This is a genomic window from Vibrio sp. S9_S30, assembly GCF_014694455.1.
Classification (GTDB): Bacteria; Pseudomonadota; Gammaproteobacteria; order Enterobacterales; family Vibrionaceae; genus Vibrio.
Genome location: NZ_JAAUWT010000001.1, coordinates 1 through 57,671 on the forward strand (window position 1 = coordinate 1; position 57,671 = coordinate 57,671).

Here is a 57,671-nt window from a genome sequence, read left to right on the forward strand (position 1 = left end):
GAACGCCAATAGAGACATTAGAGGATGGGAAATCAATCTGGGCAGAAAAGAATCTAGCCCAGATATAATCTGACAGGCACCGAGTCGAAAAGTGGGTAACTGTCAGATCAGGTCTGAATTAGTACAGTTTAAGTTAAAAATGGGGACACCAGTTGGTGTCCCCATTTTGGTTAATGTAACTAATAAACCTAATGTAACTCATTCACCTTATTAGTGAAGGATACGAGCTCGGATCGTCCCTTCAATTTCTTTCAACCTCAGTAATGCTTCTTCAGAGCGATTGGCTTCAACATCAATAACGACATAACCCATATCTGCACTGGTCTGTAGATACTGACCTGCGATGTTAATCCCTTTTTCTGCGAAGATGGTGTTGATTTTCGTGAGTATACCAGGGCGGTTTTCATGGATGTGCAGTAATCGAGATGTGCCACTGTGCTCGGGTAGAGAGACTTCTGGGAAGTTGACACTGGATAGTGTTGAGCCGTTGTCTGAATATTTGGCCAGTTTCCCTGCCACTTCAACGCCGATGTTTTCTTGTGCTTCTTGCGTGGAACCACCAACATGAGGAGTCAGGATACAGTTGTCAAATTTAAGTAATGGGGAATCAAATGGGTCAGCATTGGTTTTGGGTTCAATAGGGAATACGTCAATTGCTGCACCAGCAAGGTGTTTGGTTTCTAATGCATGTGCGAGGGCTGGAATATCAACGACAGTTCCACGAGCGGCGTTGATGAAAATGGAACCCGGCTTCATGCGAGCAAATTCTGCTTCACCCATCATGTTTTTAGTGCCGTCCGTTTCAGGGACGTGCAGCGTAATCACGTCACACTTGTTTAGCAGTTCACTCAGTGTGTGGACTTGGGTCGCGTTACCCAGCGAAAGCTTATTCTCAATGTCGTAGAAGTAAACTCGCATACCTAGGTTTTCAGCAATAATACCGAGCTGCGTACCGATGTGACCATAACCAATAATGCCTAAACGCTTACCCCGCGCTTCGTAAGAGTTATCCGCACTTTTCTTCCAAATGCCACGGTGAGCCAGTGCGTTCTTTTCAGGGATACCACGAAGCAACAAAAGGATTTGACCCAATACCAGTTCAGCCACACTTCGAGTGTTGGAAAAGGGAGCGTTGAACACTGGAATACCACGTTTTGCCGCAGCGCCAAGATCGACTTGGTTGGTTCCTATACAGAAACAGCCGACCGCGACCAATTTCTCTGCGGCTTGGAACACTTTTTCAGACAGGTTAGTACGGGAGCGAATACCGATAAAATGCACATCTTTAATGGCTTCTATCAGCTCTTCTTCCGATAACGAGCCTTTTACATACTCGATGTTGCTGTAACCAGCTGCTTGAAAAACCTCAACTGAAGAAGGGTGAAGCCCTTCAAGCAGGAGAATTTTTATCTTGTCTTTATCCAGTGATACTTTTGCCATTGATTATCGTCCTTAAACTTCGGGCTATAAGCTGAGTACAGAAGAGGTACGCAAACGTTTATCTTCCGTATATATTGAGCAATAAAGTAACAAAAAATATTCGCTTTGGGTAAGAAAATTACGGAATAAGACAGGATTTCTTAAAGAAAGATTAGAGGAAACGGCACCTATAGGTACCGTTTGTAATCAAATGACGGAAATTAACGCTAACCACCGCATAAAAAGGCAATTATCGAATACCAAAATGTATGATTTTATTCTTCGATTTTTGCACCGTCAGGCGTGCCAGTAATCACAACATCAGCGCCTCTGTGTGCGAATAGACCAACGGTTACGACACCTGCGATAGCATTGATCGAATCTTCCAATTCTTTTGGATTTGTTATTTTTAGTCCGTACACATCCAAAATCATGTTGCCATTGTCTGTGACCACACCTTCTCGATACACCGGATCACCGCCTAATTTCAGTAATTCTCTTGCAACATAGGAGCGAGCCATCGGAATCACTTCAACAGGAAGTGGGAACGCACCTAATACGTCTACCGTTTTTGTTCCATCAACAATGCATACAAACTTCTTTGAGATAGCGGCAACAATTTTTTCTCGCGTTAATGCTGCACCGCCACCCTTGATCATCTCGCGGTTAGGGTTTATCTCGTCAGCGCCATCAACGTAAACATCCAATTCGATAACGTCGTTACATTCAAAGATTTCAATCTCAAGTTCTTTGAGTCTTTTGGTGGACGCTTCTGAAGAAGATACAGCACCTTTGATCTCTTCTTTTATTGTGCCGAGTGCATCGATGAAGTGATTGACGGTCGAACCCGTACCAACACCGACAATGCTGCCTTTTTCAACATACTTAAGTGCTGCCCAGCCTGCGGCTTTTTTCATTTCATCTTGAGTCATGCCTTTCTCCAGAAAATAGGTGAATAAATGAAAGTCGCGCGATTATACCTTCAAGTTATATAAAGGTGCAGTGATCTACGTGAATATATTGAAGTTGGCTAGCTAACGTTTTCCGTGATGGCTTAACGAGGTTTTGCATTCCATTGCCATGTTTTTGAAGGCGTGACGATGGTTTTCAGGGGGATATCCCAAGCTTCGACAGGCAGAAGCGCAACTTGTTGGCAATCGTGAGCCAAACCAATCGCCTCATGTCCGGATGAGGATTCCCAAGAGGCTAGAGTTCGATCGTAATAACCGCCCCCCATTCCCAGCCTCTGTCCTTGCTCGTCAAAGGCGACCAGTGGGGTATAGATGATATCAATCTCATTGATGGGGACGATTTGAGACAATGTTAATTTGGGTTCCTCAATTTTGTATTGATTGGCAACCATATCAGTCAGTGGTGTGTATTCTAAGAAGAGTAGGTGACCATTGCTGAAGGGATGAAGTACGGGCAAACAGACCCTTTTACCGAGGTTCCAGTACCATTCAATAACAGGTGTTAGGTTGAGCTCACCATCAACAGCAAGATATAACGCGACGGTATTGGCTTCATTTGCGGCAGTGTGTTTTTGAAGCTGAGACAGTAAACCTTGAGCGGCTTCAATTTGTTCTCTATTTGAAAGGTGGCGTCGTTTGCAGCGAATGTTCTGCCGGATGGCTTGTCGCTGCTGCGAAGATGCTTTTGATGGCGTAAAAGATGTCATATGAGGAACCCCAGAGTGCCGTTGAGGATTGTGGCCCTTGAACCAGCTAGTTCAAGGCGGATCAGCAATGGTAACCGTAGGCTTCTCGGTACGAGCCGAGCTTGCTCAGTAGCTATCAAGTACTAATCCTTAATTATTGCTTATCGGCTCAGGGACTTAAATCCGCTGACGCACACTCCAGGGTAAAACTGTTACTCGCGTCCTAGCTGTTTGAGCGCACCATCCAGTGACGCCGAGAGCAATTCCATTCGCTCGGTTATTTCTGTGGTTTGACCATGCACTTCTTGCTGAGAGATTTGCAATTCATAACAGATGTTCAAAGCAGCAATTGTTAAGAGTTTTTCGGTATTGGTTACCTTTGTTCTTTCCGCCATCTCACTCAATCGCGTATTCAAATCTTCGGCGGCTTTTAGCAGTGACTCTTCTTGCCCTGGTGGACAATTCACTCGCGTAAGCTTCCCCAATATTTCAACTTCAACTGCTTGATTACTCATTACGGTACACTCTTGACCAAACCAAAGACAGGGAGTACAGCTCGCTCCTGCCAGGGAGGAAACTATAGGTAAACCTACCTTAAGATTCAAGCCCTTCGATCTTCGTTTCCTAATATTGCGGGACTAAGTACACACGAAATCAACAAATTGAACACGGTATGCCCAGCTATACATTTTCGCTAAGCGCCTTAAGTGGTAGGATTAGTCCAATTAACTTACATTATAGCGAATCCTTTATGAGTGAAGAGAATTATCCCGCTTTTCCGCAACTCGTTAACGAACTTAAAGCCGCCCAACTTGCGGTATCACCTGCGGAGTTGCATGGTTTGTTAACAGGCATGTTAAGCGGTGGATTAACCATTAGCGATAACAGTTGGCAGCCTTTATTGTTTGATTACACCAATGATGGATTAGGTTGGCCAATAAGTACTGTTGGTGTTGCTGAAAGTTTGCTAAAAGCGACATTAAGTGAGTTATCAAATGAGCAGTTTGAATTGACATTAATGTTGTCGGAGTCGGAATCGGATTTGTTTGCCACCGCAGATGGGTTGTCTGAATGGGTGAACCATTTTATTTCTGGTTTAGGCTTGGTGAATCAAGCGATAAACAAAGCGTCGATAAGTGTTAAAGAAGCATTGGGTGACTTGGAAGAGATATCTAAACTGGGCATTGATGAAGAAGACGATCTTGGAGAGCAAGCTGATCTGCTTGAGCAAGTGATCGAGCATGTGAAAGCGTGTGTCTTTACGGTTCATGCAGAATATGGCGTGAAACCAAGTGAAATCAAAAAGCCGACAATTCACTAAGTAGGAAAGCCTCATGACACAATATGATGTGGTCATTGCTGGTGGAGCAATGGCAGGTGCAACACTCGCATTGGCATTGAACCGACTAAGTAACGGAACATTATCAATTGCTGTTATTGAACCTTTTAAAGTTGAGCACACACTTCACCCTGGTTTTGATTCTCGTTCCATTGCGCTTTCACATGGCACTTATTTGATCCTAGAAAAAATAGGGCTTTGGGCGCAGATTCAGCCTTTTACGACGCCTATTGAGCACATTAATGTGTCCGACAAGGGGCATGCTGGATTAACCGATATCACTAAGTATGATCTGAATTTGGATGCGCTCGGGTACGTTGTAGAACTGGCCGATATTGGGCGAGTTTATCAGTCGCTACTCAATGGTGCCGATAAGGTTGATTTTCTTTGCCCCGATTCAGTGAGTCATGTATCAAGACAGAGCAACGCGGCGACCATTACGCTGTCGTCAGGGGCAGTACTGGAAGCGAAACTGTTGGTTGCGGCAGATGGCGCGTTGTCGCCTTCCGCTCAAAAAATTGGTTTACCGTTGCATGAGCATGATTTTGAGCAAGTCGCACTGATAGCAAATGTCAGTTTATCTCAGCCTCACCTTGGACGTGCGTTTGAACGGTTTACGGCGTCGGGACCACTTGCTTTGTTGCCAATGTCTGACAACCGAATGTCCCTCGTATGGTGTTTACCTCCAGAATCGGTTGACGATGTCTCTAGGCTTTCTAATGAAGATTTCCTTGCCACAGTACAGCAATGTTTCGGATGGCGTTTGGGGCAATTTACGAAAGTTGGAGCGCGTGCCTCTTACCCTTTGCTGCTTCGTTCTCGTGAGTCCATCGTGTCGCATCGATTTGCCGTTGTTGGTAATGCCGCGCAAACTTTGCACCCCATCGCTGGACAGGGGTTCAACTTGGGTATGAGAGATGTCGCAACACTCGCAGAACAAATCTTGGCTAATTTGACCGACCCTGGTCACTACAGCGTTCTTAGTGCGTATCGAGAGAGAAGAGAACAAGATAGAAAAAGGACGATGGAACTGACCTCGGGTCTGGTTCATCTTTTTTCGAATGATTTCATTCCAATGAGAGTGGGGCGAAATATTGGATTAATGGGGTTTGAAGGCTTAGGTTCGATGAAAAGCCCCTTGTTGGCGCGAGCTCTCGGTATGGTAGAAAGATAATATGATGCAAAGTTTTGATATCGCCATCATTGGCGGGGGAATGGTTGGGTTAACGGTTGCAGCATTACTTCAAGACAGCGATTTAAGAATAGCGGTTATAGAAGGGAAGTTGCCAGAAGAGCACTTGAATGAATTACCAGACGTTCGTGTATCTGCATTGAGCCGAGCCAGTGAAAACATCCTCAAAAATGTTGGTGCATGGGCGGGTATTGAAGCCCGTCGATCTTCGGCATACGACGCAATGACGGTATGGGAGCAAGACAGTTTTGCGAAAATAGAGTTTTCAGCTTCAGAAATCTATCAAAAAAATCTTGGGCACATCGTTGAAAACAGAGTGATCCAGTTAGCCTTACTTGAGCAAGTGAATATACAAGATAATGTGGCTCTTTTTGCGCCTGAACGGTGTCAAAATGTTGTGATGGGAGAAACGGAAGCTTGGGTCACTTTAGAGTCCGGTCGCTCATTTACAACTAAGTTGTTGGTAGGGGCTGATGGTGCGAATTCTTGGCTACGTGATCAATCCGATATTCCCTTAACGCATTGGGATTATGGTCATTCCGCTATCGTTGCAAATGTCAGAACAGCGGAATCTCACGGCGGTGTGGCTAGGCAGATATTTACACCGGATGGGCCTTTGGCATTTCTACCGTTAAGTGAACCCGATCTCTGCTCTATTGTTTGGTCTATTAATCCGTTGAAAGCGGAACTGCTGATGGATATGGACAGTGCTGAATTCAATAAAGCGTTAATGACGGCTTTTGATGGACAGCTCGGATTATGCGAAGTGCAAGGGGAGCGACAAGCTTACCCTCTTAAAATGCGTTATGCGCGTGACTTTGTACGCGATCGAGTGGCTTTGGTAGGAGATGCTGCTCACACCATTCACCCATTAGCGGGGCAAGGGGTCAATTTAGGATTGCTTGATGCCGCCAGTTTGGTGCAGGAGGTAGAGCGGTTGTGGCGAAGTGGTGAAGATATTGGTTTAAGACGCAACTTACGACCATTTGAGCGCTGGAGAAAAGCGGAGGCCGCCAAAATGATTGCTGCCATGCAAGGTTTTAAAGAGCTATTTTCTGGTGAGCACCCCATAAAGAAATGGGTGAGAGGGGTGGGGTTGACTGTGGGTAACACAGTGCCAATGGTAAAAAACGAATTAATACAGCACGCTATGGGATTGAAAGGGAATTTACCCGAGGCAACCAAAACTAAGCGCTGAAATATCTCATCGTTAAGTGTCTAAGTGTCTAAGTGTTGAACGTTGCGCGCATGAAAAAGGGTCGACAAGTCGACCCTTTAAAAAATTCTATTCATTTATTTAATAGTTATGCATGTACGCATCTTAACCGCATGATTTCTTGATTAATTTCTTTCACGGTTTTGAAATGTCGTTTCTCTGCTTTTTCAGGGAGAATCAACTTGCCATTATCAAATTCAAACTTCCCCACGCCATAAATATAAATTCTACCTTTAAACAACCGACTCACGTGTTTAGCTATCATACTTGGTGTATAGCGCTTAAACAGTCTCATACTTTTATCCTTATTATTTGTCGCGCCACGAATTATACGAAACTTCGTGTGACAGTATTGTGACTGAACAGGGGGTTAACACAGCATAATGCTATGTTTTTAGCGTTTTGTGCCGCCCTTGGCATTTCAATGATACAAATGCCTCGGTAATGTGATGTTATCCTCATTTTATGCCACACCCCTCTTTAAACTAAGCAGTAATGCTGTGCCATAGTCTTATAACGTATAATAAGAATAGACCATGTCATCAATAAAATAGTTTCATGAAAAAAAGCCCGATATAAATATCGGGCGAATAGTCACAGATGCATTACACAAAAAGTGGATTTAACTGATGAATTCAGCAGATTCACTTTCCTTGTTAAATGAGGGCGTTAAGCTCAATTGAGCAAGGGGAACTCAAATTAACAAGTAATGGTTACACTACATTATAATCTTATGAATAACTATTTATTCACTTACCTAAGATAAAAATTCACTTAGTAAAATTATTAAATGTGATAGGAGTCACGCTTTGTGGTGGGGATGAATGGGGGTTATTGATTTAGGGGCGGGGGATTACGCGAAATTTCGCTGATTATCGGTGAGGTCAGTATTAAAAGATCATCTAAATTGAGCTCAATACCTGCCATGTTAGAGCCGCTGCTGATAGTCACGCGCTCTAATAATGTGATCTTCTTATCAAAAATGACAGGTATTGTCGTTGTTAACAAAATAGGAGCAACACAGTCAAGTGAATAGCCAGTCACCGACTCAATTTCCGTTGCTGGGGCGCAGGTGATTCGCCTAGAGCTCAATACAGTACGTACTTTTCTAGGGTCGGCTTGTTCATTACCCGAGACGCACGCGAGTACATAACATCCTTCCATGTCTTTGAGTAGAATGCATTTCACCATGATACTTGGTGAGATCCCTCGCTGGCGGGCAGCATCGTCAATACTGATGGCAGGGGTTTTGTGGGGGAGCAAGCGAAAAGGTATTTTCTGCTCCCGCAAATATTGAGTAATACGAGTTTGGATTTTTGAATTAGTCTTCATTTAAGGAGTAAGGCAAAGGCAATATTGCCCAAGTTGTTCCTTCTTGACCTTTCACTCGAAGCGGTGTCCCTTCTTCAAGATTGTTTGGTAAAATGATCAGCCCTTCCGCGGCACTGTCTTGGTATTCAAACTGCGTGATTAGGTGCCCTGCGCCACGCCAGTTTTCACCTACCGCTCGCTCTATTTCTGCTTGTTCTGGAAGTGCTTCAAGGGTATTACCTGCTACACGGTACAGCGCTCGCTTGTTGGTTCCTCTATATTTAGCTCGTGCCACCATTTCCTGACCAGTGTAACAGCCTTTGGTAAAACTGATGCCTCCTAAGGCTTGAAGGTTCATCGCTTGTGGAATATGTTGACCTTGTTCTTTTTCATCAATACGAGGAAGCGCTTCTTCAATATCATATTTGTCCCACAGTGACTCATGAACCACAGCAGCGCGTTGGTCTTCAAGCAGACATTCTGCAGCCGAGGGTTCTAACAGTAATAGCCAGCGTTTATTGCTAATACGAACGGCAGTACCACCGTCTATGATGCGTACATTGCTGCGACCTTCACTGTGGTTATCAATCCAGCTTTCGGCTTTATCACCACTAATGCCAACGAGCACATCAGCCCCTTCCTCGATGGTGACTTTTGAGAATACCGCGTACTTTTTAATTTCGGTAAGCTCAGTTGCCAGTGCACTTTTACGATGCACCATTACGTAACCGTCATTATGGTGGAACATATTAAATAGACTCCACATTTTTCCTTTCGCATCACAATGAGCACCGTAAGTCGATTCAGAATGTTCCAATGAAACCACATCACACGTAACTTGACCTTGAAGGTACGTTTTTTTGTCTTCGCCTACGCAGGTAATGGTGCCCCACGAAGGTAGAGGACAAATGGCGAATTCTGGCAATTCAGACTGAGTGGATAATGAGATGGAAGATAAACTTTCAAGCCAATTCATTGTTTCTAAACCTTAAAATATGTTTGATACCAGCAGTATGTTAATGCGATACCCAAGTAACCTCAAGACGTTCGTTTTTCAATAAAGGGCTTGAGTATTTCAGCAACCTTACTTTTTAGACCTGAGCAAAGTAGAAAGTTGAGTTTGGGTGATACAAATGACGAGAGCAAATCACACTCTGTGACTCGTATAATAGCTGTAGGGTAGTGAGATTGATACACTGCCCTCACAAAGGAGTCATCAAAGGAATAATAATGTACACCGCCGAAGAAAAAGCTCGAATTAAATGGGCATGTCGCCGTGGGATGTTAGAGCTTGACGTTGTTATCATGCCATTTTTTGAAGAGCAGTTTGAAAACTTGTCGGAACAAGAGCAAAAAGATTTTGCTTCTCTTCTCGAGTGTGATGATCCCGATTTATTTACTTGGATTATGGGGCATGGAAGAAGTGATAATCTGAGTCATGCATCTATGGTAGATAAGGTCGTTGCATACAACCTCAGTAAAGTTCGCTAAATTAACATCGTCTCTCAGTGCCCGACTATGTCAGCTCTTTATTCTGGCGATACTTAGTTGGGCGCTTGCGGCTTCACCAGCGCCCATCGTTCTCACCTTATTCGTATTTACAGCATTTGTAGTTCCTTCATTATTTAAAATTACCCAGCCTTCCTCTGAGATGGTGCTTAGGTGGAGTGAGACCACTGAGTTCCGAGTGAATCAAGAGAAGAAGATTTTGGCTCGTGCGTGGTTAGAATGTTCTGCTTTGGTAACTCTGCTCATTTTTGAAGATAAATCAAGGCTGTTAGTTTGGCGAGATGCCTGTACTGACAAGGAATACCGAGCATTACTTCGTTATTTACGTTGGCAAAAAGGCAATAAAAAAGAGCACTCAAGTGCTCTTTAGGCGAATTCACTCGTACGTGGAACCGTAAAGATTAGTACTTTTCAGGAATTAAAATGGTTGGTCCACTATTTTCAGCCAGTTCGGGATAATCCAAAGTGTAATGTAAACCACGGCTTTCTTTTCGTTCCATCGCGCAACGAACCATGAGTTCAGCAACTTGCAATAGGTTACGAAGCTCTAACAAGTTGTTGGAAACTCGGAAGTTACTGTAGTACTCATGCGTTTCTTGTTGCAGCAGTTGAATGCGACGCAAGGCGCGCTCTAAGCGTTTATCTGTTCGTACAATGCCCATGTAGTCCCACATAAACAAACGTAATTCGTGCCAGTTATGTTGAATCACGACTTCTTCATCGGAACAAAGAACCTGACTCTCATCCCATTCAGGTAAAGGACCTGACAGTTCGGCATCGCCAATTTTATTAATAATGTCTTCCGCAGCAGAGCGCGCATACACCACGCATTCTAGAAGGGAGTTCGACGCCATTCTATTTGCCCCGTGCAGACCGGTATAACTTACTTCTCCAATGGCGTAGAGGCGATTTAAATCGGTGGCACCTTGTTGGTTTACCATAACGCCACCACAAGTATAGTGAGCTGCTGGAACGATTGGAATCGGTTCCTTTGTCATGTCGATGCCAAGGTCTTTCAGGCGCATATCGATGGTTGGGAAGTGCTTGGTGACAAAGTCAGGGTCTTTATGACTGATGTCCAAATACATGCAATCTGCACCCAGTCGCTTCATCTCAAAGTCAATAGCACGTGCAACAACGTCACGAGGAGCAAGTTCACCTCGCTCATCAAAATCTTGCATAAAGCGTGAGCCGTCTGGTCTTTTCAGATAAGCTCCTTCCCCTCGCAATGCTTCAGTCAATAGGAAGTTACGTGCTTCTGGGTGGAAAAGACAGGTTGGGTGGAATTGGTTGAATTCCAAATTGGCAACGCGACACCCTGCTCGCCATGCCATTGCAATCCCATCTCCCGAGGAGACATCAGGATTCGACGTGTATTGATACACTTTAGATGCACCGCCTGTCGCTAGCACAACAAATTTAGCTTGGACGGTTTCGACGTGCTCTTGATTCCGATTCCATATATACGCACCAATGACTTTTTTCTTATCACCACCAATTTTGTCTTCGGTGATCAAATCCAATGCATTGTGGCGCTCCAACACATGAATATTGGGATGGTTGTGCGCATTATCTTGAAGAGACGTTTGCATTGCCATGCCAGTTGCATCTGCTGCATGCAGAATGCGTCGATGGCTATGACCACCTTCACGTGTTAAGTGGTAACGTGGGCTTTCGTCTGAATCGTTTTCTACACGATCAAAGGGAACCCCGCCATCGATTAACCACTGAACGCTTTCTTTTGCATTCTCGGCAATGAACTTAACGGTGTCTTCCTCACAGATGCCACCCCCCGCAATTTGGGTGTCCTGAACATGCGATTCGATGCTGTCGGATTCGTCAAATACTGCCGCAATGCCGCCCTGAGCGTAGTACGTCGCTCCTTCATTGCGAGGGCCTTTACTCAATACAATGACTTTGCCATGTGGTGCAACTCGCAATGCGAGAGATAAACCTGCTGCGCCACTGCCTATCACTAATACATCGCATTGATGTTCTCGGTTATCGTTCATATAACTTTAAAAATTCCAGGTTATCCTAGAGCCTGCCCAAATTGACTCTAGTAAGCAATTAGCTTTCTGCTAATTCTATAACGCATATCTTCTTGGTGGTGTCTATTATCGTTATCCGCACCCGTTTGAGCAAATACAATGAAGGTTACATCACATTGCTAGGAAAATTAGTTAAAAAAAATTCGCCGGATTGAACTTTCTTTGACTATATCAGTCACAATAGTGCTCATGTAGGCGGTGGTGTCAATACTACATTTGACAGGACTTAATGTTCATACCTGCGAAGGTAAGGGCAAATAACAATAGGAGTGGACGCTCGAATGAGCGAGCAGTTAACCGATCAAGTACTAATTGAGCGTGTCCAACGAGGAGATAAACAAGCATTCAATCTTTTGGTTATCAAATATCAAAATAAAGTTTGCAATTTGATTTCTCGATATATAAACAACTCTGGTGATGTTGCCGATGTGGCACAAGAGGCTTTTATTAAGGCGTATAGAGCCATCCCAAATTTTCGGGGAGACAGTGCGTTTTATACTTGGTTATACCGGATCGCCGTTAATACAGCTAAAAATCATATTGTTGCCCAAGGGCGCAGACCTCCCGCAACCGATTTGGATGCAGAAGCGGCCGAATATTACGAAACTGGTGGTGCATTAAAAGAAATATCGAACCCAGAGAACATTACGTTGTCCAAAGAATTGAAACAGGTTGTTTTCGAAGCGATTGAAGCGTTACCAGAAGATTTAAAAACAGCAATGACATTGCGAGAACTGGATGGTCTTAGCTATGAAGAGATAGCCGAGGTTATGGATTGCCCTGTCGGGACGGTTCGTTCTCGTATATTCCGTGCTCGTGAAGCAGTTGAGAAGAAAATTCAACCACTTCTACAGCGCTAGACCAATGAGTTAAATGGTGAAAATAATGGCTGACAAAGAACAACTTTCAGCACTCATGGATGGAGAAAGCGTGGATCAGGCTCTAATTTCAGAACTGGAACACGATGCAGAAGGTCTGAAGTCTTGGCAGAACTATCACTTAATTGGTGATGTGATGAGAGGGGAAGATCCAAAGCGCGCCGATTGGGATATCGCAAACAGTGTCGCATTGGCGTTGGACGATGAGCCAACTCATTCTCCAGTACACGTATCGGATCATGTTGTTACTCCTGCAATTGAGTCTCAGCCTACTCCCAATGTTGCACGTAAAAGTATGCCTAGTTGGATGACTCAATTTGGTCAAATTGCAATGGCCGCCTGTGTCTCATTGGTCGTGATTCTAGGTGTTCAGCAATACAATGGTCAGAGTGGGGTGCAATCAGAAAATGAACTTCCGGTATTGCAAACTATTCCCGTGATTGGCAGTGCAGAGCCCGTGAGTTTAGCACAGGAATCAGTTACCTCTTCTTCTGACGAAGCACAATTAATGGAGCAACGTAAGCGTGTTAACGCTTTGTTTCAAGATTACAGTATGCAATTACGACTAAACAGCACTGCTATGGATAAAGACGTCGTGCACCCTACTAAATCGGAACTAGAATGAAAAAAATCCTGATCAGTGTGCTGGCACTGTTCAGTTTGAATGGATACACCGCCTTAGCAGAGGAAATTTCTGCTGAGGCGTTGTTACATCAAATGAACGAAGCAAGCCAGCAATTGAGCTATGAGCTGTCTTATATTCAAATCAAGAAAAACAGTATAGAACCCCTCCTTTATCGGCATGGTCGCCGAGATAATAAGCAATTTGCTCGTTTGGTATACCTTAGTGGTCCTTCTCGGGAGGTCATTCGGCGAGACAATGAAATAAGTTATTTCGAACCGGGAGTGGATCCATTCTCAATTGAGTCTGGGGAAATGGTTGCCCCATTGATCCCATTGATCAATACCAATGTGACGGTATTGGAAGATAACTACGATTTTGTCAAACTAGGTCGAGCGCGTGAAGCTGGAGCAGCTTGTCAAGTGATCCGTATTGTTCCAAAAGATGGACAACGATATTCCTATGTTCTTTGGGTCGACGAACGCACCAACCTTCCTCTTCGTGCAGATTTAGTGGATCGTGATGGCGAAGTTTTGGAACAATATCGAACGATATCCTATACAGTCAATGACAAAATTTTTGATTTGCTTGCAAGATTAGGTGATGCTCAATTGCCTGATGCCATCTCTTTACCTGAAAATGAAGGCAAAAGTTCGTTTTGGCAAGTAGGCTGGGTGCCTAATGGGTTCAAGGCAAACCCAATGAACCGATACAGAATGGGGATGACCAATAAAGTGGTTGAAAGTCAGATGTTCAATGACGGTCTATTTAGCTTTTCTGTGTATGTTTCTGAAAAAGATGATCTTTCTCTGAAAGGTCAGTTGGTTCGACAAGGGCGTCGTACTTTGCATAGTTTTGTTAGCGGTAATGTAGAAGTTTCTGTCGTCGGTGATATTCCTCCCTCAACGGCCAAACGTGTGGCACAATCTGTCACCATGACGGCTAATAAAATTCAGTAATTCATTATGATGACGGCACTCGCGACAGTGGTCGCTAGCCACCCCTCTAAATCTGGGTTTCGTATTCAATTGAGCTGTGAGCAACAAACCAGTTGCTCCAGTTGTTCATCTCAAAAAAGTTGCGGCACGGGCGTAGTATCGAAAGCTTTCGGTAATAAAGCACATACTTGGTTTTTAGAATCAAAGCAGTCTTTGGCGCCTGGTCAAGTTGTTGAGATTGGTTTACCAGAAAAACAGTTATTGCAGTCGGCGGCTTTGATTTATTTGTCGCCCATCGCATTTTTGTTTTTAGGGGCTCTCTTGGGACATGTCTGGCTGGCGCCAACGTTAGGTACTGGTGAATCGTCAGTGATAGTAATGTCAGTATTGCTTGCGTGGGTCGGAACCCTCTGTGCTAAGCATTGGATAAGGAAACTCGAACGAGAATCTGAAGATAAAGTGTCCCTAATTCGCGTGCTAGGAAGCCCTTTAACAGGAATTGCTACATTTCTTGATAGCGACAAACCCTGAAATTGGGTAGAATCTGCCAACTTGATCGAAATACCAACAAATGATTGGTATTTCTCCCATCCATTTTTGTAAGAGTTTAGTCACACCAACCTATGAAGCACATTCGTAATTTTTCGATAATCGCCCATATCGACCACGGTAAGTCGACCCTTTCAGACCGTTTAATCCAAGTCTGTGGTGGACTCAGTGATCGTGAGATGGAAGCCCAAGTTCTTGATTCCATGGATTTAGAGCGAGAGCGTGGCATCACCATTAAATCTCAGAGTGTGACGCTAAACTATACCGCAAAGGATGGGGAAACCTATCAACTCAACTTCATCGATACTCCGGGGCACGTAGATTTTGCCTACGAAGTTTCCCGCTCATTAGCTGCCTGTGAAGGTGCGCTATTGGTTGTCGATGCAGGTCAGGGGGTGGAAGCCCAAACTTTGGCGAATTGTTACACCGCTATTGAGATGGATTTGGAAGTGGTGCCAATATTAAATAAGATTGATCTTCCTGCCGCTGATCCAGAGCGTGTATCTGAAGAAATTGAAGAAATTGTTGGCATTGATGCTATGGAAGCAACACGTTGTAGTGCCAAAACCGGCATTGGTGTGGATGATGTTCTAGAAAACATTGTCGCGTCCATTCCAGCGCCAGAAGGTGATCCTGATGCACCACTGCAAGCCCTCATTATTGATTCTTGGTTTGATAACTACTTAGGTGTTGTTTCCTTGGTTCGTATCAAAAATGGTGAACTCAAGAAAAATGAAAAAATCAAAGTAATCAGTACAGGGCAGGTTTGGGGGGTCGATCGTTTGGGTATCTTCACGCCAAAACAAGTCGATACCGATGTTCTTAGAACGGGTGAAGTCGGCTGGGTTGTGTGTGGAATTAAAGACATTCTCGGTGCCCCTGTTGGTGATACGCTAACACTGGCAAAGCATGGCGCTGAAGTTGCACTTCCTGGTTTTAAGAAAGTGAAGCCCCAGGTTTATGCTGGTTTATTCCCAGTATCATCAGACGACTATGAAAACTTCCGTGATGCATTAGGAAAATTGAGTCTAAATGATGCGTCACTATTCTACGAACCAGAAAACTCTGCAGCGCTGGGATTTGGCTTCCGTTGTGGTTTCCTTGGTATGTTGCACATGGAAATCATTCAGGAGCGCTTGGAGCGTGAATACGATCTGGATTTGATCACGACCGCGCCAACTGTAGTGTATGAAGTTGAAAAGACAGATAAAACGATGCTTTATGTCGATAGCCCAGCGAAGCTGCCGGCGATCAATGACATAGAAGAAATTCGTGAACCCATCGCGCGCTGTAACATTTTGGTACCAGCAGACTACTTGGGTAACGTCATCACATTATGCGTTGAAAAGCGTGGTACTCAGGTTGATATGATTTACCACGGCAACCAAGTGGCTGTGACTTACGATATTCCGATGGCAGAAGTGGTTCTGGATTTCTTTGACCGCCTAAAATCGACATCTCGTGGTTACGCGTCTCTTGACTACAATTTCCAACGTTTTGAACCATCGAACATGGTGCGTGTTGACGTGCTTCTTAATGGTGACAAAGTGGATGCTTTGGCAATGATCACGCATCAGGCACATTCACAGACTCGCGGTCGCCAGCTTGTTGAAAAAATGAAAGAATTCATACCTCGCCAAATGTTTGATATCGCGATTCAAGCGGCGATTGGTAACCACATTATTGCACGTTCAACGGTGAAGCAGCTTCGTAAGAACGTCATTGCAAAATGTTACGGTGGTGATGTGAGCCGTAAGAAGAAACTTCTGAAGAAACAGAAGGAAGGTAAGAAGCGCATGAAGCAAATTGGTAACGTTGAACTTCCACAAGAAGCGTTCTTAGCCATTCTTCATGTAGGAAAAGATTAAACTTTTTCATCCTTTGACAATCAAACAAAGACTTAGGCAGAAAGGGTATCGGATACCCTTTCTTCTTTTTCACTAGAGAATACTAAGGGAAGTTAATGGCAAATACATTTTCACTCATCCTTGTGATCGTTACATTAGTAACGGGTATTGTGTGGGCGCTTGAAAAACTGGTTTTCGCAAAAAAGCGTCAAGAAAAACTGGGTGCGATTGAAGATCAGACTAACGAAGGTCTTGATTCATCTTTACAAGCGAAAGTGGCTGCCCAACCTTGGTGGGTAGAAAACAGTGTCTCTATCTTCCCAGTGATTGCCTTTGTTTTGGTTCTGCGTTCTTTTATTTACGAACCGTTTCAGATCCCATCAGGTTCCATGATGCCGACGTTGCTCGTGGGTGATTTCATTTTGGTTGAAAAATACACTTACGGATTAAAAGATCCAGTATGGCGTACTCAATTGGTTGAAATGGGTAAGCCTGAGCGCGGCGACATTGTGGTATTTAAATTCCCGCCTAATCCCGGTATTGATTACATTAAACGTGTGGTTGGTTTACCCGGTGATGTTGTTCGTTACAGTGAAAAGAAAGAGTTGTGCGTTCAACGTCAAGGGGAATCAAGCTGTGAAGCTATTGAATTATCTAACGTGATGGAAAGCGTTTTCCAAGATGAGCGCATCGGAGTTCCGATGATTCAGATGGATGAAAAATTGGGTGAAGAGACTCACCAAATTTTGGTTCACCCACTAACCAATGACAATGTGAAGGCTTACCAGCCTCGTCCGGGCGTTCGTGAGTGGGTGGTACCCCAAGGTCAGTACTTTGTTATGGGAGATAACCGTGATAACAGTGCCGACAGCCGCTTTTGGGGGTTTGTTCCTGAAGGCAATTTAGTAGGCAAAGCGGTCGGAATTTGGATCAGCTTTGAATTTGAACGAGGTCAAGACAGCGTGTTGCCGTCTTGGATTCCAACTGGTGTAAGGTTTAACCGCATCGGTGGCATACATTAATAGAGAGAGTATGAATACTCCTATCAGTAAATTAGAGAAGCAGCTCGGCTATCAGTTTAATGATGCTGAGCTGATCCATTTGGCGCTGACACATCGTAGCGCCAATGGTAACCATAATGAACGTCTTGAGTTTCTGGGCGATTCAATTTTAAGTTTTGTCATTGCTGATGATTTGTATCACCGCTTTCCAAGAGTGAATGAAGGTGATATGAGCCGCATGCGTGCAACATTAGTTCGTGGCAATACCCTTGCTGAACTAGGTCGTGAATTCGACTTGGGAGAGTACTTAAAATTAGGTCCAGGTGAGCTGAAAAGTGGCGGATTTCGTCGAGACTCCATTCTGGCGGATGCCGTGGAGGCTATCATTGGTGCTGTGTATCTCGACAGTGATATTGAGATGGTGCGTAAGGTCATACTGAGCTGGTACCACTCAAGATTGGAAGCCATTCAGCCAGGCGTATCCCAAAAAGATCCTAAAACGCGGTTACAAGAATTCCTACAGGGCAGAAGAAAACCTCTTCCTTCATATTCTGTGACTAAAATTAAAGGTGAAGCACACAACCAAGAGTTCACGGTGGCGTGTGAAATTACAGGGCTGGATGAACCTGTTATCGGTAAAGGTACAAGTCGTCGCAAAGCGGAGCAAGCAGCGGCTGAATTAGCATTAGGACGACTCACCAATGTCTGATGAAAAAGAATTTGATTTGGACGTGTATTTCGAATCTGACAAGCAACAATCTTCGACTGAAAACCAGCATTGTGGTTTCATCGCGATTGTTGGTCGTCCTAATGTCGGCAAGTCAACGTTGCTCAACCAACTGTTGGGGCAGAAGATTTCAATCACCTCTCGTAAACCACAAACGACGCGTCATCGCATTATGGGCGTGGATACCGATGGTGATTATCAAGCCATTTTTGTTGATACTCCGGGGCTTCATATTGAAGAAAAGCGAGCGATCAACCGCTTGATGAACCGTGCTGCGAACAGCTCATTGAGTGATGTGAACCTAGTATTTTTCTTGGTTGATGGTACGCACTGGACTAACGATGATGAGATGGTGTTCACCAAACTCAATAAGTCAAACCTCCCGGTTGTGCTGTGTGTTAACAAAGTTGATAACGTAAAAGATCGCAATGAAGTTATGCTTCATATGCAGTCTTTATCGGAAAAAATGGACTTTGTGGACGTTGTGCCTATTTCTGCTAAACACAATAAAAACATTGATGTGCTGCGTGAACACGTGCGAGAGTATTTACCGAAAGCGACGCACCATTTCCCTGAAGAGTATGTGACCGATCGTTCTCAGCGTTTTATGGCGTCCGAAATTGTCCGTGAGAAACTCATGCGCTTCACTGGTGAAGAGTTGCCTTACTCGGTTACAGTTGAGATCGAGCGATTTGATTACAACCCTGAAACCGATGGCTTTCACATTAACGCGTTGATCTTAGTTGAGCGTACTGGTCAGAAAAAAATGGTGATCGGGAAAGGCGGCGAGAAAATCAAAACCATTGGTCGTGAAGCTCGTCTGGATATGGAAGAGCTATTTGAACGTAAGGTTTACCTAGAAACGTGGGTGAAAGTGAAATCGGGTTGGGCAGATGATGAGCGTGCACTGAGAAGCTTAGGTTATATTGATGACCTTTAGAGATAAATTGGTGTAAGTTAGAAGGGAGTGTCGTGCTCCCTTTTTTGTGTCTGTTGAATTAAGCTTTGTGCTTGTAAGTCATGCGATCAGCATTGTTGTCTTTGGTTACTTAAGAGAGTCGTGTATGTCCGATGGGTTACAGCGATGCTTTGTGTTGCATCGTCGACCTTACAGTGAAACCAGCCTGATTTTGGATGTGTTCAGTGAAGAATACGGTCGTATGTCGATCATGGCGAAAGGTGCCCGAAGCAAACGATCTAATTTGAAAGGTGCACTGCAACCCTTTACGCCACTTTTAATGAAGTGGTCAGGCAAAGGAAGCATGCGGACATTGCGTCAAGCTGAACCTATCAGTCTTGGGCTTCCTCTTTCTGGTATTTACCTTTATTCGGCGCTGTATGTGAATGAGTTGATTGGCCGACTTTTGGAAAATGAAACCCCTTACCCTGCGTTATTCCATGACTATCTACTGGTTTTAACTGAACTGGCACAAGCCGATAATCCAGAGCCTCCATTGCGTCGTTTTGAACTCGCTTTGCTCTCTTCTATGGGATATGGCGTAGATTTTATGCATTGCTCGGGAACGGGGGAGCTGGTTGAGCCCGAAATGACTTACCGCTATCGAGAACAAAAGGGTTTTATTGCGAGTGTAAGGCGAGACAATCTGACATTCATGGGAAATGAGTTGATTGCTATTAGTGAGCGACGCTTTACAACTAAAGAGCAACTTAAAGCCGCAAAACGCTTTACACGTATAGCACTAAAGCCTTATCTTGGCGGCAAACCACTAAAAAGCAGGGAACTGTTTCTCCCAAGAACAGCCTTTCCCGGAGCACGGAGTATTGAAGAATGAGCTCAATTCTACTCGGGGTAAACATTGACCATATTGCCACTTTGCGAAACGCACGTGGAACTAAATATCCAGATCCTGTACATGCTGCGGAAATTGCAGAGCGTGCTGGAGCAGACGGCATTACGATTCATCTTCGTGAAGATCGTCGCCACATTACGGATCGAGATGTAAGAATTCTGCGCGAGACACTTCAAACCAGAATGAACTTGGAGATGGCGGTGACGGATGAAATGGTTGAAATTGCCTTGCAAACCAAACCTGAATACGTTTGTTTAGTACCAGAAAAGCGCGAAGAGCTGACAACCGAAGGTGGCTTGGATGTGGTCGGTCAGCTGGAAAAAATCAAAGCCGCGACACAAAAATTGACCAAAGCGGGCATTAAAGTGTCTTTGTTCATTGATGCGGATCGCGAGCAAATTGATGCGTCAAAAGCGTGTGGAGCCCCTTACGTTGAGCTTCACACAGGTCATTACGCTGACGCTATTACAGAGTGCGAACAAATTAATGAGTTGAAAAAGATCGCGGCTGGCGCGAGTTATGCCGACAGCATCGGCATTAAAGTTAATGCAGGGCATGGTTTGACTTACCATAATGTAGGGCCTATTGCGGCGTTACCAGAACTGTATGAACTAAATATCGGTCACTCTATTATGGGGCGTGCGGTTTTCGATGGTTTGCATAAAGCGGTCGCTGATATGAAAGCCGTCATGCTTGAAGCTCGTCGTTAATTTTTATCTACACTCTTAGCCGCTGCGGCATACTGTGGTGGCTATCCCCCTTCTCGAATTAGCCTATAAGCGGAGATCTTATGCCCATAGTAGGATTAGGAACGGATATTGCCGAAATTGATCGTTTCGATAGATCCCTGTCCAAACTTGGTGAGGCATTCGCAAAACGAATCTTAACAGAGTGTGAGCTGGTAAAGTTTCATGCAACGAATCAACCGGCTCGTTTTCTTGCCAAACGATTTGCTGCTAAAGAAGCAGCATCAAAAGCCCTCGGTACAGGAATTGCGAAAGGGGTTACCTTTCATGATTTTACTGTGTCTAATGATGCCAATGGAAAACCAGTACTCTCCCTTCATAACCAAGCATTAGCATACGCAACAAGTGCTGGTGTGATGCACATCCACCTTTCTATATCTGATGAACGTCATTATGCGGTAGCAACCGTAATCTTTGAGCGATAACCCAATCACTGTTCTACACTCATATTAGGGGGCAATGTAATCCGTTGACCTCACAATTATCAGGCTATGAGATGGGTGTATGAAGTTAACAAGGATCAGTTTACTATTTACATTGTTTTCATTTTCAGTTTTTTCAGAAGACTGGGGTTTTTCAGGGTTTGGCAACGTTGGCTACAGTTACGATACCAGTGACAGCTTTGGCTACATGCGTGAACTTACACAAAAAGCCGATCCCGAGAGTGATGGTTCGTTTCGACCTGACTCCAAGATCGGTGCTCAGATTAACTACAATATCAATTTAGACTGGGATGCGACTGTCCAATATGTGATTGCGGAAAGGGCGGGCAACGAGGCGCTTGATGGTTTAGAGCTCGCATTTTTAGCGTATCGCCCAACAGTCGATATAGACATTCGTGTTGGTCGAGTGGGGTACAACGTATTTTGGTTCGCAGATACACGCCGTGTCGATTACGGTCATCTCTGGGGGCACTTACCACAAGAGATATACAGCTGGATCCCCTTGCAAAATATCAATGGAATCGATTTAACTTATCGATTTTATGTAAATGATGTCAGCTTTTCTTCTGCTTTTCAGTACGGTCTAACACAAGCAACAACCGACTTATACGAGGGCTTTGAACCCAATCGATTCCATAGTAATAGTGCGCTTTCATTGAGCTTGGTCGCAAACTGGGACTTATGGCGAGCTCGTGCTTCTTATGCTCAGCTTCGGGTTGATTCGGATCTTCCTTCACCGATAGACAATCTAAAACGTAACTTAGACCAAATTGGCAGTTTAGGTTTGGGACCAATTAGTGATGAAGCCAACTCTTATAGTCAAAAAATGAATGCTTTAGGCGTGATCGTTCGATATGGTCAAGTTGGAGTGGAATACAATGATGGTACTTGGCATCTACTGAGTGAGCTTGTAAGAGTAAAAGCCGACAAAGCAATGCTGCCTCAAGGTCAAGGAGGGTATATCAGCCTTGGTCGTCGGTTTAATGAGGTTACACCCTTTATGAGTCATTCTTGGTTCACCCCCGCAGTTGACAAGCTAGAAGCTCAATACGATTGGAGCATTTTACCTTATCCAAACATAGCGCAATTACAGCAAGGGGCGATAGCGTCAATCAATGCTGCTTTAATCGATCAATCTACTTGGTCTTTTGGTGCTCGTTGGGATGTGACAGAGCAAGTGAGTCTTAAGGCACAGGTTGATTTTGTACATATTGAAGATACAGGGCACGGGCTTTGGGCGACACAATTGTCACAGCCCAAACCGGATACTGAGGTGCAAGTATATTCACTTTCAGCCAGTTTTATCTTCTAGGTGGTAACATGAGATTAATAACATTAATTTTGTTGCTGGTTGTAAGCCCTTATTCAGTTGCGGATATGTACATTGTGGTTGGTACCCAAAGTGACCTCGAAAGCATCACTGAAGAGCAGGTTGCGGGGTTGTATCTTGGTCGAAATCGAGGGATGAAGGACCGTAGGCTCACAATTCTGGAACGCAGTGGTGACGTGAGAGAAGTGTTTTATAAAGAGATCAGTAATTTGTCGTTGAGCCAAGTGAACGCGCATTGGGCGAAACTGAAATTTTCTGGTCGAGTTCGTGCCCCTTTGGTGATGAAAACCGAAGAAGAGTTGCTTGAGCATTTACTGAAGGATAAGTCTGCACTCGGGTATGTTCGAAATAAACCCACACATTCAAAATTAAAAGTGATTTTAACGATTAGTCATGATGAATAGACAAGCACTTGCTAACCGGCTTTTGGTAACTGTGATCCTATTTTCGCTGATGTATTTAGTGTTAGCGGCCAGTTTTCTATCCCTATTTTATTTCGAAAGGGCAAGGTTAAACGTGAGGGACATGGAAGAGAAGTTGGTGCTCACCGTATCCAATTCTGCATCGATAGCGCTCTATGTGGATAACCCTGAGATTGCTGATGAAGTGATGAGTTCTTTATTGCTTCATGACGAATTTAATGGTGTCAAACTACTGGGGATAGATAACGTAGAGTTTAGCCTATCTAAGCTATCAGATAGCAGTGAACAATGGAAAAACGTCACTCGTTTCCCTTTAGTCTCACCAGTAAAAGATGAAGTCATAGGGCATTTACTCCTTGATGTTAACCAAGAATATTTGGACTCCGTAACCCAAGAGAAAGTGCTTATTCAGCTGGTTATGCTAGTGAGTCAGTTACTGATGTTGCTGGTCGTGACCGCATTTGCTGTTCGTAAGGTTGTAGGAACACCATTAAAGGCATTGGCGGAGAATCTATCTAAGGTAGAGCCTGGGCGAGACGATATGCTGCCATACAACAATGAAAATAGAGATAATGAAATCGGGTTGGTCACTGCAAGCGTCAATCGATTTGTGGAAGCTTCACACCAAGCCATCGAGACTGAGCGAAATTTACGTGCCACGATTGAGCGAATGGAGCGCCATTACCGCCATATATTTGAAACCACGCAAGTTGGCATCCTTGTGTTGGATAAGAATGGTCATTTGATCCATAGTAATCCCACCCTGTTTGGTCGTTTAATTAAAGAAAGCTTTGAACTCACCTCGCTATTAGAAACTCAGCCGTTCTTTGAGCATGTCTTCCAAAACCCAGAATTCGCATGGCAGATGTCGGAACAAACGATTTCTAGCGGTGATGTTGCCTCTGGTGATCTTCGCATTAATAAAAAATACGGCAATGAGCAATGGGTGCATTTACTGCTGTCTGCCCATAAGGAGGAAGAAAGTGGTGAGTGGATAATCGAAGGCATCATGTACGACATTACGGTTCGAGTGCAAAAAGAACGAGATACCATGCTGCTCGCCTTAGAAGATAACCTTACAGGGTTAAAAAATCGTCGTGGCTGTGAACGTTTTGTTGCTCGGCTTATCAGCCAAAAAGAGGCGGTTTACATCGCAACGATGATGGTGGACTTGGATGGGTTTAAAAATGTGAATGACACACATGGTCACGCCGCGGGCGATGAAGTGCTTTGTACCATTGCTCGACGACTAAAGCGAGTCGCGAGGGGGCGACAGGATGTGATAGGGCGATTAGGGGGAGACGAGTTACTGGTCATTTTAGCGCTAGAGCAGATGAATCCGGGGGTGCTTGCTGGCATTGCCGAACAGATTGTTGATATTTGCTCTCAACCTATAGAATTGCCGTCGCGCGCTTTTGTGAATATTGGTGGCAGTGTCGGCGTCTCTTATATGTGTCTTTCTGATATTGAATTCGAGGTATTGCTTAAGCAGGCCGATGAGGCAATGTACCACGTGAAACAAAACGGTAAGAATGGTTACGCATTTTATAGCCCAGAGCTACGTCGTGCGTAGCTCCTTGTTTGGCTATGCCGTAATACTTGGTCAAGCGAACAAAATCGGGTCATGCAGGAACAAAGTTTAATGGATGTAATGCTGCGCGCTGGCGAGAACCTTTTCCATTTCATCTTGAAGTTCAAATAGTTCAGGTTCAACCGTTTCAATGTCTGAGCCGGATCTTAATGCTTTTTCAATTTCCGCGCATACTTTCTTGAGCCTTGGTACACCGCTGTAAGAACAGCTGCCATGGAGTTTATGAATATGGTGGATCAGTTGTTCATGGTTCTGTTTATCACCATTGATGACGCTTTCAACAAACAGATCCACTTCTTTGATGTAATCCACCAACATGTGCAGCATCTCGCGAGCGAGGTCTTCTTTGTTTGCTGCCTGTTTCAATGCAAGATTCCAGTCAATGATGGCTGTATTGTTGCTTTCATTTGTAGAATCATCGGGCTGAATTTGCTCGCTGATTTCCAATTTATCGACTTGGTTTTCGTCAGTGTGGGGGCTCCAATGTACGAGCACTTGCTGCAGAATATGTTCTTCGATGGGCTTAGTGAGATAATCGTCCATTCCCGCTTTTAGAAGACGATCTCGCTCACCAGCCATAGCATGTGCAGTGACGGCAATGACGGGCGTATGGGAGTTAAATTTGGTTTTCTTCACTTCTTGACACGCCATGACCCCATCCATTTTTGGCATTTGAATGTCCATCAACACAATATCAAACGCTTGTTGCTGTGCCGCGGCGACAGCTTGTTCACCATTACTGCATGTCACAACGTGGTCAACTCGTTCTCTTAGTAAGGCGGCAATGAGCTTAAGGTTGGCTGGGTTATCGTCCACTGCCATGATTTTAAGAGGAAGTTTTTGCTGGTGATCAACGGAATCAATAACAGGCAGAGTCAGTTCTGGGGAGGCATGATATTGCGTTAGCGCTTGCAGTAACTTGCGCCTAGAAAGGGGTTTCGTGATGCACTGTACATGATGCTCGGTCACCAGCTGTTCAGATAAAGCCAACTCGGTGCTGGGCAATCCCAAAATAACGTTATTTGCAATTTCACGAGCCCTTGCTATCCATTGTTCTACAGAAGCGATATCGCACTTTTGGTTTGGTGGCAGGTTTAAGAGCACGAATTCGTGATTTTCTATATGCTCTGGCATGCTTGAACGATAGGTCACCAGCAGCCCTTCGTTGATCAATTGCTGTTGGATCACAGAGGCTGCTTGCATATTGGGTTCAATCAAGAGCAGGTTTTTATTTTTGAGTGCTTGTGTGTCTACATCATTGTCTAAAGGCATATCACTGGCGGCTAAGCGCAAGGTAAACCAGAATGTGGAACCTTGGTGCAGCCGACTTGTTAGGCTGACTTCTCCCCCCATTTGCCCTACTAACTTTTGAGTAATAACAAGGCCTAACCCCGTCCCGCCATATCGGCGAGAAATACTGGCATCAGCCTGACTGAACGCTTGGAATAGTTGCGCTTGTTGACGCTCAGAAATACCAATTCCCGTATCACGAACCATAAATTGCAGCTCAATGAAGTCTTCTTTGAATGTGCGCAGTTCAACGCTGATATCAATGTTGCCGCGCTCTGTAAACTTGATGGAGTTACCCACAAGGTTGGTCAGTACCTGCTGAATTCGCAGGGGATCGCCTACCACACCCGCCGGAATTTTAGGATCAATCTTAAGCGTGAGTTCGAGCCCTTTTTCATGTGCGCTGGTGGCTTGCAAGCTCGCGACCTCTTCAAGGCACTCCTGAAAATCGAACGGAATGTTTTCTAGTGCCAGTTTCCCAGCCTCCAATTTCGAGAAATCGAGAATGTCATTGATGATGCTCAGTAGGTTGTTCGCACTGCGTTCAATCGTTTGAAGATAATCTTGTTGGCTAGATGACAAGCGAGTTTTCAGCATTTGCCTTGTAAACCCAATCACCCCATTTAAAGGGGTTCTCAGTTCGTGAGACATGTTGGCTAAGAATTCGGACTTCACCCGCGCCGCTTCTTGCGCACGTTTTTTCGCAATATCCAATTCAACGTTTTGGATTTCGAGTTGTTCGAGTGTTTCTCGTAGATCCGACGTTGCTTGATCAATGCTGTGCTGCATTTCAACATGGTACTCAGACAACGACATCGCCATCGCATTGATGCCGTTTTTTAGTGCATCCAACTCACCATGCATTTTTCCTTCGATTCGCACATCTAAATGACCACGTCGAATTCTATCCACCATATTCTTCATATGGGTGATCGGTAAGGTGACGTCTCGCATTAGGCGGTAAGCAAACAAAGCAGACAAACCCAATCCCAGCAATAACACCAATAAAGCCGCAAAAATCTCTTGGTATTGTTGCAATCGAACGGCAGATAAATCGAGCTCAATCGCGATATAGCCTAGTGCTTGATTTAGGTCCGTTTGACGACCATTGGCATCGGTGTATTTTCCCTCTGCCAGAATGGGGGTGCGTATAACTAAGTCAGTGTCGACTAAATCAATGGTGCTGAGTAATGGTATGGGCTGATCTTTTGGAAACGTTAACGATTCAAAATCTGGGTGGAAGTTGGATGTAACAAACAAATTATGGTCAGATGTGAACACCGCAATACTTCGAACGATATTGGAATTTTTTCGATGAGCGTAGCTTATTAATCGACGAACGGCTTCGCGGCTGCGTTGATCCATACCGATTTCGCTGGCGATGGCGATAGGTTCAATAATGCTTTTACCTGTTGAAATCAGCTGAGACTCAAGGTCGTTATAGCGATTGGAGGTAAAGAAAGCACTCAGCAATAGACCGACAATAAGAGTAGGGGCTAAGGTGAGGGTAATTACGCGTGCTCTTAAGCCGTATCGTGTCATATTCTCATTACTGTCTGGATATGGGGAAATGGAAATAACTTGCTCAAGCTTTTTACATCAGGCAAGAGTAGCTAGGCTATATACCCATTATAAACGAAGAAGCGATTAGCTTAATCAAGTCTGCCGAATTCGACAATCTCTGTGGAGGGAAATAGTGACTCTGAATGAGAAAACACTGAAGCAAAATAGGCAATGAAAGTATGGCATGCTTTTATCCGCCCCAAAATCACCTGTGGAAACCGAGCATCATGTCGCGTGTGGTGGATGTGATTTTCCGTGCTTGGAACACGTCGTTCAGGTTGAATATCAAGCCTGACATAACAACCGTTGTCGTCCAATTTTCTCGATTAGGAGCGAAAGTGGTCGTGTATGTTTCTTGTAATCCTGCTACGCTTGCACGTAACAGTCAGAGCTTACATACCTGAACAAGGCTACAAACTAAAAAATCGGGATGCTTGATATGTTTCCTCATATCAGCCATTTAGAAAGCATGGCGCTATTTGAAAAAGATTAACTTCACACATACTAGGTTAATAAACCCAAACATCTGCTAAAGCATGGCAACATCCTGCTGCGTGGATATTTTGTTGGAGAATCGGTAGGTGGTTTACCTGTATGTCTGTTGCTAGATAGGAAAGAAACATGGTCGCTGTACGCGGTGCACATTTAAATACTGAAGAATTTGAATTAGACAGCTGGGTAGCCAGTTTAAAACAAGATGAAAAAACCAGCCTTAAGTTGCTGGCGGTTTATCGTCACTGTGAAGAACTTCTCCGTGATAGACCACAAGCTCAACTGTTATTGTGGCGTGGTCGAGAGATGATTGAAATTCTCATTACTTTATCTATGGATGCGCCGACGCTCATTTCTGCTCAACTATTCCCAGTGGTCACCTCCGGCTTTTATGACCGCGAAGAGTTAATTGAAAAGTATGGCAAAGAGACGCTAAAACTGATCGATGGCGTGGAAGAAATGGCGGCAATCGGTCAATTAAATGTCACACTTGATGGCTCGGAAGCGTCTGGACAAGTCGATAATGTGCGACGAATGCTGCTAGCAATGGTCGACGATTTCAGATGCGTGGTTATTAAGTTGTCTGAGAGGATTTGTAATTTACGTGAAGTGAAAGACGAATCTGATGAAGTGCGTCAAGCCGCAGCGAAAGAATGTGCCAACATATATGCGCCTTTAGCCAACCGCTTGGGGATTGGTCAGCTAAAGTGGGAAATTGAAGATTACGCGTTTCGCTATCAGCACTCAAAAACCTACAAGCAGATCGCCAAACAGTTATCAGAAAGACGTATTGTTCGAGAGCAATACATCGAAGACTTCGTGACGGATCTGTCTCAGGAAATGAAGACCTGCAACATTAATGCAGAGGTCAGTGGTCGCCCTAAACACATCTACAGTATTTGGCGAAAAATGCAGAAAAAGAGCTTGGCTTTTGATGAGCTTTTTGATGTCCGAGCAGTACGTATTATTGCCGACAAACTGCAAGACTGTTATGCCGCTTTAGGGGTGGTTCACACCAAATATAAGCACTTACCTAGTGAATTTGATGACTACGTTGCCAACCCCAAACCCAACGGTTACCAATCCATTCATACGGTGATCTTAGGGCCGGAAGGCAAAACCATCGAAATACAAATTCGAACCAAGCAAATGCATGAAGATTCGGAACTGGGGGTTGCGGCGCACTGGAAATATAAGGAAGGCGCATCGAGTGTTCGTACGGGTTATGATGAGAAAATCACATGGCTGCGTAAACTGCTGGATTGGCAAGAAGAGATGTCCGATTCCGGTGAGATGCTGGATGAGCTGCGAAGCCAAGTCTTTGATGATCGTGTCTACGCCTTTACTCCACGCGGTGACGTGGTCGATTTGCCCATGGGGGCAACACCGCTTGATTTTGCTTATCACATCCACTCTGAAGTTGGACATCGCTGTATTGGAGCCAAGGTCGCGGGTCGAATTGTGCCGTTTACGCACAAACTGACCATGGGTGACCAAGTTGAAATCATCACATCGAAAGAACCGAACCCTTCTCGCGACTGGTTGAACCCATCGCTAGGCTTTGTTCATTCTGGTCGTGCACGCGCCAAAATTAACGCATGGTTCCGTAAGCAAAGCCGAGAGAAAAACCTTGAGGCAGGGCGTGAAATTTTAGAAAACGAGTTAGCGAAAATTGGTGCTTCTTTAAAAGATGCCGACCGATATGCGCTGAAACGATTCAATGTAAACACGCCCGATGAGCTCTATGCGGGCATAGGCAGTGGTGATTTGAGAATCAATCAAATTATCAATCACATCAATGCATTGGTGAATAAACCCACCGCAGAAGAGGAAGACCAACAAGCGCTAGAGCGTCTTCTTGAAAAAGAAAACAAAGCGCCTGCACAAAGTCGTCCGAAAAAGGACGCAGTGGTTGTCGAAGGGGTGGATAACCTCATGACGCACTTGGCACGTTGTTGTCAGCCAATACCCGGTGATGAAATTTCGGGCTACATTACGCAAGGGCGTGGGATTTCTGTCCATCGAAGTGACTGTGAGCAACTTGAAGAGCTCCGGCATCACGCACCAGAGCGGATCATCGATACCGTCTGGGGAAGCGGCTTTGTTGGCTCTTACATCATTACCGTTCGGGTCGAAGGGTTAGAGCGAGGTGGGTTATTAAAAGACATCACCACCTTATTTGCGAATGAGAAAATCAAAGTAACGAGCATGAAAAGCCGTACGGATTATAAAAAGCAAATGTCGATAATGGATTTCGATTTAGAAGTCACCAACGTGGACATATTCATGCGTATAACGAAGCGTGTTGAGCAAATTAAAGATGTGATGACGGTGAAACGTTTAGGTTAAAACTCTCGTCAATGATTTAGAGAGTGTGCAGTTAAAGTTAATGAAAAGGTGAGTGGTTATGCTGCTCACCTCTTTTGTTTAGAGACTTCCTCATTCAGAAAGTGTGTATTTAAGGGGTAGAGAAATGAGTCATCCAATTGAACAGCTTAAGCAAATTATGGTGCAGCTTAGAGACCCAGAAGTCGGCTGTCCTTGGGATTTAAAACAAGACTTCGACAGCATTGTGCCCCACACCATTGAAGAAACCTATGAGGTGGTGGACGCCATTCATAAGCGTGATTGGATCAACTTGAAAGAAGAGTTGGGTGATTTATTGTTTCAGGTCATTTTCTACAGTCAGCTCGCAAAAGAAAAAGAGTTATTCGACTTTGATGATGTCGTAGAAGGCATGAATGAAAAACTGACTCGACGTCATCCACATGTTTTTTCAGACGTCAAATTTGGCAGCGACGCTGAAATCAATGCGAATTGGGAGCAAGAGAAAGCCAAAGAAAAGGTCGAGAAAGGCATTTCTGAGGCGAGCATTCTAGATGCGGTTCCTCTCTCTTTGCCAGCCATGTCTCGTACAAATAAGATTCAGAAAAAGTGCGCCCAATATGGGTTTGACTGGAAGACCTTAGGTCCCGTGGTGGATAAGGTGCAAGAAGAAATAAATGAAGTTATGGAAGAGGTGCAGCAAGTCACACCCAATCAAGATTTAGTGGAAGAAGAGCTGGGTGATTTACTTTTTGCTGTGGTGAATTTTTCTCGACATTTAAACGTCAATCCTGAGTCGGCACTCAGTAAAGCCAACATCAAATTCGAGCGCCGTTTCAGGTTAGTGGAAGAGAAAATTCGAGTGAAAGGCAAGGCGTTAGGGCAATGCACTCTTGAAGAGCTGGACACACTTTGGGATCAAGTCAAAGTGGATGAAAAAAGAAAAAGCCAGTGATTCACTGGTTCTACCAATGCTAAAAAGTGTGAATTTCTTTTGCAGTAGCACGTAAAGTTATCTAACGTATTGAAGTTTGCTGATTTGATTTGAAGCAAAAAATAAAAATATTGAGTGTGATAAGTTTCACGTTGTGGCGGTAACGGCCTTCTGGTATATTTGCATCCCGTCCAGAAGAATTCCATTTCCCTCATTCAACCAATTTCAGGTTAAACATGACGACAAATTACATTTTTGTTACTGGTGGGGTTGTATCCTCTCTAGGTAAAGGTATTGCAGCAGCTTCTTTAGCCGCTATTCTTGAAGCTCGTGGTCTTAAAGTGACTATGATGAAGCTTGACCCTTACATCAACGTTGATCCAGGCACAATGAGCCCTACTCAGCATGGTGAAGTGTTCGTCACGGAAGATGGCGCAGAGACAGACCTAGACCTTGGTCATTATGAGCGTTTTATTCGCACCAAGATGACCAAGCGTAACAACTTTACTGCAGGTCGTGTTTATGCAGACGTTCTACGTAAAGAACGTCGCGGCGATTACTTGGGAGCCACTATTCAGGTTATCCCTCACATCACCAACGCAATCAAAGACCGCGTCATTGCTGGTTCTGAAGGTCACGATGTGGCTATCGTTGAAGTGGGTGGCACAGTAGGTGATATTGAGTCGCTACCATTTATGGAAGCCATTCGTCAACTAGCCGTTGAGCTGGGTCGAGAGCGCGCGATGTTTATGCACCTGACTCTTGTTCCTTACCTTGCAGCCGCTGGCGAAGTGAAAACCAAACCGACTCAGCACTCTGTGAAAGAGCTGCTATCCATCGGTATCCAGCCAGACATTCTGGTTTGCCGTAGCGATCGTATGATCCCCGCAAACGAGCGTAAAAAGATCGCCCTTTTCTGTAATGTGCCAGAAAAAGCCGTTATCTCAATGAAAGACGTAGATTCTATCTACAAAATCCCTCAGTTAATCAAAGCCCAAGGTCTTGATGATCTTGTATGTGCTCGTTTTGGTATCGATGCACCAGAGGCCGATCTGTCGGAATGGGAGCAGGTGATCTACGAAGAAGCGAACCCAACAGCGGAAGTCGTTATCGGCATGGTGGGCAAGTACATCGAACTTCCAGATGCCTACAAATCGGTTAACGAAGCGTTGAAACACGCGGGTCTTAAAAACCGTCTAAGCGTGAAAATTAAATACATAGATTCTCAAGACGTTGAATCCAAAGGTGAAGAAGCCCTTGTAGGATTAGATGCTATTTTGGTTCCTGGCGGATTTGGCGATCGTGGTATCGAAGGAAAAATCCGTGCAGCGCAGTATGCACGTGAAAACAACGTGCCTTACCTAGGTATTTGCTTAGGTATGCAAGTCGCATTGATCGAATACGCACGTAATGTCGTGGGTATGGAAGGTGCACATTCAACCGAATTTAACAAAGAAACACAGTACCCTGTGGTCGGTTTGATCACAGAATGGGTTGACGGTGAAGGTAAAGTTGAAGAACGTACCGAAACTTCAGATCTTGGTGGTACTATGCGTCTTGGCTCACAGCTTTGTCATTTAGCGAAAGGGACAAAAGCACGTGAAATGTACGGTAGCGCAACGATTCATGAGCGTCATCGTCACCGTTATGAAGTGAACAACAATCTTCGCCCACAAATTGAAAAAGCAGGTCTAAAAGTATCTGGTTTGTCAGCAGACAAAAAACTGGTCGAAGTGATTGAGAACCCAGCTCACCCATGGTTTGTAGCGGCTCAATTCCACCCAGAGTTCACTTCAACACCTCGCGATGGTCACCCACTATTTGCGGGTTTCGTGAAAGCGGCTGGTGAATTCCAGCGTGATGAATTAGAGAAGTAAAAGGATACGGGCAGTCGCGAACACAATGCGGCTGCCCTTTAAATTTGACATTTATATTTGAACGAGAGGAAACATTAATGTCTAAGATCGTTAAAGTTCTAGGTCGTGAAATCATCGACTCACGTGGTAACCCAACTGTAGAAGCTGAAGTACACCTAGAAGGCGGTTTCGTAGGTATGGCGGCTGCTCCATCAGGCGCATCTACTGGTTCTCGCGAAGCTCTTGAGCTACGTGACGGTGACAAAGCCCGTTTCCTAGGTAAAGGTGTTCTTAAAGCCGTTGAGGCTGTAAACGGCCCAATCGCTGAAGCTCTAGTGGGCAAAGACGCGAAAGCTCAAGCTGACGTTGATGGCATTATGATCGACCTAGACGGAACAGAGAACAAATCTCAGTTCGGTGCTAACGCTATCCTAGCGGTTTCTCTAGCGAATGCTAAAGCAGCAGCAGCAGCGAAAGGCATGCCTTTGTTTGAGCATATTGCTGAGCTAAATGGCACTCCTGGTCAATTCTCTATGCCTCTACCAATGATGAACATCATCAACGGTGGTGAGCACGCAGACAACAACGTTGATATCCAAGAGTTCATGATCCAGCCAGTTGGCGCTAAGACTCTTAAAGAAGGTCTACGTATCGGTGCTGAAGTATTCCACAACCTAGCTAAAGTTCTTAAGTCTAAAGGCTACAGCACTGCAGTGGGTGACGAAGGTGGTTTCGCTCCAAACCTGAAATCTAACGCAGAAGCACTAGAAGTTATCGCAGAAGCGGTTGCAGCGGCTGGTTACGAACTAGGTAAAGACGTCACGCTAGCAATGGACTGTGCAGCATCTGAGTTCTTCGACAAAGAAGCTGGCATCTACAACATGAAAGGCGAAGGTAAAACGTTTACTTCTGAAGAGTTCAACCACTACCTAGCTGAGCTAGCTAACCAATTCCCAATCGTTTCTATCGAAGACGGTCTAGACGAGTCTGATTGGGCTGGCTTTAAGCACCAAACTGAACTGCTAGGTGATAAGCTTCAACTAGTAGGTGACGATCTATTCGTTACGAACACGAAGATCCTTGCTGAAGGTATCGAGAAAGGCGTAGCTAACTCTATCCTTATCAAGTTCAACCAAATCGGTTCTCTAACTGAGACTCTAGCTGCAATCAAGATGGCTAAAGACGCAGGTTACACAGCTGTAATCTCTCACCGTTCTGGCGAAACTGAAGATGCAACTATCGCTGATCTAGCGGTAGGTACTGCTGCAGGTCAAATTAAGACAGGTTCTATGAGCCGTTCTGACCGTGTTGCTAAGTACAACCAGCTAATCCGTATCGAAGAAGCGCTAGGTGAAAAAGCACCTTATAACGGTCTTAAAGAAGTAAAAGGTCAAGCTTAATTCTTCGTTGAGCTTAGCTTTCATGCTTTAAAAAATGCCTCGCATGTGCGAGGCATTTTTGTTTCTGGCTGACCAAACCTCTTCCGTTCTCTTCGCTCTAACCGCCTGAATATGGTATATATGCCCCTACGTTTTTTTCTTGGATGATATCATGCGATTGTTTGCTATAGCTTTAGTCGGGCTACTGATTGCTTTGCAGTATACTGTTTGGTTCAGTAAGAATGGTGAGCTTGATCTAGTGGCGACTCAAAGAGACATTGCCATTCAAGAGGATGTGAATGAGAAGTTGCGTCAACGTAACCAAGAAATGTTCGCGGAAATTGATGATCTGCGCCAAGGATTGGATGCCATCGAAGAGCGAGCTCGAAATGAGCTAGGGTTAATTAAAAATGACGAAACTTTTTTCCGTATTATTGGTGAAGAAAGCAGTTCCAGATAATCAGATAAAGCAATGACAACAACAGATTCTCACGCAGATGGTGTGATAGCCATCGTTCCAGCGGCAGGTGTTGGTCGCCGTATGCAAGCGAACTGCCCCAAACAATATCTCACCATTGGTGATCAAACCATATTAGAGCACACAGTCCGCCTTCTTCTTTCCCATCCGCAGATCGATCATATCGTGATTGCAGTGAGTGAAGGTGATGAATATTTTTCTGAACTTGCTATTGCCGATCACCCCAAAATAACGCGAGTAGTGGGTGGAGTAGAGAGAGCGGATTCGGTGCTTTCAGGGTTGAACCATATCCATACTCACTTTGAGCATATCGAGTGGGTTCTCGTGCATGATGCTGCTCGGCCCTGTATCACACTTGAAGACATTGATAAGCTTATTTTGGCGTGCAAAGAACATGCGGTTGGCGGCATTTTGGCTGTGCCTGTCAAAGACACCATGAAACGTAGCGATTCCAGCCAACAAATTCAAAGCACAGTGGAGCGTGAAAACTTGTGGCATGCACTTACGCCGCAAATGTTCCGTTGTAAGAGGCTAAAAGAGGTTCTTAAAGATGCGCTTGAAGAAGGCGTGCTTATAACAGATGAGGCCTCGGCCATGGAGCGATGTGGTTATCTGCCACTATTGGTGTCGGGGCGTGCTGATAACATTAAGATTACTCAACCAGAAGATTTGGCACTCGCTGAGTTCTATCTGAGCCGGAATGATTAAGGAATAGAAAATGATTCGAATTGGGCACGGTTTTGACGTGCATAAATTTGGTGGTGAAGGACCCGTTATCATTGGCGGAGTCAAGGTGCCTTACGAATTGGGTCTGGTTGCTCACTCTGATGGTGATGTCGCCCTTCACGCCTTATCCGATGCTCTTCTAGGCGCTATCGCCGAAGGTGATATTGGTCGTCATTTTCCTGATACCGACGACAAATGGAAAGGCGCAGATAGCCGTGCATTGTTGCGAGACGTGTATCGCCTCGTCAAAGAAAAAGGCTACGTAGTTGGCAATGTCGACGTCACTATCATCGCTCAAGCACCCAAAATGGCACCTTATATTCACGCCATGTGCAAATCCATAGCTGAAGATCTCGAAACCGACATTGGCAACGTTAATGTGAAAGCGACGACGTCTGAACGTCTTGGTTTTACTGGCAGAAAAGAAGGCATTGCGACAGAAGTCGTAGCTTTAATCATCAAGAAGTAAATTATGAACGACATTCTCGTCCCATTTGCGTATTCGAATGGAAAGCCTCAAGCTGAGGCTAAACTAAAAGCAAAGCCACAACATTTTGTTGTGAAAGAAGACTTGGGCTTTTCATTTACAGGTGCTGGTGAGCACTTAATGTTGCGCATTCGAAAAACGGGTGAAAACACCAGTTTTGTTGCCAATGAATTGGCGAAAGCGTGTGGCGTGAAATCAAAAGACGTCAGTTGGGCAGGTTTAAAGGACAGACATGCTGTGACAGAGCAATGGTTGAGTGTCCACTTACCTAAAGGCGATACGCCAGACTTTTCGTCCTTTCTAGCACAATACCCCAGCATCGAGATTCTCGACATCACCCGTCACCATAAAAAATTAAGACCGGGAGATTTGAAGGGTAATTTTTTTGATATTACGCTAACACAAGTAACGGATATTCCGAGTGTCGTATCGCGTTTGGAAAGTGTTGCTAAACTCGGCGTACCAAATTATTTTGGGGCGCAGCGTTTTGGACGTGATGGAAACAATGTAGAAGAAGCCCGACGTTGGGGGCGCGAAAATGTGCGCACTCGCAATCAAAACAAACGGAGCCTGTATCTTTCTAGTGCACGTTCTTGGATTTTCAATCACATTCTTTCTAAGCGAATAGAGTCCGGCGTGTGGCAATCCCCACTGGTCGGTGACATCCTTCTGAATGCCGAAGGTGTCTTCAAAGTGACAGACGCTAACCTTGCAGACTGCGAGCAACTTGTTTCTAACGGGGAAGCTGAGATAACTGCTGCGATGGCGGGGGATAACGCGTTGCCGACCACCGATGTCGCATGGGATTTAGAGCAGCCCTGTTTGGATGCCGAGCCTGATTTGATGGCGCTCATTCGTGGCAACAGAATGCGACATGAACGTCGAGCTGTGCAGCTTTTCCCTAAAGATTTGTTATGGGAAGTGCAGGATAATGAGATCGCACTCAAATTCTGGTTACCTTCCGGATGTTTTGCTACTTCTATTATGCGTGAATTGGTGAATGCTGAGGAAGAAGAGCGTGAATTCTCACCTTCGTAGCATATTAACCCTTATCGATATTGGGTAGAGATTTAGATGAAAATATTATTGAGCAATGATGATGGGGTTCATGCTCAAGGCATACATGAACTAAAGCGCGCATTATCAGAGATTGCTGAAGTGATTCTTGTCGCTCCGGATCGGAATCGTTCCGGTGCATCCAACTCCCTCACTCTTGAAACGCCCCTGCGGGTTATTGGGCTAGAAGAAAATGTGTATTCAGTGCAAGGAACACCAACAGACTGTGTGCATTTTGCACTGAATGAATTGTTGAAAGCAGATAAGCCTGACCTGGTTGTTTCTGGGATTAACCATGGTGCCAATTTAGGGGATGATGTTCTCTATTCGGGGACTGTCGCAGCCGCGATGGAAGGTCACTTTCTTGGGGTTCAGTCGATCGCAATCTCTTTGGCGGGCAAGCATCATTTTGAAACCGCCGCACATGTCGCAAAGCAGTTGGTTGAACAGCATCTTAATCATCCTATTCCAACCAATCGACTGATTAATGTGAACGTGCCAGATATTCCGATTCATGCTCTTGAACCTTTCAAAGTGACAAGGCTTGGGGCTCGCCATCATGCCGAGGACATGATTAAGCAGAACGATCCGAGAGGACATACAATATATTGGTTAGGTCCTCCTGGAAAAGAGCAAGACGCAGGGGAAGGAACCGATTTCCATGCCATTTCAAACAGATTGGTATCGATAACGCCGCTTCAAGTTGACTTGACGGCGCATGAATCTTTACCAAGCATGGAGCGTTGGTTAAAAGGGAATAGGTAGATGAGTCATCCGCAAGCCAATAAATTAATTGAATTTTTGCAGGGAATGGGTATCCAAGATGTTAACGTATTGGATGCCATTCGACGATTGCCAAGAGAGTCTTTTGTTTCACAAGCGATGATGCATCAGGCATACGATAACAATGCGTTGCCAATTGGGGCGGGGCAGACAATATCTCAGCCTTACATTGTGGCAAAAATGACGGAGCTCCTAAATCTTCGAACCGATAGTCGGGTACTTGAGGTCGGCACAGGATCGGGTTATCAAACCGCGGTATTAGCCCAATTGGTGGATCATGTTTACTCAATTGAACGTATCAAATCGTTGCAATGGGACGCGAAGCGTAGGTTGAAGCAGCTGGATATTTATAATGTTTCAACCAAGCATGGCGACGGTTGGAAAGGTTGGGCAGCAAAAGCCCCATTTGATGCCATTATTGTCACAGCGGCAGCCAGTGAAGTGCCTACCGCATTAATGGATCAGTTAAACGAAGGGGGGATCTTGGTGATCCCTGTCGGCGAAGCTGAACAAACCTTGATCAAAGTACAAAAAGTTAACGATGAAATCATTACTGAGGTCATTGAAATGGTTAGATTTGTACCATTGGTTTCGGGTGACTTGGCTTAAAGGGAATTGAGTGTCACTAAAAAAAGCAGCTTCGTTTCTTCAAATCATTCTCGCTACTACGCTGGTAGGGTGTGCTGCGCACAGCCCTGCCCCCGTGTCTAGCTTAGGGAAGAGTTATGAGCAAGTAGAGCGTGGTAGCTATCGAGGCAGCTATTACGAAGTTGAACAAGGTGACACCCTATATTTTATTGCTTATGTGACGGGCAAAGATGTTAATCAACTCATTAAATACAATAGACTTTCCCCCCCTTACACCATTCACCCCGGTCAAAAAATTCGATTATGGCAACCTGTTTATGTCGCACCAGATTTGGCTGGAACGGGTTCTGACACAGTAAAAATAGCCTCTGCTGTAACAGCGACAGCGACCACCGCTGGAGCGGCAACAATATCGGCTGCAAGTGTACCTAAATCTAAAGCGATTGAGCCAGAAAAGAAAGAAAAGGTATCCGTTAAAAAAGATTCACCAAAGAAGCTTGATCAATCAAGATCAAAGGAGTATGTTGAGAACAAAAGTAAACAGGTTGTTAACAGCCCTGTTAAAACAATAAAAAAGAATAATACTAATATTTCTAAGTGGTTATGGCCTACCAAAGGTCGAATCACAAAAGGTTTTTCCACAGGGGAACAGGGTAATAAAGGGATAGACATTGCGGGACAGCGAGGTCAATCCATCGTCTCCACTGCGGAAGGAATAGTCGTTTACTCTGGTAATGCACTGCGCGGATATGGCAATCTTGTCATCGTCAAACATAATGACAATTACCTCAGTGCTTACGCCCATAATGAACGCTTGCTAGTAAAAGAAGGACAAAGTGTAAAAGCTGGTCAGAAAATCGCAACAATGGGTTCATCTGGCACCAACAGTGTTCGTTTACACTTCGAAATTCGCTATCAGGGAAAGTCAGTGAATCCTAAGCGCTACTTACCCTAGTTACAATTCAACGACATTGATAGTAGTAATGTCTTGCGAACTCGCCAGGGGGAGGCACTATGAGTATCAGCAATGCAGTAACGAAAGTCGAAGAAGAGTTTGACGTAGAAGCGGTTGCAATAGATCAACCTACCGCAGAAGCAGCAACTCTGACACCTGAAAGACAATCTGAGCCAAAAGAAGACTTTGAAGTTACCTCGAAAAGCTTAGATGCCACTCAACTTTACCTAGGAGAAATTGGATTTTCTCCGCTGCTCACAGCCGAAGAAGAAGTTCTGTATGCGCGTCGTGCGCTTCGCGGAGATGAAGCTGCCCGCAAGCGAATGATTGAAAGCAATTTGCGATTAGTTGTGAAAATTTCACGCCGTTACGGCAATCGAGGTCTTGCATTGCTCGATCTTATCGAAGAAGGCAACTTGGGCTTAATCCGTGCGGTAGAAAAATTTGATCCAGAGAGAGGCTTCCGATTCTCAACTTACGCAACGTGGTGGATCCGTCAAACCATTGAACGGGCGTTGATGAATCAAACGAGAACCATTCGATTGCCAATTCATGTAGTAAAAGAGCTGAATATTTATCTTAGAACAGCTCGAGAGCTTTCTCAGAAGCTTGATCATGAACCAACGGCGGAAGAAATCGCACAAAAACTGGATAAGCCTGTTGAAGACGTGAGTAAAATGCTTCGTCTTAACGAAAGAGTCAGTTCAGTCGATACCCCAATTGGTGGTGAAAGTGAAAAAGCACTGCTTGATATCATTCCAGACGTCAATAATTCTGATCCTGAAGTATGCACTCAGGATGACGATATAAAGCATTCTTTAATTGACTGGCTTGATGATCTCAACCCTAAGCAGAAAGAAGTGCTTGCACGACGCTTTGGTCTTCTTGGTTATGAGCCATCAACCTTGGAAGAGGTCGGTCGAGAAATCAATTTGACACGAGAACGTGTACGTCAGATCCAAGTTGAAGGACTTCGCCGCTTAAGAGAGATTTTAGTGAAGCAAGGTTTGAACATGGAATCGTTATTTAATGTCGAAAACGACTAGATATTGGAATTCAAAGGGAGAGCTGCCAAACGGCAGCTCTTTTTATTTATCCTTGAAATTGTCACTTTTGGGATCTCAGTAGCCTTATTTGTTAACACTCTTAATGCATTTATTACATGTATGTTTGATCTTGGAGTTATTTTTGAGCAAAATATTTCGTAATATTAATAAAAAACAGACAAAGGATTTCAATGAATCGCCTCATTCTACCGACCATTGTATCGGCTTTAGTTTTAACAGGATGTTCTTCTTCTCAGCAGTCTCAAATTGTTAAAGATATCAGTAATTCAACGATTGATGCGGTGTTTGGAAGTTCATCTTCTTCAACAGATAACGCTGTTACGGAAACTCGCTCAACGAAAAAAACAAAATTCTACATAACAGATCCGACGACTCATTCACCAGAGTTTGGCAAGGTAACGTTATCTAAAGCTAAGAACCCGAAAGGGTTGACGGAAGTAAAGATTGGTCAGTCTATTCACTTAGACAGTGGTGGGGAATTGAGTGCGAAAATGTACCTATTCCCAATTACAGTTGAGGGTTTCATTGTGGATAAACCCGTGACTTTCCATAGTATGAGTGCTTTAGCAGTCGTCAATAGCGGACGCTACTACGTAAAGGCTGAGGCTTTTGCTGGAAATAAGCTTGCTGCAACCGGGTATGTTGATATCGAGAGAGGGGTTACGAATAAGGTCAATCTTGCTTTCGAGTAATGGATATTAAACAAGAAGGGTGAGAACATTCTCGCCCTTCATGCTTCTTAACTCACACTAACTTCTTAACTCGTAATCGCTTCTTAAATCCTAATAGCTTCTTAACTCACAACATTTTCTTCAATCGATACAGCGCATCCAACGCCTGTCTTGGGGTAAGATCATCTGGGTCGATATCCGTCAACGCCAACTCAATATCGCTGGGCTCAGGAATTAAACTTAACTGATTCGCTACCTCTACTTGACCTGAGGAGTTAGGTTTTTGGATGCTCAATTGTTCCAGTTGATTCAATTTGGCTCGTGCATTCTTTATCACGGTTTTAGGAACCCCAGCCAAGCTTGCCACAGCCAGTCCATAAGACTTACTTGCAGCGCCTTCTTGTACTGCATGCATGAAGGCGATGGTGTCACCATGTTCGACGGCGTCTAAATGCACATTGGCTAATGCGGGTAATTGGTTTGGTAGTTCGGTCAGTTCAAAGTAATGGGTGGCGAATAAGGTCATGGCACCAATTTGTTTTGCCAGCCATTCTGCACTTGCCCACGCTAATGACAAGCCATCGTAGGTGCTGGTGCCTCGTCCAATTTCATCCATTAATACCAAACTACGAGACGTCGCATTGTGAAGAATGTTGGCCGTTTCTGTCATTTCGACCATGAAAGTCGAGCGACCCGATGCCAAATCGTCCGAGGCGCCAATTCGGGTAAAGATTCGATCTGTAGATCCAATGACTGCAGATTCAGCTGGTACGTAGGAGCCAATGTGCGCCATGAGCGTAATCAGGGCTGTTTGACGCATATAGGTGGATTTTCCCCCCATGTTAGGACCGGTAATGATCAACATTTTCCGCTGTTCACCCAGGTTGATGGGGTTGGCAATAAAGGGTTCGTCCATGACCTGCTCGACCACTGGGTGACGACCTGCCTGAATCTGAATGCCGATTTCATTGTTCAGCGTCGGGCGGCAATAGTCTAGGCTTTCAGCCCTCTCTGCTAAGTTTTGCAATACATCCAATTGCGATAAAGCCGAAGAAAGGTTTTGCATGGCTTCAAGGTGAGGCAGAAGTCGATCGAACAATTCTTCCCAAAGTTTTTTTTCTATCGCAAGCGCTTTGGATTTCGAACTCAGCACCTTGTCTTCATGTTCTTTCAACTCTGGAATGATGTAACGTTCCGCATTTTTTAATGTTTGCCTACGAACATAGTGAGGGGGAACAAGATGGCTTTGCCCGCGGCTGACTTGAATGAAAAAGCCGTGAACATTGTTGTAGCCGACCTTGAGCGTATCAATCCCATGCCGTTCACGTTCCTCAGCTTCGAGTTTGTCTAGGAATTCTGTTGCACCATCTGCGAGGTTGCGCCATTCATCGAGTTCCGCACTGTAGCCTTGTGCAATGACGCCACCATCACGAATCACAACTGGTGGGTTTTCCTTTATGGCACGCTCAAGTAATTCACAGAGCTCTTCTTGAGGAGAGGTAAAAACGGCGAGCTTCTTCAGGTAAGGATGAACCACATTTCCGAGAAGGTCTGATAACTCTGGAAGTTGCTGCATGGCATGACGAAGACGAGCCAGATCTCTTGGTCTTGCACTGCGAATCGCAAGTCTTGCTAAAATTCGTTCTATGTCGCCGATCTGTTTTAACACAGGGTGCAATTCACCAAACAGGGCGCTCTCTTTGATTTCGGAGATCGCATCCAATCGCTGATTTAGGGTGTCTAACTGTCGCATGGGCTGATGCAGCCAACGTTTGAGCATGCGGCTACCCATGGCTGTCGCTGTGTAATCGAGCACTTCTGAGAGGGTGTTTTCCGTTCCCCCTGACAGATTTTGAGTAATTTCTAAATTACGTCGAGTGGCTGCATCGAGAATCACAGAATGATCTTGGCGATCGTAAGTCAATGAGCGAATATGAGGTAGAGCGGTACGTTGTGTGTCTTTCACATATTGGATCAAACAGCCTGCTGCACACAAACCTAATTCCGCTTTTTCAACACCAAAACCAATGAGATCTTTGGTGCCAAATTGCTGATTAAGCTGCTGTTTGGCGGTATGCAATTCAAATTCCCAGACGGGGCGGCGGCGATTGCCATTGCGATTTGCCATCAAATGTACAGGTTCAAAATCTTCAGGAAAAAGCAGCTCTTTAGGGGAGGTACGTTGCAGCTCTGCCGCCATCGCTTCTTCAGTGTTGGGCTCCATCAGCTGGAAACGGCCCGATGTCATATCGAGTGTGGCGTATCCGAATTGATCATTGTGATAGTAAATGGCAGCAATGAGGTTATCCACTCGTTCAGCAAGAAGCGCTTCATCGGTGACGGTGCCAGGTGTCACGATACGAACCACTTTACGTTCTACCGGTCCTTTGCTAGTAGCAGGGTCACCAATTTGCTCGCATATGGCAACCGATTCGCCGAGTTGAACCAGTTTTGCCAAATACCCTTCTACAGCGTGGAAAGGGACACCCGCCATAGGAATCGGTTCACCACCGGAAGCGCCGCGTTTAGTAAGAGAAATATCCAGTAACTGCGACGCCCGCTTTGCATCATCATAAAATAATTCGTAAAAATCCCCCATGCGATAAAAAAGCAAGATATCAGGATTTTCTGCCTTGAGTCTCAGGTATTGCTGCATCATCGGCGTGTGTGTTTGCGTCGCGGTGCTGGTTGTCACTGGTTATTCCTTTTTGATTGTCTTATCAGACAAAAACGTGGTGTAAATGATATTAACCAGTTCGCTAGAAAGCAATGGCGTTTTAGGCTTGGTTGCTATCCAGTGGAGAGGTTAGATAAGTGCATTTTATTGTGGGCTTGAATGGAACACGATATGGCTCCATTGAATGGCAAATCTTAATCATTAAATCTGAACCAATTTCTCATTGATAATAAATTCGATGTTTTTATTTGAAACACATCAATAAACCCTGTAACTGACTTTTATTTTATCAGACCGTTCTGTATCGTTTTGAAAATAAATCTTAAATAGATAACGTTAGCACTAGCCCAGCTAGGCGGTGACTGACAACCAATTGGATAAACGCATGGCTTTTGAACTGTTTTTGTCGGTACTGCTCTCGTTTCCGACGAACGTCTTTTTTATTCCTTTCATCATCTTCTTTGTCATCATGCTCATTGATTTGATCTTTGATATATTTGAAGGCTTATTAGGTGAATTGGATATCGTTGATTTGGATAATATGACGAATGGCAGCCCGATTTTGCCCCCTATATTAACCCAAGTTCCATTGCCTATTGCATTGTGTGCCAGTCTGTTTGTCGCCACAGCGACCGAGTACTACTTGGATACGTTTCTGTTTTCTTCTTTGTCCGACATGCTGTCAATTGTTGTCGGTGCCATTTCATTACCGATTGTGGCGTATATCGCGTTGTACATAGCCTCGATATTACTCAAACCCCTGTCTCCCTTTTTCAACAAAGAACATGCGTTGGCTAAGATCGATTACATTGGTCTCCGAGCAAAGGTACACAGCAGCCAAGTCAGTCAAGAAGTGGGTGGAGAGGTTATGATTTTGCATAACGGCACTGAAGTCGTGTTGAATGCAGTGGCGAGTGGATCGCAAAACATTCAATACGGTGACGAAGTGGTCATTGTATCTAAAGATAATGAATCGCAGCGCTATTTTGTCGCGAAAGCATAAATATAAAAGGCGTTGGTCACGGTTTTATCTTCCAGTAAGGTGTTCATCTTTGTCGGTGTCGCGCTGCATGATCGAACCAGCAATACAGGCTATCTCTCACTATGAACATAACCTGTTCCGGGAACCCTTGGCGTCGCAGTGCGCATATGTACACACTGTTATCGCAAAAGCCGAGCAGAAACGGAAAGAAGTGCCGCCCCAGATTCTTGAAAATTAACGGTTGTTGCCGATACGTAAATTGCCCAGAATAGCGTTGTTCTGGGCATTTTTTATGGGGTTGAAACATGATGTCACAAAGAGAATTAAGCCAACAATTAGGCGAAGTTCTGCAAAGAAAGAAGATCGTGATGACAACGGCTGAATCGTGCACTGGAGGGGGAGTCGCAAGCGCGATTACTGATATTGCCGGCAGTTCAGCTTGGTTTGACCGAGCGTTTGTCACTTACAGCAATGAAGCCAAAATGGACATGTTGTCAGTGAAACCAGAGACTCTGGAGTCATACGGTGCAGTGAGTGAACCCGTGGTGATGGAAATGGTCAGCGGCGCACTCCAACATTCGCTGGCCTCTATTGGTATCGCAATCAGTGGTGTTGCAGGACCGGGTGGAGGCAGTGAAGATAAGCCTGTAGGGACGGTTTGTTTTGCTTGGATGTCAGAGCAAGGGTGGCAAAAAGTTGAAACTTGTCATTTTGAAGGTGATCGCGCTCAAGTCCGTGAATACGCAGTCAGGCATGCTTTGCAGACTTTGCTACAGTACCTACAAGATGAGAAAAGTGAGTATTCCTAAAGGGTTAAATGCTCAATCTCGAAATTTTTTCATACAGGTGTGGACACTGTATGAATCAACAGTATAATAGCCAGCATAATCACGAACACGTTGTGTGGAGATACGGATGGACGATAACAAACAAAAGGCGTTAGCCGCAGCACTTGGGCAAATTGAAAAGCAATTCGGTAAAGGCTCTATCATGCGCCTTGGTGATAATCGTACGATGGATGTTGAAACCATCTCTACAGGTTCACTTTCACTGGATATCGCTTTGGGTGCTGGTGGATTGCCAATGGGGCGTATCGTAGAAGTCTATGGTCCTGAGAGTTCGGGTAAAACCACACTCACTCTTGAGCTTATCGCTGCAGCACAACGTGAAGGCAAAACCTGTGCATTCATCGATGCAGAACATGCTTTGGATCCTATTTATGCGAAGAAATTGGGTGTTGATATCGATGCTTTGCTTGTTTCTCAGCCAGACACGGGTGAGCAAGCGCTAGAGATATGTGACGCATTAGCTCGCTCAGGTGCTATCGATGTTATGGTGATTGACTCCGTAGCAGCTTTGACGCCAAAAGCAGAAATTGAAGGTGAGATGGGCGATAGCCACATGGGTCTTCAAGCACGCATGCTTTCTCAAGCCATGCGTAAGCTAACGGGTAACCTTAAACAATCAAACTGTATGTGTATCTTCATCAACCAAATCCGTATGAAGATTGGTGTTATGTTCGGTAACCCAGAAACCACTACGGGTGGTAATGCACTGAAATTCTACGCATCTGTTCGTCTTGATATCCGCCGTACAGGCTCTATCAAAGATGGCGATGAAGTGGTGGGTAACGAGACTCGTATTAAAGTAGTTAAGAACAAAATTGCAGCACCGTTTAAACAGGCTGAGACCCAAATTATGTATGGTCAAGGGTTTAACCGTGAAGGTGAGCTTATCGACTTGGGCGTGAAGCATAAGTTGGTTGAGAAAGCCGGTGCTTGGTACAGCTACAATGGCGACAAGATTGGTCAAGGCAAGGCTAATGCGGGGAAATACCTTCGTGAACATGCCGATGTTGCGAAAGAGATCGACACCAAGCTTCGTAATATGCTTTTGGTTGTCGCACAGCCTGAAGAGCCAGAAGTAGGCGAAATGCCAAAAGAAGAAGAGTTTTAATTTCTCTTACTGATTTTTAAAGCCCTGCAATGCAGGGCTTTTGTGTATTAAAAGTCCGTATACAAAGAGCCTAGATGCATCAGAAAAAAATACAGTCGCCTTCCTCTCATTCAGCACTTTCGAGTAAAGAAGCGGCCATTCATTTGCTCAGCCGTCGGGATCACGGGGAATACGAGCTTTATCAAAAATTAGCTTTTAAAGGGTACGACGAAGAACAGATCCAAGAAGCGGTCAATTTCTGTATTGCTCACAATTATCTCGATGATCTTAGCTACGCCAAAAGCCAGATACGCCAACACGTTTACAAAGGTCATGGCGAGCGCCGCATTCGACAAGAGTTGAGCCAAAAACGGGTATCGGAATCGGTTATTGAAGAGGTCATGAAAGAGGAGCCACAAGATTGGTTTGAATTGGCAAAAGCGGCAGCGGAAAAAAAGTTTAAAGGCATAAAAGCCAAAGACCAGAAGGAATACGCCAAACAAGTGCGTTTTTTGCAATATCGCGGTTACAGTTTCGATCAAATCAGCTATGCGTTAAGTGATGAAGAATAGAGCGTGACTATAGGCTATTCAAGGCAAACCCTGTTCTGATTTCCATTTCTCTTTAGCGATAGTGCTTACCACTCTTTGTCTGATTTTCTTATGAATACTCTGTGACTTTGTTCTTTCTAAGATTTTGTTTTCATTTCTCTTTTATAAATGGGGAATTGTTGCTCGAATAATTTCTTGTTGAATCTCGCATCTTTAGGTCTGTTGGGTATACAATGTGGCAAAATTCTAACTCGACTATTTTTAGGAAGAGCTGCATGTACATGAGCACTGACGAGGTTCGCAACGCGTTCCTTAAGTTCTTTGAAAGCAAAGGACACCAAATCGTAGACAGTTCATCGTTAGTTCCACATAACGATCCGACCCTGCTGTTCACTAACGCAGGTATGAACCAATTTAAAGATTGTTTCTTAGGCTTAGAAAAACGAGCCTACACTCGAGCAACTACGTCTCAACGCTGTGTACGTGCTGGCGGTAAGCACAATGATTTAGAAAATGTGGGCTTTACTGCTCGCCATCATACTTTCTTTGAGATGTTGGGGAACTTCAGTTTCGGAGATTACTTTAAAGAAGACGCGATTGCGTTTGCTTGGGAATTTCTGACAGATGTATTAAAGCTGCCTCAAGATCGCCTATTGGTGACCATTTACGAAACCGATGATGAAGCGTTTGACATCTGGAATAAGAAAGTCGGCGTTCCTGCTGATCGTATCGTTCGCATTGGCGACAAAGAAGGTGGTAAGCCCTACGAATCAGATAATTTCTGGCAAATGGGTGATACAGGACCGTGTGGTCCTTGCACTGAGATCTTTTACGATCACGGTGGTCATATTTGGGGTGGTCGGCCCGGTACACCGGAAGAAGATGGCGATCGCTTCATCGAAATCTGGAATAACGTTTTCATGCAATTTAATCGTCATGCCGATGGCACAATGGAAGCCCTTCCCAAGCCTTCTGTCGATACTGGCATGGGCATCGAGCGTATTTCGGCCATCATGCAGGGCGTACATTCCAACTATGAAATTGATGTATTTCAAACATTGATCAAAGCCGCAGCAGAAGTGACAGGATGCGACGATCTGTCTAACCAATCGCTTCGTGTCGTTGCTGATCACATCCGATCTTGTGCCTTCCTCATCGTGGATGGTGTGATGCCTTCCAATGAAGGGCGTGGCTACGTACTTCGTCGCATCATTCGTCGCGCTGTTCGTCATGGTAACAAGCTAGGTGCTCAAGGGGCATTTTTCCATAAACTGGTTAGTGTTCTTGCTGATGTTATGGGCACCGCAGGCGCTGAACTGAAGAAGCAGCAAGCCATTGTTGAAAAAGTCCTTCGCATAGAAGAAGAAAACTTTGGTCGCACGCTTGAACGGGGTATGACCATTCTGGACGACGCATTAGATAATCTTGATGGCAATGTTCTGGATGGTGAAACCGTATTTAAACTTTATGACACCTACGGCTTCCCTGCCGACTTAACCAACGATGTTGCTCGTGAGCGAGAGATCACGATCGATGAAGAAGGCTTTGAAAAAGCGATGGAAGCGCAGCGCAAGCGTGCTCGTGAAGCGGGTCAATTTGGCACCGACTACAATGCAACCATTAAGCTTGATGCGGAAACTGAATTCCAAGGTTATGCCGCAACAGAAGGTAAGAGCTCCGTTATAGGCATTTTCGTCGAAGGCGAAGAAGTGGAATCTCTGTCTGCTGGTAACAAGGCCATTGTTGTTCTTAGTGAAACACCATTTTACGCTGAGTCTGGTGGTCAATGTGGTGATACTGGGGTGTTAAAGACAGACACAGGATTGTTCCAAGTGGAAGATACGCAAAAACTGGGTAATGCCATTGCCCATCATGGTGTACTTTCTGAAGGTGTCTTGGCGAAAAGCGACCGAGTATCCTCACATGTGGATGCAGAGCGCCGCGCTGCAATTTCTCTAAATCACTCAGCCACTCACTTGCTGCATGAAGCGTTACGTCAAGTGCTTGGTGAACATGTCATGCAAAAAGGGTCGCTAGTAAAGGCTGACAACTTACGTTTTGACTTCTCTCACCTTGAAGCCATGACACAGGCAGAAATCAAAGAGGTTGAACGCCTAGTGAATACGCATGTGCGTCGTAACCACGCAATCAAAACAGACATCATGGATATAGAGTCTGCTAAAGCGAAAGGAGCGATGGCACTATTTGGCGAGAAGTATGACGATGAAGTTCGCGTGCTGTCGATGGGCGAATTTTCGATTGAGCTTTGTGGCGGTATTCATGCGGCCAATACGGGGGACATCGGATTATTCAAGATCACCTCAGAAGGTGGTATTGCAGCAGGCGTCCGTCGTATTGAAGCGGTAACTGGTGAAGGTGCTTTGGACGCTATTGAAGCGGATTATAACAAGTTTGAAGCCAAATTATCTGAAGCAGCGAGCAAAGCAAAAGTTCTGGAGAAAGAGCTCCAGCAGCTAAAAGATAAGCTGGCTTCTCAAGCTGGTGCTAGCCTAATGAGCCAAGTGAAAGACATTGCGGGTGTAAAAGTGTTGGTGTCTAAGTTAGACGGTGCCGACAACAAAGCGCTACGTGGCATGGTAGACGAACTGAAAAATCAATTGGGCAGTGGCATCATTATGTTGGGTAACGTATCTGGCGACAAAGTTGGCTTGATTGCGGGTGTAACTAAAGATCTGATTGGTCGGGTAAAAGCCGGCGAGTTGGTTAACATGGTTGCACAACAAGTCGGTGGCAAAGGCGGCGGTCGACCTGACATGGCTCAAGCTGGTGGTACAGATGCATCAGCTTTGCCTGACGCTCTGTCTTCTGTTGATGCATGGTTAGAAGAGCGTTTGTAACTTTTATGTTTTTGATTGTCACTGGCTGGTAAAGTCAGTGATATTTATATTAACAGCAATTGGGATTAAGCCCTTGGATGGTGAAGAAAGGTGACACAGTCGTTACAAGATTCTTTAGTAGTGCAGAAGTTCGGTGGAACTTCAGTTGGTTCGATTGAGCGTATTGAGGCGGTTGCGAAGCGCATCATTAAGACCAAGCAAGAAGGGAAGCAGCTTGTGGTTGTCGTATCTGCAATGTCAGGAGAGACAAACCGTTTGTTAGGGTTGGCTCAACAGATTGATTCTGTACCCACCGCTCGAGAGTTAGACGTATTGTTATCGGCAGGCGAGCAAGTCTCAATGGCTCTTTTAGCCATGACTTTGAACAAGAAAGGTGTGAATGCCGTGTCACTTACTGGCGGTCAAGCGGGTATTAAGACAAACGGTGTTCACAACGACGCATCTATCGAATCGATTGATACCAATACGATTCAGAATTATCTAGATAATGGCTACGTAGTGATCGTCGCAGGCTTTCAGGGGGTAACTGAAAGTGGCAATATTACCACTCTTGGGCGTGGAGGATCGGACACGACCGCAGTGGCGCTCGCTGGAGCACTCAATGCTGCCGAATGTCAGATTTTCACCGACGTTGATGGCATTTACACCTGCGATCCTCGCATCGTAAAAAGTGCGCGTAAGCTAGTGGAAATTGACTTTCCCACTATGGAAGAAATGGCGAGGAAAGGAGCGAAAGTATTGCACTTACCTTCTGTCATTCATGCTTGGAAGCATGGTGTTCCCTTACGTGTACTTTCCTCCTTTTCAGAGGATGCAGGAACGCTGGTGACTGGGGAGCACGCTGATAACCCGTTGTGCGGGCTCGCTATCCAGCGCGATCTGGTTATCGTTGAAGTCAAATCAAGCGCTTTACAGTCCATTCGAGATCAAAGCCAAATGCTAGGGATTGATGTGTGGGCGACAGTAGAAGATAAAGAAGTCTCCGATATTGTCGTGCCACAGAGCTCGCTCGCAAAATTATCACTTGTTGCTTCTGATTGTATCGAAAAGATAACTCAGGTATCCGCAATCAGCTGTGTAGGCGAGCGGGTGCTAGAAGTACACACTGCGCTTACTGATGTATTCGCACTGCATCAAATTCCATTGTTAGGTGAAGTGAAGAGCCACCGCTCTTGTACATACTTCATTGAACCCGAGAGAGTAGAAGAGATATCAAATCATCTTCACAATTTTATTGTGGCTGACCATTTAGAGTTTGATGGGCACCAAAAGCTAATGGTTTCATAGTCAAATAACATTATGGAATTGTTAATTGTCGAAGATGGTGACATCATAGAGAAAAATAAATCAGAGATTACTCAAGGAGCACAAGAATGCTAATTTTGACTCGCCGCGTAGGTGAAACTCTTATGATCGGTGATGAAGTGACTGTCACCGTTCTAGGTGTTAAAGGTAACCAGGTTCGAATTGGTGTTAATGCACCAAAAGAAGTATCGGTACACCGTGAAGAAATCTACATGCGTATACAAGCCGAGAAGGGCAACGGTGGTTCTGCTTCTGGTAACTACTAACCTTAACAAGGTCAGCAAACGCTGGCCTTTTTATCACGGTTTAAATGGTGTGTAACAGGAAAAGTTTAATTTCCCGCCGCTTTGATTAAATACCCAACGCTTAAGCTGTTTTTTGCAAATTATGCCAAGAAAATGTTTGACATATTTTTGGTAAATCGTAATATGTGCCTCCGCAAGACGGTGAGGTGGCCGAGAGGCTGAAGGCGCTCCCCTGCTAAGGGAGTATACGGTTTGTAGCCGTATCGAGGGTTCGAATCCCTCCCTCACCGCCATTCTTGCAAAACTCTTATAAATGTTGATATTTTTAACACCTAATAAGATACAGCGCGCTCGTAGCTCAGCTGGATAGAGTACCTGGCTACGAACCAGGCGGTCGAAGGTTCGAATCCTTCCGAGCGCGCCATTATTCCTAATTTTTGGGAATATAATGCGGTGAGGTGGCCGAGAGGCTGAAGGCGCTCCCCTGCTAAGGGAGTATACGGTTTGTAGCCGTATCGAGGGTTCGAATCCCTCCCTCACCGCCATTTATTGGCCTGAGGTCAATTTTTTTGTTTCTGATGAAATGAAATGTGACATGCTTCACAACCTGCGCGCTCGTAGCTCAGCTGGATAGAGTACCTGGCTACGAACCAGGCGGTCGAAGGTTCGAATCCTTCCGAGCGCGCCATTATTTAAAACTGTAAGGCAGCAGCCATACATACTTCGCGTCCTTAGCTCAGCTGGATAGAGTACCTGGCTACGAACCAGGCGGTCGGAGGTTCGAATCCTCCAGGACGCGCCACTATCAAGGGTCATTTGATCCTGATATTATTTCGGTAATATCGAATGCAGCGCGCTCGTAGCTCAGCTGGATAGAGTACCTGGCTACGAACCAGGCGGTCGAAGGTTCGAATCCTTCCGAGCGCGCCATTATTTAAAACTGTAAGGCATCAGCCATACAGACTTCGCGTCCTTAGCTCAGCTGGATAGAGTACCTGGCTACGAACCAGGCGGTCGGAGGTTCGAATCCTCCAGGACGCGCCACTATCAAGGGTCATTTGATCCTGATATTACTTTGGTAATATCAAATACAGCGCGCTCGTAGCTCAGCTGGATAGAGTACCTGGCTACGAACCAGGCGGTCGAAGGTTCGAATCCTTCCGAGCGCGCCATTTAAATAAAAAGCCCTGCAATAGCGGGGCTTTTTGCTATCTATTAACATCTTGTTATCATCTCATTATCTTTATCATTACATCTTGTTGTTTTTAAAGAATAAAAACTATTTTTTTAACTTCCTCTCAGTATTCGACATAGAATTTCATTATGTTTGGTAAAAGCCGTACTAACTATGGTGAAATCGTCTTTATGTGGCGTATTTGCGTGCAATAACTAGTCAAAAAAGCCGCATCTTTGTGCAGAATATTAAATAGCTTATTAAACAAAATTGACAAAATTTTACCAATCGAGATAATCCTAGACCACTTATGCTCACTATATTGAGGGAGTGTATGCATGAGTTATTGTCAGGATGACATAGAAAGGAAGCAACATGACTAATATTGGAAGCCTGCTAGGAGATGCGGCGGTCCTTATGCTTACTGGCATGGCCGTTGTTTTCATATTCCTAACCATTCTCGTTTATTTTGTTCGGTTATTGTCCAAGTTGGTGCCAGAAGAAGCACCTCAGCCGAGCATTGCACCAGTACAAGCAAAAAAAATTCAATCCAGTACTTCTGGAGTGCAGCCACAGGTGATTGCAGCAATTTCTGCTGCGATACATCAACATCGTGCGTCTGCTGTGAAGTAATGTCGGATAAAAATTAAAAGGAGTTAATCAGCATGTCTAAACCACTTGCTCTTACCGATGTGGTGCTGCGTGATGCGCACCAGTCATTGTTTGCCACGCGTATGCGTCTTGACGATATGTTACCTATCGCGGCGGAATTAGATAAAGTTGGGTACTGGTCATTAGAAACTTGGGGTGGTGCAACATTTGATGCATGCATTCGTTTCTTAGGAGAAGATCCATGGGAGCGTTTACGTGAGCTAAAAAAAGCCATGCCAAACACACCAATGCAAATGCTATTACGTGGTCAAAACCTTCTGGGCTATCGGCATTATGCGGATGATGTGGTTGAGAAATTTGTGGAGCGTGCACATGCGAACGGCATGGATGTGTTCCGTATTTTTGATGCGATGAATGATGTGCGAAACTTCCAAAAAGCAGTGAAAGCGGCTGTTGATGTTGGCGCACACGCTCAAGGTACTTTGTCTTATACAACCAGCCCTGTGCATAACGCTGATACATGGGTTGATTTGGCGAAACGTCTAGAGGATCTTGGGTGTCACTCTTTATGTATTAAAGATATGTCAGGTCTTCTTAAGCCCTATGAAGCAGAAGAGCTGATCACCCGAATTAAGTCATCATGTAATGTTCCATTAGCATTGCACTGCCATGCGACTACGGGGCTTTCTACTGCAACTGCGGTGAAAGCGGTAGAAGCGGGGATCGATATTTTAGATACGGCCATTTCTTCAATGAGTTGTACTTATGGTCATACGCCAACGGAAACCGTCGTTGCCATGCTACAAGGCACTGAGCGTGACACGAATCTAAAACTTGATGAAATTGAACCTATTGCGGCTTATTTCCGCGAAGTACGTAAAAAGTATGCGAAATGGGAAGGGCAACTGAAAGGTGTCGACTCTCGTATTCTGATCGCTCAAGTACCGGGTGGTATGCTGACGAACATGGAAGGGCAGCTAAAAGAGCAAGGTGCGGCGGATCGTCTGGATGAAGTATTAGAAGAGATCCCTAAAGTACGTAAAGATCTTGGTTACATTCCACTGGTTACTCCTACATCTCAGATCGTAGGTACACAAGCGGTGATCAATGTCTTAACAGGTGAGCGCTACAAGAGCATCACCAAAGAAACGGCGGGTTTACTCAAAGGTGAATACGGTGCTGCACCAGCAGAGCTCAATGCCGAACTTCAAGCCAAAGTGCTTGAAGGCGCTGAGCCGATTACTTGCCGTCCTGCGGATCTTTTGACAGCTGAATTACATATTCTAACCGATGATCTTATCGCGAAAGCGAAAGAGGACGGAATCTCATTAGCAGAGGATATCGTCGATGATGTCCTAACCTATGCATTGTTCCCTCAAGTTGGTCTTAAGTTTCTTAAGAACCGTAATAACCCTGATGCATTTGAGCCCGCTCCAGGTACAGAGCTTGTTGAAACGGAAGTGGCACTTGCGCCAGCAGCCTCTGCTCCAGTACAAGGTGGTGTAGAAGCCTACAGCGTGAAAGTGGATGGTCAGGTTTACAATGTGGAAGTGGGACCTCAAGGGCAGCTGACCTCCGTTATGCCGACGTCTGCACCTCAATCAGCAACCGTGACGCCCACAGCGAGTAATGCAGAAACGGTTCCTGCTCCATTGGCTGGAAACATATTTAAAGTCAATGTATCACTAGGATCAGAAGTTGCAGAAGGTGATGTTCTACTCATTCTTGAGGCGATGAAGATGGAAACCGAAGTGCGTGCTGCACGTAGTGGTGTTGTTCAAGATATTCACGTGAAAGAAGGTGATGCCGTGACGGTAGGTGCACCACTATTAAGCCTAGCGTAAGGGAGCATCATGGAAGGATTGTTGACCCTTTGGGCTGAAACAGGGATCGCCAACTTCGAGTTCGGTCAAATTTGTATGATCCTTGTGGGCTGTGCGCTTTTGTACCTTGCGATAGCAAAAGGTTTTGAACCTCTTCTATTGCTGCCTATTGGTTTTGGTGCTGTTTTAGCGAATATCCCCAATGCTGGGTTTACCGATGAAGGCGGCTTACTCTATTTTGTCTATTACATCGGCATTGAGTCTGGTGTGTTTCCTCTCCTTATTTTTATGGGCGTCGGGGCAATGACAGACTTTGGTGCGCTCATTGCTAACCCTAAAACCTTGTGGTTAGGAGCGGCGGCACAGTTTGGTATATTTGCGACTTTGTTTGGTGCAATTTTACTCAACTACGTACCGGGTATGGAATTCAGTATGGCTGATGCATCCTCTATCGCTATTATCGGTGGTGCTGATGGTCCAACGGCTATTTTCTTAGCCAGCCAGTTGTCGCCAGACTTATTAGGTGCGATCGCTGTTGCGGCATACAGCTACATGGCGCTAGTTCCCATTATTCAACCGCCTATCATGAAGGCGTTGACTAACCCTGAAGAACGTAAAATTCAGATGGCTCAGCTTCGCCATGTAAGTAAAGGTGAAAAAGTACTGTTTCCGTTAGCCGTTTTGCTAATGACAATTCTTTTCTTACCTTCGGCAACACCTTTGGTTGGGATGTTTTGTCTTGGTAACTTGATGCGTGAAGCCGGCGTGGTTGATCGGCTTTCAAACACCGCTCAAAACGAACTGATCAACATTGTGACTATTTTCTTAGGTCTTGGTGTTGGCTCTAAACTCCAAGCTGAGCAGTTTTTGAACTTTGAGACTTTGGGTATCTTAGCTCTTGGTGCTGTGGCATTCAGTATTGGTACGGGTGCGGGGGTTCTTATGGCTAAGTTATTGAATAAGTTTTCTAAAGAAGACATCAACCCATTGATTGGAGCGGCTGGTGTATCCGCTGTTCCTATGGCTGCTAGGGTAGTAAACAAAGTCGGTTTAGAAGCTAACCCTCAGAACTTCCTTCTTATGCACGCAATGGGACCTAATGTAGCAGGTGTACTTGGAAGTGCAGTGGCCGCCGGTATTTTGTTGGCATTAGTGGGGTAATGTTCAATGAAATTGAGATCTGATGGTTAACCAAACATCGTAAAATGGTTTATAGTCAAAGGGATGCTTCTGCATCCCTTTCATTTTTTTGAGTATCAAGAGAACTTGTGTATGACGGACAACAAGAAAGTGGTAATTACCCAGTTTGGTGAGCCTGATGTGTTAGCCATTCAAAGTGAAGCCATACCGGAGCCTGGTGTGGGTGAAGTATTGGTAAAGGTGCATTTTGCTGGCGTAAACCCTATTGACGTTAAAACAAGAAAAGGACTAGGTTGGGCGGCGGAAGCTAACAAAGATAACCTCCCTTGGACACCGGGGTATGATATCTCGGGGGTGATTGAAAAGTGTGGTGAAGAAACCAAAGCGTTTCAGGTGGGCAGTTTTGTCGCAGGTCTTATCGGTTTTCCTACTCAGGCGGGTGGCTATAGTCAGTATGTCTGTGTGAAGGAAGAGCAGCTTAGCCTTGTACCAGATAGCGTAACGTTAGAAGCAGCGGCTGTCTTACCCGTTGCTGGTCAAACCGCCGCTCAGGCACTGAACAAAGCGAAAGTCACTGGAAAGGATCGTGTATTGATTTTGGCGGGGGCTGGTGGTGTTGGGCATTTAGCGATTCAATTCGCTGTAGCCGCTCAAGCGGAAGTCTTCACCACATGCAGTGAAGATAATTTAGACTATTTGGCAACCCTTGGTGCACATGCGATCAACTATCAGTTTGCGCCAGTATCTGAACGTGTCGAAGATGTCGATGTGCTTATTGATTTGATTGGCGGTGATGCGGCCTTAGATGCATTGAAATGCTTGAAAGACAATGCGCGAGTTGTTACGGTTCCGACAAACACTGCCGATCTCATCTGTGACAAAGCCAAAATGTTAGGCTTTGAAGCAAGTGGGATGTTGGTAGAGCCTGATACAGAGCAGTTAGACGCCATGCTTTACATGGTGAGTGTCGGCATTGTGAAAACAGAGGTTCAACAGATCTTCTCTTATACTGATGTTGCCAAGGCACATGAACATGTTGAAGGTGGTCACACCCGAGGCAAGGTGTTGCTTGACATGAAATGTTAGATGGCTTTACTGAATGGTTTAGCCAGTCCGCGTT

The 57,671-nt window shown here is 44.9% G+C and carries 54 protein-coding genes, 8 tRNA genes, 1 other RNA gene and 1 pseudogene (1 of these 64 running past the window's edge); 53 read left to right on the forward strand and 11 right to left on the reverse strand.

The features are described 5' to 3' along the window. Positions 1-210: 210 nt before the first annotated feature. The 5 genes from serA to zapA all read right to left on the reverse strand — a co-directional run bounded on the left by serA (position 211) and on the right by zapA (position 3,591). A complete protein-coding gene (gene serA, locus HC752_RS00005; protein WP_190333043.1) occupies positions 211-1,440 on the reverse strand; it encodes a phosphoglycerate dehydrogenase in 1,230 nt (409 codons plus the stop codon). Between the two features lie 254 nt (positions 1,441-1,694). Further along, positions 1,695-2,351: a ribose-5-phosphate isomerase RpiA gene (rpiA, locus tag HC752_RS00010; RefSeq protein WP_190333044.1), complete on the reverse strand. Its 657-nt coding sequence runs from the start codon at positions 2,349-2,351 to the stop codon at positions 1,695-1,697. Between the two features lie 122 nt (positions 2,352-2,473). After that, positions 2,474-3,097 (reverse strand): 5-formyltetrahydrofolate cyclo-ligase, encoded by a 624-nt coding sequence (locus HC752_RS00015; protein ID WP_190333045.1) that lies wholly within the window; start codon positions 3,095-3,097, stop codon positions 2,474-2,476. Between the two features lie 3 nt (positions 3,098-3,100). Continuing rightward, a non-coding RNA gene (gene ssrS, locus HC752_RS00020) (6S RNA) lies at positions 3,101-3,284 on the reverse strand. A 4-nt stretch (positions 3,285-3,288) separates the two neighbouring features. Continuing rightward, complete coding sequence (zapA, locus tag HC752_RS00025) at positions 3,289-3,591, reverse strand: cell division protein ZapA (protein ID WP_190333046.1); 303 nt, start codon at positions 3,589-3,591, stop codon at positions 3,289-3,291. 236 nt (positions 3,592-3,827) lie between these two features. Here zapA and HC752_RS00030 point away from each other — a divergent pair, with 236 nt between their 5' ends. From HC752_RS00030 to HC752_RS00040, 3 genes are read left to right on the forward strand one after another with little or no spacing between them, the layout of a single operon-like run. Then, complete coding sequence (locus HC752_RS00030; RefSeq protein ID WP_190333047.1) at positions 3,828-4,397, forward strand: YecA/YgfB family protein; 570 nt, start codon at positions 3,828-3,830, stop codon at positions 4,395-4,397. A gap of 13 nt (positions 4,398-4,410) precedes the next feature. Beyond that, positions 4,411-5,589, forward strand: a complete 1,179-nt coding sequence (gene ubiH, locus HC752_RS00035) for a 2-octaprenyl-6-methoxyphenyl hydroxylase (protein WP_190333048.1) — start codon at positions 4,411-4,413, stop codon at positions 5,587-5,589. A 1-nt stretch (position 5,590) separates the two neighbouring features. After that, positions 5,591-6,805: an FAD-dependent 2-octaprenylphenol hydroxylase gene (locus HC752_RS00040; RefSeq protein WP_190333049.1), complete on the forward strand. Its 1,215-nt coding sequence runs from the start codon at positions 5,591-5,593 to the stop codon at positions 6,803-6,805. Between the two features lie 106 nt (positions 6,806-6,911). Here the strand turns inward: HC752_RS00040 and HC752_RS00045 are convergent, their stop codons facing one another. The 3 genes from HC752_RS00045 to ygfZ form a co-directional block, all read right to left on the reverse strand. Further along, positions 6,912-7,118 (reverse strand): DUF1107 domain-containing protein, encoded by a 207-nt coding sequence (locus tag HC752_RS00045; RefSeq protein WP_101112539.1) that lies wholly within the window; start codon positions 7,116-7,118, stop codon positions 6,912-6,914. A gap of 536 nt (positions 7,119-7,654) precedes the next feature. Further along, positions 7,655-8,155: an aminoacyl-tRNA deacylase gene (locus HC752_RS00050; protein WP_190333050.1), complete on the reverse strand. Its 501-nt coding sequence runs from the start codon at positions 8,153-8,155 to the stop codon at positions 7,655-7,657. Continuing rightward, positions 8,145-9,110, reverse strand: a complete 966-nt coding sequence (gene ygfZ, locus HC752_RS00055; protein WP_190333051.1) for a tRNA-modifying protein YgfZ — start codon at positions 9,108-9,110, stop codon at positions 8,145-8,147. Before ygfZ ends, HC752_RS00050 begins: the two co-directional genes overlap by 11 nt. 254 nt (positions 9,111-9,364) lie before the next feature. Here ygfZ and HC752_RS00060 point away from each other — a divergent pair, with 254 nt between their 5' ends. Then, complete coding sequence (locus tag HC752_RS00060; protein ID WP_190333052.1) at positions 9,365-9,625, forward strand: FAD assembly factor SdhE; 261 nt, start codon at positions 9,365-9,367, stop codon at positions 9,623-9,625. Beyond that, on the forward strand, positions 9,597-10,013 hold the full coding sequence (locus HC752_RS25245; protein ID WP_342029442.1) for a protein YgfX: 417 nt from the start codon (positions 9,597-9,599) through the stop codon (positions 10,011-10,013). The genes HC752_RS00060 and HC752_RS25245 overlap by 29 nt, the downstream gene beginning before the upstream one ends. A gap of 31 nt (positions 10,014-10,044) precedes the next feature. Here the strand turns inward: HC752_RS25245 and nadB are convergent, their stop codons facing one another. After that, positions 10,045-11,655 (reverse strand): L-aspartate oxidase, encoded by a 1,611-nt coding sequence (gene nadB / locus HC752_RS00070; RefSeq protein WP_190333054.1) that lies wholly within the window; start codon positions 11,653-11,655, stop codon positions 10,045-10,047. Between the two features lie 320 nt (positions 11,656-11,975). On the opposite strand from nadB, the gene rpoE reads away from it, so the two are divergent. From rpoE to HC752_RS00140, 14 genes are all read left to right on the forward strand, one after another. Then, positions 11,976-12,554, forward strand: coding sequence for an RNA polymerase sigma factor RpoE (gene rpoE / locus HC752_RS00075; RefSeq protein ID WP_190333055.1), 579 nt, complete (start codon positions 11,976-11,978; stop codon positions 12,552-12,554). Between the two features lie 25 nt (positions 12,555-12,579). Continuing rightward, the gene (locus tag HC752_RS00080) at positions 12,580-13,197 is read left to right on the forward strand and encodes an RseA family anti-sigma factor (RefSeq protein ID WP_190333056.1); all 618 of its coding nucleotides are present in this window, start codon (positions 12,580-12,582) and stop codon (positions 13,195-13,197) included. Beyond that, positions 13,194-14,153 carry a sigma-E factor regulatory protein RseB gene (gene rseB / locus HC752_RS00085; RefSeq protein ID WP_190333057.1) on the forward strand — a complete coding sequence of 320 codons (960 nt, stop codon included), beginning with the start codon at positions 13,194-13,196 and terminating at the stop codon, positions 14,151-14,153. The genes HC752_RS00080 and rseB overlap by 4 nt, the downstream gene beginning before the upstream one ends. A 6-nt stretch (positions 14,154-14,159) precedes the next feature. Further along, positions 14,160-14,663 carry a SoxR reducing system RseC family protein gene (locus HC752_RS00090; protein ID WP_190333058.1) on the forward strand — a complete coding sequence of 168 codons (504 nt, stop codon included), beginning with the start codon at positions 14,160-14,162 and terminating at the stop codon, positions 14,661-14,663. Between the two features lie 92 nt (positions 14,664-14,755). Then, a complete protein-coding gene (lepA, locus tag HC752_RS00095) occupies positions 14,756-16,549 on the forward strand; it encodes a translation elongation factor 4 (protein ID WP_190333059.1) in 1,794 nt (597 codons plus the stop codon). Between the two features lie 95 nt (positions 16,550-16,644). Next, positions 16,645-17,550 (forward strand): signal peptidase I, encoded by a 906-nt coding sequence (gene lepB, locus HC752_RS00100; RefSeq protein ID WP_190333060.1) that lies wholly within the window; start codon positions 16,645-16,647, stop codon positions 17,548-17,550. A gap of 10 nt (positions 17,551-17,560) precedes the next feature. Then, a complete protein-coding gene (gene rnc / locus HC752_RS00105; protein WP_190333061.1) occupies positions 17,561-18,238 on the forward strand; it encodes a ribonuclease III in 678 nt (225 codons plus the stop codon). Then, positions 18,231-19,196: a GTPase Era gene (gene era, locus HC752_RS00110; protein WP_190333062.1), complete on the forward strand. Its 966-nt coding sequence runs from the start codon at positions 18,231-18,233 to the stop codon at positions 19,194-19,196. The genes rnc and era overlap by 8 nt, the downstream gene beginning before the upstream one ends. Positions 19,197-19,320: 124 nt before the next feature. Continuing rightward, positions 19,321-20,049: a DNA repair protein RecO gene (gene recO, locus HC752_RS00115; protein WP_190333063.1), complete on the forward strand. Its 729-nt coding sequence runs from the start codon at positions 19,321-19,323 to the stop codon at positions 20,047-20,049. Then, positions 20,046-20,777 carry a pyridoxine 5'-phosphate synthase gene (gene pdxJ, locus HC752_RS00120; protein ID WP_190333064.1) on the forward strand — a complete coding sequence of 244 codons (732 nt, stop codon included), beginning with the start codon at positions 20,046-20,048 and terminating at the stop codon, positions 20,775-20,777. Before recO ends, pdxJ begins: the two co-directional genes overlap by 4 nt. An 80-nt stretch (positions 20,778-20,857) precedes the next feature. Then, positions 20,858-21,238, forward strand: coding sequence for a holo-ACP synthase (gene acpS, locus HC752_RS00125; protein WP_190333065.1), 381 nt, complete (start codon positions 20,858-20,860; stop codon positions 21,236-21,238). Between the two features lie 79 nt (positions 21,239-21,317). Next, positions 21,318-22,568, forward strand: coding sequence for a hypothetical protein (locus HC752_RS00130; protein WP_190333066.1), 1,251 nt, complete (start codon positions 21,318-21,320; stop codon positions 22,566-22,568). A gap of 8 nt (positions 22,569-22,576) precedes the next feature. Further along, the gene (locus HC752_RS00135; protein ID WP_190333067.1) at positions 22,577-22,990 is read left to right on the forward strand and encodes a hypothetical protein; all 414 of its coding nucleotides are present in this window, start codon (positions 22,577-22,579) and stop codon (positions 22,988-22,990) included. After that, the gene (locus HC752_RS00140) at positions 22,980-24,581 is read left to right on the forward strand and encodes a sensor domain-containing diguanylate cyclase (protein WP_190333068.1); all 1,602 of its coding nucleotides are present in this window, start codon (positions 22,980-22,982) and stop codon (positions 24,579-24,581) included. The genes HC752_RS00135 and HC752_RS00140 overlap by 11 nt, the downstream gene beginning before the upstream one ends. 66 nt (positions 24,582-24,647) lie before the next feature. On the opposite strand, the gene barA is transcribed toward HC752_RS00140, so the two are convergent. After that, positions 24,648-27,431, reverse strand: a complete 2,784-nt coding sequence (gene barA / locus HC752_RS00145; RefSeq protein ID WP_190333069.1) for a two-component sensor histidine kinase BarA — start codon at positions 27,429-27,431, stop codon at positions 24,648-24,650. Positions 27,432-27,757: 326 nt separating this feature from the next. On the opposite strand from barA, the pseudogene rumA reads away from it, so the two are divergent. From rumA to HC752_RS00215, 14 genes and pseudogenes are all read left to right on the forward strand, one after another. After that, positions 27,758-27,945, forward strand: a pseudogene (gene rumA, locus HC752_RS00150) (23S rRNA (uracil(1939)-C(5))-methyltransferase RlmD); the annotation flags it as partial. Positions 27,946-28,073: 128 nt separating this feature from the next. Beyond that, complete coding sequence (gene relA, locus HC752_RS00155; protein WP_190333070.1) at positions 28,074-30,293, forward strand: GTP diphosphokinase; 2,220 nt, start codon at positions 28,074-28,076, stop codon at positions 30,291-30,293. Between the two features lie 124 nt (positions 30,294-30,417). Further along, positions 30,418-31,224, forward strand: coding sequence for a nucleoside triphosphate pyrophosphohydrolase (gene mazG / locus HC752_RS00160; RefSeq protein ID WP_190333071.1), 807 nt, complete (start codon positions 30,418-30,420; stop codon positions 31,222-31,224). 215 nt (positions 31,225-31,439) lie between these two features. Then, entirely contained in the window at positions 31,440-33,080 is a 1,641-nt protein-coding gene (locus HC752_RS00165; RefSeq protein WP_190333072.1) for a CTP synthase, read from the forward strand. Between the two features lie 77 nt (positions 33,081-33,157). After that, a complete protein-coding gene (gene eno / locus HC752_RS00170) occupies positions 33,158-34,459 on the forward strand; it encodes a phosphopyruvate hydratase (RefSeq protein WP_190333073.1) in 1,302 nt (433 codons plus the stop codon). Between the two features lie 151 nt (positions 34,460-34,610). Further along, positions 34,611-34,898, forward strand: a complete 288-nt coding sequence (ftsB, locus tag HC752_RS00175; RefSeq protein ID WP_190333074.1) for a cell division protein FtsB — start codon at positions 34,611-34,613, stop codon at positions 34,896-34,898. Between the two features lie 12 nt (positions 34,899-34,910). After that, complete coding sequence (ispD, locus tag HC752_RS00180) at positions 34,911-35,624, forward strand: 2-C-methyl-D-erythritol 4-phosphate cytidylyltransferase (protein ID WP_190333075.1); 714 nt, start codon at positions 34,911-34,913, stop codon at positions 35,622-35,624. Positions 35,625-35,634: 10 nt separating this feature from the next. Next, a complete protein-coding gene (ispF, locus tag HC752_RS00185; RefSeq protein ID WP_190333076.1) occupies positions 35,635-36,111 on the forward strand; it encodes a 2-C-methyl-D-erythritol 2,4-cyclodiphosphate synthase in 477 nt (158 codons plus the stop codon). Positions 36,112-36,114: 3 nt separating this feature from the next. Beyond that, a complete protein-coding gene (truD, locus tag HC752_RS00190; RefSeq protein ID WP_190333077.1) occupies positions 36,115-37,167 on the forward strand; it encodes a tRNA pseudouridine(13) synthase TruD in 1,053 nt (350 codons plus the stop codon). A gap of 36 nt (positions 37,168-37,203) precedes the next feature. Beyond that, positions 37,204-37,950 carry a 5'/3'-nucleotidase SurE gene (surE, locus tag HC752_RS00195; protein ID WP_190333078.1) on the forward strand — a complete coding sequence of 249 codons (747 nt, stop codon included), beginning with the start codon at positions 37,204-37,206 and terminating at the stop codon, positions 37,948-37,950. Continuing rightward, entirely contained in the window at positions 37,951-38,577 is a 627-nt protein-coding gene (locus tag HC752_RS00200) for a protein-L-isoaspartate(D-aspartate) O-methyltransferase (protein ID WP_190333079.1), read from the forward strand. It abuts the gene before it with no gap. A gap of 10 nt (positions 38,578-38,587) precedes the next feature. Then, positions 38,588-39,511, forward strand: a complete 924-nt coding sequence (locus HC752_RS00205; RefSeq protein ID WP_190333080.1) for a peptidoglycan DD-metalloendopeptidase family protein — start codon at positions 38,588-38,590, stop codon at positions 39,509-39,511. A 59-nt stretch (positions 39,512-39,570) separates the two neighbouring features. Further along, entirely contained in the window at positions 39,571-40,557 is a 987-nt protein-coding gene (gene rpoS / locus HC752_RS00210) for an RNA polymerase sigma factor RpoS (protein ID WP_190333081.1), read from the forward strand. Positions 40,558-40,748: 191 nt separating this feature from the next. Beyond that, positions 40,749-41,270: a hypothetical protein gene (locus HC752_RS00215; protein ID WP_190333082.1), complete on the forward strand. Its 522-nt coding sequence runs from the start codon at positions 40,749-40,751 to the stop codon at positions 41,268-41,270. Positions 41,271-41,376: 106 nt separating this feature from the next. Here the strand turns inward: HC752_RS00215 and mutS are convergent, their stop codons facing one another. Continuing rightward, on the reverse strand, positions 41,377-43,908 hold the full coding sequence (mutS, locus tag HC752_RS00220; protein WP_190333427.1) for a DNA mismatch repair protein MutS: 2,532 nt from the start codon (positions 43,906-43,908) through the stop codon (positions 41,377-41,379). Between the two features lie 403 nt (positions 43,909-44,311). On the opposite strand from mutS, the gene HC752_RS00225 reads away from it, so the two are divergent. From HC752_RS00225 to HC752_RS00320, 20 genes are all read left to right on the forward strand, one after another. Then, on the forward strand, positions 44,312-44,929 hold the full coding sequence (locus tag HC752_RS00225; RefSeq protein WP_190333083.1) for a DUF1449 domain-containing protein: 618 nt from the start codon (positions 44,312-44,314) through the stop codon (positions 44,927-44,929). 284 nt (positions 44,930-45,213) lie between these two features. Further along, positions 45,214-45,717: a nicotinamide-nucleotide amidase gene (gene pncC / locus HC752_RS00230; protein WP_190333084.1), complete on the forward strand. Its 504-nt coding sequence runs from the start codon at positions 45,214-45,216 to the stop codon at positions 45,715-45,717. A gap of 106 nt (positions 45,718-45,823) precedes the next feature. Then, on the forward strand, positions 45,824-46,864 hold the full coding sequence (recA, locus tag HC752_RS00235; RefSeq protein WP_190333085.1) for a recombinase RecA: 1,041 nt from the start codon (positions 45,824-45,826) through the stop codon (positions 46,862-46,864). A gap of 74 nt (positions 46,865-46,938) precedes the next feature. Next, on the forward strand, positions 46,939-47,415 hold the full coding sequence (gene recX, locus HC752_RS00240) for a recombination regulator RecX (RefSeq protein ID WP_190333086.1): 477 nt from the start codon (positions 46,939-46,941) through the stop codon (positions 47,413-47,415). Between the two features lie 254 nt (positions 47,416-47,669). Beyond that, complete coding sequence (gene alaS / locus HC752_RS00245; RefSeq protein WP_190333087.1) at positions 47,670-50,252, forward strand: alanine--tRNA ligase; 2,583 nt, start codon at positions 47,670-47,672, stop codon at positions 50,250-50,252. Between the two features lie 90 nt (positions 50,253-50,342). Beyond that, entirely contained in the window at positions 50,343-51,539 is a 1,197-nt protein-coding gene (locus tag HC752_RS00250) for an aspartate kinase (RefSeq protein WP_190333088.1), read from the forward strand. Between the two features lie 86 nt (positions 51,540-51,625). Continuing rightward, positions 51,626-51,823, forward strand: a complete 198-nt coding sequence (gene csrA, locus HC752_RS00255; protein ID WP_101112495.1) for a carbon storage regulator CsrA — start codon at positions 51,626-51,628, stop codon at positions 51,821-51,823. Between the two features lie 179 nt (positions 51,824-52,002). Next, positions 52,003-52,095 (forward strand) — tRNA-Ser (locus HC752_RS00260). Between the two features lie 54 nt (positions 52,096-52,149). Then, positions 52,150-52,226: transfer RNA gene (locus tag HC752_RS00265), tRNA-Arg, on the forward strand. Positions 52,227-52,254: 28 nt separating this feature from the next. Next, positions 52,255-52,347 (forward strand) — tRNA-Ser (locus tag HC752_RS00270). A 66-nt stretch (positions 52,348-52,413) separates the two neighbouring features. After that, positions 52,414-52,490: transfer RNA gene (locus HC752_RS00275), tRNA-Arg, on the forward strand. 37 nt (positions 52,491-52,527) lie between these two features. After that, positions 52,528-52,604 (forward strand) — tRNA-Arg (locus tag HC752_RS00280). 51 nt (positions 52,605-52,655) lie between these two features. Further along, a tRNA-Arg gene (locus HC752_RS00285) sits at positions 52,656-52,732 on the forward strand. A 37-nt stretch (positions 52,733-52,769) separates the two neighbouring features. Beyond that, positions 52,770-52,846, forward strand: a tRNA-Arg gene (locus tag HC752_RS00290). 51 nt (positions 52,847-52,897) lie between these two features. Continuing rightward, positions 52,898-52,974: transfer RNA gene (locus tag HC752_RS00295), tRNA-Arg, on the forward strand. 377 nt (positions 52,975-53,351) lie between these two features. Then, entirely contained in the window at positions 53,352-53,609 is a 258-nt protein-coding gene (locus tag HC752_RS00300; protein ID WP_190333089.1) for an oxaloacetate decarboxylase subunit gamma, read from the forward strand. Between the two features lie 32 nt (positions 53,610-53,641). Continuing rightward, a complete protein-coding gene (oadA, locus tag HC752_RS00305) occupies positions 53,642-55,432 on the forward strand; it encodes a sodium-extruding oxaloacetate decarboxylase subunit alpha (protein ID WP_190333090.1) in 1,791 nt (596 codons plus the stop codon). A gap of 9 nt (positions 55,433-55,441) precedes the next feature. Further along, the gene (locus HC752_RS00310) at positions 55,442-56,572 is read left to right on the forward strand and encodes a sodium ion-translocating decarboxylase subunit beta (RefSeq protein ID WP_190333091.1); all 1,131 of its coding nucleotides are present in this window, start codon (positions 55,442-55,444) and stop codon (positions 56,570-56,572) included. Between the two features lie 111 nt (positions 56,573-56,683). Beyond that, positions 56,684-57,637, forward strand: a complete 954-nt coding sequence (locus HC752_RS00315) for an NADP-dependent oxidoreductase (protein ID WP_190333092.1) — start codon at positions 56,684-56,686, stop codon at positions 57,635-57,637. Beyond that, a protein-coding gene (locus HC752_RS00320; RefSeq protein WP_190333093.1) for a YqaA family protein crosses the window boundary here: on the forward strand, positions 57,631-57,671 show its beginning. Its footprint extends 397 nt past the window's final position; the window shows 41 of its 438 coding nt (coding positions 1-41); the start codon lies at positions 57,631-57,633; its stop codon lies off the right edge, out of view. Before HC752_RS00315 ends, HC752_RS00320 begins: the two co-directional genes overlap by 7 nt.

What these genes read in the sequence shown, in the direction of transcription:
- rnc (WP_190333061.1), top strand. Translation starts at nt 17,561, where the DNA reads ATGAATACTCCTATCAGTAAATTAGAGAAGCAGCTCGGCTATCAGTTT.
- HC752_RS00060 (WP_190333052.1), top strand. Translation starts at nt 9,365, where the DNA reads ATGTACACCGCCGAAGAAAAAGCTCGAATTAAATGGGCATGTCGCCGT.
- mutS (WP_190333427.1), bottom strand. Translation starts at nt 43,908, where the DNA reads ATGATGCAGCAATACCTGAGACTCAAGGCAGAAAATCCTGATATCTTG.
- oadA (WP_190333090.1), top strand. Translation starts at nt 53,642, where the DNA reads ATGTCTAAACCACTTGCTCTTACCGATGTGGTGCTGCGTGATGCGCAC.
- rseB (WP_190333057.1), top strand. Translation starts at nt 13,194, where the DNA reads ATGAAAAAAATCCTGATCAGTGTGCTGGCACTGTTCAGTTTGAATGGA.
- rpoS (WP_190333081.1), top strand. Translation starts at nt 39,571, where the DNA reads ATGAGTATCAGCAATGCAGTAACGAAAGTCGAAGAAGAGTTTGACGTA.
- HC752_RS00030 (WP_190333047.1), top strand. Translation starts at nt 3,828, where the DNA reads ATGAGTGAAGAGAATTATCCCGCTTTTCCGCAACTCGTTAACGAACTT.
- serA (WP_190333043.1), bottom strand. Translation starts at nt 1,440, where the DNA reads ATGGCAAAAGTATCACTGGATAAAGACAAGATAAAAATTCTCCTGCTT.
- relA (WP_190333070.1), top strand. Translation starts at nt 28,074, where the DNA reads ATGGTCGCTGTACGCGGTGCACATTTAAATACTGAAGAATTTGAATTA.
- barA (WP_190333069.1), bottom strand. Translation starts at nt 27,431, where the DNA reads ATGACACGATACGGCTTAAGAGCACGCGTAATTACCCTCACCTTAGCC.
- nadB (WP_190333054.1), bottom strand. Translation starts at nt 11,655, where the DNA reads ATGAACGATAACCGAGAACATCAATGCGATGTATTAGTGATAGGCAGT.
- HC752_RS00310 (WP_190333091.1), top strand. Translation starts at nt 55,442, where the DNA reads ATGGAAGGATTGTTGACCCTTTGGGCTGAAACAGGGATCGCCAACTTC.
- ubiH (WP_190333048.1), top strand. Translation starts at nt 4,411, where the DNA reads ATGACACAATATGATGTGGTCATTGCTGGTGGAGCAATGGCAGGTGCA.
- era (WP_190333062.1), top strand. Translation starts at nt 18,231, where the DNA reads ATGTCTGATGAAAAAGAATTTGATTTGGACGTGTATTTCGAATCTGAC.
- recA (WP_190333085.1), top strand. Translation starts at nt 45,824, where the DNA reads ATGGACGATAACAAACAAAAGGCGTTAGCCGCAGCACTTGGGCAAATT.
- HC752_RS00045 (WP_101112539.1), bottom strand. Translation starts at nt 7,118, where the DNA reads ATGAGACTGTTTAAGCGCTATACACCAAGTATGATAGCTAAACACGTG.
- ispD (WP_190333075.1), top strand. Translation starts at nt 34,911, where the DNA reads ATGACAACAACAGATTCTCACGCAGATGGTGTGATAGCCATCGTTCCA.
- HC752_RS00215 (WP_190333082.1), top strand. Translation starts at nt 40,749, where the DNA reads ATGAATCGCCTCATTCTACCGACCATTGTATCGGCTTTAGTTTTAACA.
- HC752_RS00225 (WP_190333083.1), top strand. Translation starts at nt 44,312, where the DNA reads ATGGCTTTTGAACTGTTTTTGTCGGTACTGCTCTCGTTTCCGACGAAC.
- pncC (WP_190333084.1), top strand. Translation starts at nt 45,214, where the DNA reads ATGATGTCACAAAGAGAATTAAGCCAACAATTAGGCGAAGTTCTGCAA.
- eno (WP_190333073.1), top strand. Translation starts at nt 33,158, where the DNA reads ATGTCTAAGATCGTTAAAGTTCTAGGTCGTGAAATCATCGACTCACGT.
- truD (WP_190333077.1), top strand. Translation starts at nt 36,115, where the DNA reads ATGAACGACATTCTCGTCCCATTTGCGTATTCGAATGGAAAGCCTCAA.
- pdxJ (WP_190333064.1), top strand. Translation starts at nt 20,046, where the DNA reads ATGAGCTCAATTCTACTCGGGGTAAACATTGACCATATTGCCACTTTG.
- HC752_RS00090 (WP_190333058.1), top strand. Translation starts at nt 14,160, where the DNA reads ATGATGACGGCACTCGCGACAGTGGTCGCTAGCCACCCCTCTAAATCT.
- recX (WP_190333086.1), top strand. Translation starts at nt 46,939, where the DNA reads ATGCATCAGAAAAAAATACAGTCGCCTTCCTCTCATTCAGCACTTTCG.
- HC752_RS00130 (WP_190333066.1), top strand. Translation starts at nt 21,318, where the DNA reads ATGAAGTTAACAAGGATCAGTTTACTATTTACATTGTTTTCATTTTCA.
- csrA (WP_101112495.1), top strand. Translation starts at nt 51,626, where the DNA reads ATGCTAATTTTGACTCGCCGCGTAGGTGAAACTCTTATGATCGGTGAT.
- ispF (WP_190333076.1), top strand. Translation starts at nt 35,635, where the DNA reads ATGATTCGAATTGGGCACGGTTTTGACGTGCATAAATTTGGTGGTGAA.
- HC752_RS00165 (WP_190333072.1), top strand. Translation starts at nt 31,440, where the DNA reads ATGACGACAAATTACATTTTTGTTACTGGTGGGGTTGTATCCTCTCTA.
- HC752_RS00200 (WP_190333079.1), top strand. Translation starts at nt 37,951, where the DNA reads ATGAGTCATCCGCAAGCCAATAAATTAATTGAATTTTTGCAGGGAATG.
- HC752_RS00080 (WP_190333056.1), top strand. Translation starts at nt 12,580, where the DNA reads ATGGCTGACAAAGAACAACTTTCAGCACTCATGGATGGAGAAAGCGTG.
- HC752_RS00315 (WP_190333092.1), top strand. Translation starts at nt 56,684, where the DNA reads ATGACGGACAACAAGAAAGTGGTAATTACCCAGTTTGGTGAGCCTGAT.
- HC752_RS00140 (WP_190333068.1), top strand. Translation starts at nt 22,980, where the DNA reads ATGATGAATAGACAAGCACTTGCTAACCGGCTTTTGGTAACTGTGATC.
- ftsB (WP_190333074.1), top strand. Translation starts at nt 34,611, where the DNA reads ATGCGATTGTTTGCTATAGCTTTAGTCGGGCTACTGATTGCTTTGCAG.
- lepA (WP_190333059.1), top strand. Translation starts at nt 14,756, where the DNA reads ATGAAGCACATTCGTAATTTTTCGATAATCGCCCATATCGACCACGGT.
- lepB (WP_190333060.1), top strand. Translation starts at nt 16,645, where the DNA reads ATGGCAAATACATTTTCACTCATCCTTGTGATCGTTACATTAGTAACG.
- ygfZ (WP_190333051.1), bottom strand. Translation starts at nt 9,110, where the DNA reads ATGAATTGGCTTGAAAGTTTATCTTCCATCTCATTATCCACTCAGTCT.
- rpoE (WP_190333055.1), top strand. Translation starts at nt 11,976, where the DNA reads ATGAGCGAGCAGTTAACCGATCAAGTACTAATTGAGCGTGTCCAACGA.
- HC752_RS00040 (WP_190333049.1), top strand. Translation starts at nt 5,591, where the DNA reads ATGATGCAAAGTTTTGATATCGCCATCATTGGCGGGGGAATGGTTGGG.
- alaS (WP_190333087.1), top strand. Translation starts at nt 47,670, where the DNA reads ATGTACATGAGCACTGACGAGGTTCGCAACGCGTTCCTTAAGTTCTTT.
- recO (WP_190333063.1), top strand. Translation starts at nt 19,321, where the DNA reads ATGTCCGATGGGTTACAGCGATGCTTTGTGTTGCATCGTCGACCTTAC.
- HC752_RS00050 (WP_190333050.1), bottom strand. Translation starts at nt 8,155, where the DNA reads ATGAAGACTAATTCAAAAATCCAAACTCGTATTACTCAATATTTGCGG.
- HC752_RS00135 (WP_190333067.1), top strand. Translation starts at nt 22,577, where the DNA reads ATGAGATTAATAACATTAATTTTGTTGCTGGTTGTAAGCCCTTATTCA.
- HC752_RS00015 (WP_190333045.1), bottom strand. Translation starts at nt 3,097, where the DNA reads ATGACATCTTTTACGCCATCAAAAGCATCTTCGCAGCAGCGACAAGCC.
- surE (WP_190333078.1), top strand. Translation starts at nt 37,204, where the DNA reads ATGAAAATATTATTGAGCAATGATGATGGGGTTCATGCTCAAGGCATA.
- rpiA (WP_190333044.1), bottom strand. Translation starts at nt 2,351, where the DNA reads ATGACTCAAGATGAAATGAAAAAAGCCGCAGGCTGGGCAGCACTTAAG.
- HC752_RS00300 (WP_190333089.1), top strand. Translation starts at nt 53,352, where the DNA reads ATGACTAATATTGGAAGCCTGCTAGGAGATGCGGCGGTCCTTATGCTT.
- acpS (WP_190333065.1), top strand. Translation starts at nt 20,858, where the DNA reads ATGCCCATAGTAGGATTAGGAACGGATATTGCCGAAATTGATCGTTTC.
- mazG (WP_190333071.1), top strand. Translation starts at nt 30,418, where the DNA reads ATGAGTCATCCAATTGAACAGCTTAAGCAAATTATGGTGCAGCTTAGA.
- zapA (WP_190333046.1), bottom strand. Translation starts at nt 3,591, where the DNA reads ATGAGTAATCAAGCAGTTGAAGTTGAAATATTGGGGAAGCTTACGCGA.